The organism is Vibrio sinensis, assembly GCF_003605645.1.
Lineage (GTDB): Bacteria > Pseudomonadota > Gammaproteobacteria > Enterobacterales > Vibrionaceae > Vibrio > Vibrio sinensis.
In genome coordinates this window covers 1-57,671 of the sequence record NZ_QVMU01000023.1, presented here as the reverse complement: position 1 = coordinate 57,671, position 57,671 = coordinate 1, and the positions used below count along the sequence as shown (strand labels likewise).

General features: G+C 42.3%; 54 protein-coding genes and 8 tRNA genes (1 of these 62 running past the window's edge). 39 read left to right on the top strand and 23 right to left on the bottom strand.

Annotated features, from left to right (window positions below; genetic code table 11):
* The 5 genes from DZ860_RS18610 to DZ860_RS18590 form a co-directional block, all read left to right on the top strand.
* A protein-coding gene (locus DZ860_RS18610) for a hypothetical protein (protein ID WP_120034281.1) crosses the window boundary here: on the top strand, positions 1-132 show its 3' portion. Its footprint begins 51 nt before the window's first position; the window shows 132 of its 183 coding nt (coding positions 52-183); its start codon lies off the left edge, out of view; the stop codon is at positions 130-132.
* A 2-nt stretch (positions 133-134) separates the two neighbouring features.
* The gene (locus DZ860_RS18605) at positions 135-1,769 is read left to right on the top strand and encodes a dihydroxyacetone kinase subunit DhaK (protein WP_120034279.1); all 1,635 of its coding nucleotides are present in this window, start codon (positions 135-137) and stop codon (positions 1,767-1,769) included.
* A 25-nt stretch (positions 1,770-1,794) separates the two neighbouring features.
* Positions 1,795-2,877: a glycerol dehydrogenase gene (locus DZ860_RS18600; RefSeq protein WP_120034278.1), complete on the top strand. Its 1,083-nt coding sequence runs from the start codon at positions 1,795-1,797 to the stop codon at positions 2,875-2,877.
* Positions 2,878-3,048: 171 nt separating this feature from the next.
* A complete protein-coding gene (locus tag DZ860_RS18595) occupies positions 3,049-4,839 on the top strand; it encodes a helix-turn-helix domain-containing protein (protein ID WP_120034276.1) in 1,791 nt (596 codons plus the stop codon).
* Between the two features lie 10 nt (positions 4,840-4,849).
* Positions 4,850-6,544, top strand: coding sequence for a sigma 54-interacting transcriptional regulator (locus DZ860_RS18590; RefSeq protein WP_120034274.1), 1,695 nt, complete (start codon positions 4,850-4,852; stop codon positions 6,542-6,544).
* 144 nt (positions 6,545-6,688) lie between these two features.
* Here the strand turns inward: DZ860_RS18590 and DZ860_RS18585 are convergent, their stop codons facing one another.
* On the bottom strand, positions 6,689-7,567 hold the full coding sequence (locus DZ860_RS18585) for a LysR substrate-binding domain-containing protein (protein ID WP_120034272.1): 879 nt from the start codon (positions 7,565-7,567) through the stop codon (positions 6,689-6,691).
* A gap of 160 nt (positions 7,568-7,727) precedes the next feature.
* Here DZ860_RS18585 and DZ860_RS18580 point away from each other — a divergent pair, with 160 nt between their 5' ends.
* The 4 genes from DZ860_RS18580 to DZ860_RS18565 all read left to right on the top strand — a co-directional run bounded on the left by DZ860_RS18580 (position 7,728) and on the right by DZ860_RS18565 (position 11,661).
* Positions 7,728-8,879, top strand: a complete 1,152-nt coding sequence (locus DZ860_RS18580) for an iron-containing alcohol dehydrogenase (protein ID WP_120034270.1) — start codon at positions 7,728-7,730, stop codon at positions 8,877-8,879.
* 235 nt (positions 8,880-9,114) lie between these two features.
* On the top strand, positions 9,115-9,681 hold the full coding sequence (gene gfa / locus DZ860_RS18575; RefSeq protein ID WP_120034267.1) for an S-(hydroxymethyl)glutathione synthase: 567 nt from the start codon (positions 9,115-9,117) through the stop codon (positions 9,679-9,681).
* Positions 9,682-9,998: 317 nt separating this feature from the next.
* Entirely contained in the window at positions 9,999-11,147 is a 1,149-nt protein-coding gene (locus tag DZ860_RS18570) for an S-(hydroxymethyl)glutathione dehydrogenase/class III alcohol dehydrogenase (protein ID WP_005598059.1), read from the top strand.
* A gap of 181 nt (positions 11,148-11,328) precedes the next feature.
* Entirely contained in the window at positions 11,329-11,661 is a 333-nt protein-coding gene (locus tag DZ860_RS18565; protein ID WP_120034265.1) for a DMT family transporter, read from the top strand.
* Positions 11,662-11,735: 74 nt separating this feature from the next.
* Here the strand turns inward: DZ860_RS18565 and DZ860_RS18560 are convergent, their stop codons facing one another.
* From DZ860_RS18560 to rpsU, 11 genes are all read right to left on the bottom strand, one after another.
* Positions 11,736-12,266: an MltR family transcriptional regulator gene (locus DZ860_RS18560; protein ID WP_120034263.1), complete on the bottom strand. Its 531-nt coding sequence runs from the start codon at positions 12,264-12,266 to the stop codon at positions 11,736-11,738.
* A gap of 46 nt (positions 12,267-12,312) precedes the next feature.
* Positions 12,313-13,461, bottom strand: coding sequence for a mannitol-1-phosphate 5-dehydrogenase (locus DZ860_RS18555; RefSeq protein WP_120034261.1), 1,149 nt, complete (start codon positions 13,459-13,461; stop codon positions 12,313-12,315).
* A gap of 119 nt (positions 13,462-13,580) precedes the next feature.
* The gene (locus tag DZ860_RS18550) at positions 13,581-15,536 is read right to left on the bottom strand and encodes a PTS mannitol transporter subunit IICBA (protein WP_120034259.1); all 1,956 of its coding nucleotides are present in this window, start codon (positions 15,534-15,536) and stop codon (positions 13,581-13,583) included.
* Between the two features lie 514 nt (positions 15,537-16,050).
* A complete protein-coding gene (locus DZ860_RS18545) occupies positions 16,051-17,067 on the bottom strand; it encodes a TRAP transporter substrate-binding protein (protein ID WP_243641887.1) in 1,017 nt (338 codons plus the stop codon).
* A 387-nt stretch (positions 17,068-17,454) separates the two neighbouring features.
* Entirely contained in the window at positions 17,455-17,895 is a 441-nt protein-coding gene (locus DZ860_RS18540) for an exoribonuclease R (protein ID WP_120034255.1), read from the bottom strand.
* Positions 17,896-18,061: 166 nt separating this feature from the next.
* Complete coding sequence (locus tag DZ860_RS18535) at positions 18,062-19,195, bottom strand: GGDEF domain-containing protein (protein ID WP_120034253.1); 1,134 nt, start codon at positions 19,193-19,195, stop codon at positions 18,062-18,064.
* A gap of 159 nt (positions 19,196-19,354) precedes the next feature.
* Positions 19,355-19,430 (bottom strand) — tRNA-Ile (locus DZ860_RS18530).
* Between the two features lie 145 nt (positions 19,431-19,575).
* A complete protein-coding gene (gene rpoD / locus DZ860_RS18525) occupies positions 19,576-21,426 on the bottom strand; it encodes an RNA polymerase sigma factor RpoD (protein WP_120034251.1) in 1,851 nt (616 codons plus the stop codon).
* Positions 21,427-21,524: 98 nt separating this feature from the next.
* Positions 21,525-23,282, bottom strand: a complete 1,758-nt coding sequence (dnaG, locus tag DZ860_RS18520; RefSeq protein ID WP_120034249.1) for a DNA primase — start codon at positions 23,280-23,282, stop codon at positions 21,525-21,527.
* Positions 23,283-23,379: 97 nt separating this feature from the next.
* Positions 23,380-23,823: a GatB/YqeY domain-containing protein gene (locus tag DZ860_RS18515; protein WP_120034247.1), complete on the bottom strand. Its 444-nt coding sequence runs from the start codon at positions 23,821-23,823 to the stop codon at positions 23,380-23,382.
* 26 nt (positions 23,824-23,849) lie between these two features.
* Positions 23,850-24,065 (bottom strand): 30S ribosomal protein S21, encoded by a 216-nt coding sequence (gene rpsU, locus DZ860_RS18510; RefSeq protein WP_001145625.1) that lies wholly within the window; start codon positions 24,063-24,065, stop codon positions 23,850-23,852.
* 229 nt (positions 24,066-24,294) lie between these two features.
* Between rpsU and tsaD the strand changes: the two genes are divergently transcribed.
* The gene (gene tsaD, locus DZ860_RS18505; RefSeq protein WP_120034245.1) at positions 24,295-25,311 is read left to right on the top strand and encodes a tRNA (adenosine(37)-N6)-threonylcarbamoyltransferase complex transferase subunit TsaD; all 1,017 of its coding nucleotides are present in this window, start codon (positions 24,295-24,297) and stop codon (positions 25,309-25,311) included.
* A gap of 131 nt (positions 25,312-25,442) precedes the next feature.
* Positions 25,443-26,261, top strand: a complete 819-nt coding sequence (locus tag DZ860_RS18500; protein WP_120034243.1) for an alpha/beta fold hydrolase — start codon at positions 25,443-25,445, stop codon at positions 26,259-26,261.
* Positions 26,262-26,298: 37 nt separating this feature from the next.
* Here DZ860_RS18500 and plsY read toward each other — a convergent pair whose 3' ends face one another.
* Positions 26,299-26,910 carry a glycerol-3-phosphate 1-O-acyltransferase PlsY gene (gene plsY / locus DZ860_RS18495; RefSeq protein ID WP_120034241.1) on the bottom strand — a complete coding sequence of 204 codons (612 nt, stop codon included), beginning with the start codon at positions 26,908-26,910 and terminating at the stop codon, positions 26,299-26,301.
* Between the two features lie 209 nt (positions 26,911-27,119).
* Here plsY and folB point away from each other — a divergent pair, with 209 nt between their 5' ends.
* From folB to rpoS, 11 genes are all read left to right on the top strand, one after another.
* Complete coding sequence (folB, locus tag DZ860_RS18490; protein WP_120034239.1) at positions 27,120-27,473, top strand: bifunctional dihydroneopterin aldolase/7,8-dihydroneopterin epimerase; 354 nt, start codon at positions 27,120-27,122, stop codon at positions 27,471-27,473.
* The gene (folK, locus tag DZ860_RS18485) at positions 27,470-27,952 is read left to right on the top strand and encodes a 2-amino-4-hydroxy-6-hydroxymethyldihydropteridine diphosphokinase (protein WP_120034237.1); all 483 of its coding nucleotides are present in this window, start codon (positions 27,470-27,472) and stop codon (positions 27,950-27,952) included. Before folB ends, folK begins: the two co-directional genes overlap by 4 nt.
* A 21-nt stretch (positions 27,953-27,973) precedes the next feature.
* On the top strand, positions 27,974-28,777 hold the full coding sequence (locus DZ860_RS18480; protein WP_120034235.1) for an undecaprenyl-diphosphate phosphatase: 804 nt from the start codon (positions 27,974-27,976) through the stop codon (positions 28,775-28,777).
* 188 nt (positions 28,778-28,965) lie between these two features.
* On the top strand, positions 28,966-29,247 hold the full coding sequence (ftsB, locus tag DZ860_RS18475) for a cell division protein FtsB (RefSeq protein WP_120034316.1): 282 nt from the start codon (positions 28,966-28,968) through the stop codon (positions 29,245-29,247).
* Positions 29,247-29,948 (top strand): 2-C-methyl-D-erythritol 4-phosphate cytidylyltransferase, encoded by a 702-nt coding sequence (ispD, locus tag DZ860_RS18470; protein WP_120034233.1) that lies wholly within the window; start codon positions 29,247-29,249, stop codon positions 29,946-29,948. Before ftsB ends, ispD begins: the two co-directional genes overlap by 1 nt.
* Before the next feature lie 9 nt (positions 29,949-29,957).
* Entirely contained in the window at positions 29,958-30,434 is a 477-nt protein-coding gene (ispF, locus tag DZ860_RS18465) for a 2-C-methyl-D-erythritol 2,4-cyclodiphosphate synthase (RefSeq protein WP_120034231.1), read from the top strand.
* A gap of 51 nt (positions 30,435-30,485) precedes the next feature.
* Positions 30,486-31,568, top strand: coding sequence for a tRNA pseudouridine(13) synthase TruD (gene truD / locus DZ860_RS18460; RefSeq protein WP_120034229.1), 1,083 nt, complete (start codon positions 30,486-30,488; stop codon positions 31,566-31,568).
* Positions 31,565-32,323, top strand: coding sequence for a 5'/3'-nucleotidase SurE (gene surE, locus DZ860_RS18455; RefSeq protein ID WP_120034227.1), 759 nt, complete (start codon positions 31,565-31,567; stop codon positions 32,321-32,323). Before truD ends, surE begins: the two co-directional genes overlap by 4 nt.
* 2 nt (positions 32,324-32,325) lie before the next feature.
* Positions 32,326-32,952, top strand: coding sequence for a protein-L-isoaspartate(D-aspartate) O-methyltransferase (locus DZ860_RS18450; protein ID WP_120034225.1), 627 nt, complete (start codon positions 32,326-32,328; stop codon positions 32,950-32,952).
* A gap of 2 nt (positions 32,953-32,954) precedes the next feature.
* On the top strand, positions 32,955-33,875 hold the full coding sequence (locus tag DZ860_RS18445; protein ID WP_120034223.1) for a peptidoglycan DD-metalloendopeptidase family protein: 921 nt from the start codon (positions 32,955-32,957) through the stop codon (positions 33,873-33,875).
* A gap of 79 nt (positions 33,876-33,954) precedes the next feature.
* Positions 33,955-34,947, top strand: a complete 993-nt coding sequence (gene rpoS, locus DZ860_RS18440; RefSeq protein WP_120034221.1) for an RNA polymerase sigma factor RpoS — start codon at positions 33,955-33,957, stop codon at positions 34,945-34,947.
* Between the two features lie 162 nt (positions 34,948-35,109).
* Here rpoS and DZ860_RS18435 read toward each other — a convergent pair whose 3' ends face one another.
* Positions 35,110-36,378, bottom strand: a complete 1,269-nt coding sequence (locus tag DZ860_RS18435) for an HlyC/CorC family transporter (RefSeq protein WP_120034314.1) — start codon at positions 36,376-36,378, stop codon at positions 35,110-35,112.
* Positions 36,379-36,492: 114 nt separating this feature from the next.
* Positions 36,493-37,287 carry a cytochrome C assembly family protein gene (locus tag DZ860_RS18430; protein WP_120034219.1) on the bottom strand — a complete coding sequence of 265 codons (795 nt, stop codon included), beginning with the start codon at positions 37,285-37,287 and terminating at the stop codon, positions 36,493-36,495.
* A 182-nt stretch (positions 37,288-37,469) separates the two neighbouring features.
* Here DZ860_RS18430 and ffh point away from each other — a divergent pair, with 182 nt between their 5' ends.
* From ffh to rplS, 5 genes are all read left to right on the top strand, one after another.
* Positions 37,470-38,852, top strand: a complete 1,383-nt coding sequence (ffh, locus tag DZ860_RS18425; protein ID WP_120034217.1) for a signal recognition particle protein — start codon at positions 37,470-37,472, stop codon at positions 38,850-38,852.
* 197 nt (positions 38,853-39,049) lie between these two features.
* Entirely contained in the window at positions 39,050-39,298 is a 249-nt protein-coding gene (gene rpsP, locus DZ860_RS18420) for a 30S ribosomal protein S16 (RefSeq protein WP_120034216.1), read from the top strand.
* Positions 39,299-39,317: 19 nt separating this feature from the next.
* Positions 39,318-39,866 (top strand): ribosome maturation factor RimM, encoded by a 549-nt coding sequence (rimM, locus tag DZ860_RS18415; protein WP_120034214.1) that lies wholly within the window; start codon positions 39,318-39,320, stop codon positions 39,864-39,866.
* A 27-nt stretch (positions 39,867-39,893) separates the two neighbouring features.
* The gene (gene trmD / locus DZ860_RS18410) at positions 39,894-40,643 is read left to right on the top strand and encodes a tRNA (guanosine(37)-N1)-methyltransferase TrmD (protein WP_120034212.1); all 750 of its coding nucleotides are present in this window, start codon (positions 39,894-39,896) and stop codon (positions 40,641-40,643) included.
* Between the two features lie 48 nt (positions 40,644-40,691).
* Positions 40,692-41,045 carry a 50S ribosomal protein L19 gene (gene rplS, locus DZ860_RS18405; protein WP_120034210.1) on the top strand — a complete coding sequence of 118 codons (354 nt, stop codon included), beginning with the start codon at positions 40,692-40,694 and terminating at the stop codon, positions 41,043-41,045.
* A 134-nt stretch (positions 41,046-41,179) separates the two neighbouring features.
* Here rplS and yacG read toward each other — a convergent pair whose 3' ends face one another.
* The 8 genes from yacG to mutS all read right to left on the bottom strand — a co-directional run bounded on the left by yacG (position 41,180) and on the right by mutS (position 50,052).
* Positions 41,180-41,374: a DNA gyrase inhibitor YacG gene (yacG, locus tag DZ860_RS18400; RefSeq protein WP_120034208.1), complete on the bottom strand. Its 195-nt coding sequence runs from the start codon at positions 41,372-41,374 to the stop codon at positions 41,180-41,182.
* Positions 41,375-41,543: 169 nt separating this feature from the next.
* Positions 41,544-42,284 carry a cell division protein ZapD gene (gene zapD / locus DZ860_RS18395; protein ID WP_120034206.1) on the bottom strand — a complete coding sequence of 247 codons (741 nt, stop codon included), beginning with the start codon at positions 42,282-42,284 and terminating at the stop codon, positions 41,544-41,546.
* Positions 42,285-42,317: 33 nt separating this feature from the next.
* The gene (gene coaE / locus DZ860_RS18390; RefSeq protein WP_120034204.1) at positions 42,318-42,926 is read right to left on the bottom strand and encodes a dephospho-CoA kinase; all 609 of its coding nucleotides are present in this window, start codon (positions 42,924-42,926) and stop codon (positions 42,318-42,320) included.
* A gap of 1 nt (position 42,927) precedes the next feature.
* Positions 42,928-43,797 carry a prepilin peptidase gene (locus tag DZ860_RS18385; RefSeq protein WP_120034202.1) on the bottom strand — a complete coding sequence of 290 codons (870 nt, stop codon included), beginning with the start codon at positions 43,795-43,797 and terminating at the stop codon, positions 42,928-42,930.
* Between the two features lie 66 nt (positions 43,798-43,863).
* Complete coding sequence (locus tag DZ860_RS18380; protein WP_120034200.1) at positions 43,864-45,084, bottom strand: type II secretion system F family protein; 1,221 nt, start codon at positions 45,082-45,084, stop codon at positions 43,864-43,866.
* 4 nt (positions 45,085-45,088) lie between these two features.
* Positions 45,089-46,777 (bottom strand): type IV-A pilus assembly ATPase PilB, encoded by a 1,689-nt coding sequence (gene pilB / locus DZ860_RS18375; protein WP_120034198.1) that lies wholly within the window; start codon positions 46,775-46,777, stop codon positions 45,089-45,091.
* A gap of 21 nt (positions 46,778-46,798) precedes the next feature.
* On the bottom strand, positions 46,799-47,257 hold the full coding sequence (locus DZ860_RS18370) for a pilin (RefSeq protein WP_243641885.1): 459 nt from the start codon (positions 47,255-47,257) through the stop codon (positions 46,799-46,801).
* A 224-nt stretch (positions 47,258-47,481) separates the two neighbouring features.
* A complete protein-coding gene (gene mutS / locus DZ860_RS18365; protein ID WP_120034194.1) occupies positions 47,482-50,052 on the bottom strand; it encodes a DNA mismatch repair protein MutS in 2,571 nt (856 codons plus the stop codon).
* 77 nt (positions 50,053-50,129) lie between these two features.
* On the opposite strand from mutS, the gene pncC reads away from it, so the two are divergent.
* From pncC to DZ860_RS18305, 12 genes are all read left to right on the top strand, one after another.
* Positions 50,130-50,630 carry a nicotinamide-nucleotide amidase gene (pncC, locus tag DZ860_RS18360; protein WP_120034192.1) on the top strand — a complete coding sequence of 167 codons (501 nt, stop codon included), beginning with the start codon at positions 50,130-50,132 and terminating at the stop codon, positions 50,628-50,630.
* Positions 50,631-50,798: 168 nt separating this feature from the next.
* Positions 50,799-51,839 (top strand): recombinase RecA, encoded by a 1,041-nt coding sequence (gene recA / locus DZ860_RS18355; RefSeq protein ID WP_120034190.1) that lies wholly within the window; start codon positions 50,799-50,801, stop codon positions 51,837-51,839.
* 442 nt (positions 51,840-52,281) lie between these two features.
* Positions 52,282-54,864 carry an alanine--tRNA ligase gene (alaS, locus tag DZ860_RS18350; protein WP_120034188.1) on the top strand — a complete coding sequence of 861 codons (2,583 nt, stop codon included), beginning with the start codon at positions 52,282-52,284 and terminating at the stop codon, positions 54,862-54,864.
* 185 nt (positions 54,865-55,049) lie between these two features.
* Positions 55,050-56,240 carry an aspartate kinase gene (locus tag DZ860_RS18345; protein ID WP_120034186.1) on the top strand — a complete coding sequence of 397 codons (1,191 nt, stop codon included), beginning with the start codon at positions 55,050-55,052 and terminating at the stop codon, positions 56,238-56,240.
* 90 nt (positions 56,241-56,330) lie between these two features.
* Positions 56,331-56,528 (top strand): carbon storage regulator CsrA, encoded by a 198-nt coding sequence (gene csrA / locus DZ860_RS18340; RefSeq protein WP_004415691.1) that lies wholly within the window; start codon positions 56,331-56,333, stop codon positions 56,526-56,528.
* Between the two features lie 185 nt (positions 56,529-56,713).
* Positions 56,714-56,806: transfer RNA gene (locus tag DZ860_RS18335), tRNA-Ser, on the top strand.
* 67 nt (positions 56,807-56,873) lie between these two features.
* Positions 56,874-56,950: transfer RNA gene (locus tag DZ860_RS18330), tRNA-Arg, on the top strand.
* A 23-nt stretch (positions 56,951-56,973) separates the two neighbouring features.
* Positions 56,974-57,066: transfer RNA gene (locus DZ860_RS18325), tRNA-Ser, on the top strand.
* Between the two features lie 67 nt (positions 57,067-57,133).
* Positions 57,134-57,210: transfer RNA gene (locus tag DZ860_RS18320), tRNA-Arg, on the top strand.
* Between the two features lie 77 nt (positions 57,211-57,287).
* A tRNA-Arg gene (locus DZ860_RS18315) sits at positions 57,288-57,364 on the top strand.
* A gap of 76 nt (positions 57,365-57,440) precedes the next feature.
* Positions 57,441-57,517 (top strand) — tRNA-Arg (locus DZ860_RS18310).
* Between the two features lie 73 nt (positions 57,518-57,590).
* Positions 57,591-57,667, top strand: a tRNA-Arg gene (locus DZ860_RS18305).
* Positions 57,668-57,671: the final 4 nt, after the last annotated feature.

The following is a 57,671-nucleotide window of genomic DNA, read 5'->3' as shown; positions in this document are numbered from 1 at the left end:
CATCTAGGAATGAGTGAGGGAGAAGCGCAAAAGCAATTGGCGACTATTTTCCCGCGTTCTAAAAATGATGTAACCATCAAATCCTATCCTGACCAAAAACTCACGAAACATTCAGATAATAAAAAGGTGTAATTGTGGCTGAGCTGATTATTAATAAAAAAGAATCATGGGTATCAGATTCAATCGACGGCACGTTGTATACGCAGCGTCTAGGCAATCTGGTCAAACTTGATTTTAATAACGATATCAAAGTCATTACTCGTAAAGATTGGAACAAAGACAAAGTTGCAATTATCTGTGGTGGCGGGTCAGGCCACGAGCCAGCTCACGCGGGCTTTGTTGGTAAAGGAATGCTGACAGCAGCGGTATGTGGTGACCTTTTTGCTGCGCCGAGTGTTGATGCCGTATTGAATGCCATCATCCATGTAACGGGTGAAAAAGGCTGTTTAGTTATTATTAAAAATTACACGGGTGATCGTCTGAATTTTGGATTGGCGTGTGAAAAAGCAAAAGAGATGGGTTATGACGTTGAGTTAGTTATCGTAAATGATGACATCTCAATTCCAAACAATCCTAAACCTCGTGGCATTGCAGGTACTTTGTTTGTGCATAAGGTTGCGGGACATTTGGCAGAAAAGGGTGCTTCACTTATTGACGTTAAAGCCGCCGCGCAAAAGGCCATTGATAACACGGCAAGTATAGGCATTGCACTGACGAGTTGTTCACTACCAGGTGATACCAGTGAAGGTCGTATTGCTCGCGGAAAAGCAGAGCTTGGTCTTGGTATTCATGGTGAAGCAGGAATTGAAACCATTGATGTAGCTGAGTGCCGTGATTTTGTTGAATTGATGTCAGACAAGCTTTTGGAAGCGCGTCCTAGTGAAAAGCACGCGGTTCTTATTAACAACCTAGGTGGTTTATCACCGATCGAAATGAACGTTGTTGCTAAAGCCGTAGTGGAATCAAAATTAGGTAAAAATACCGAATTTTTTGTTGGACCAGCAGCTTTAATGACCGCTATTGATATGAAAGGTTTTTCATTATCATTACTGCGTTTAGATGATGAAACTCGTGCGGCACTGCAATCTGAAACAGCAACAGAAGCGTGGCCTGGTGTTATTGCTCAATGCGATCGCGCTGTAATTCAGTGTGAAAATAAAGCGGTGAAAATTGAATATACCCCTAGCCAGAATGATGCTGTTGCGGTAGCGGTTCGCACCGTTTGTGGCACTTTGATAGATTTAGAATCGGAACTGAATCGTTTAGATGCGATCGTTGGTGATGGTGATACGGGATCAACTTTCTCAGCGGGCGCTCGAAAGATCCTGACAGAGTTGGACGCAAATAATTTACCGCTTAATGAGCCATCGGTTCTTTTAAACGTAGTTGGTGAAAAGCTGACTAGCGTGATGGGAGGCTCATCAGGTGTTCTTCTATCTATTTTCTTCACCGCGGCAGGTAGCCACTTTGCCGTCAATAAAGACTTGGTCTTAGCACTGCAAGATGGTCTTGCTCGTATGATGCAATATGGCGGCGCTAAACCAGGCGATCGCACTATGATTGATGCGCTATACCCAGCATTAAACTCATGGAAAGAACACGATTTAGAGACAGCTGCAACAGCGGCTCGCGAAGGCGCGGAAGCTACTTCAGTGATGCTTAAAGCAAATGCGGGACGTTCATCTTATCTAAATAGCGATAGCTTGAATGGCACAAAAGATCCAGGCGCTTACGCTGTTGAATGTGTCTTCGCATCTTTGACTAAATAAACGAATTGAGAATAGGAATATCATCATGGACAAAATCATAATTTCTCCTAGCAAGTATATCCAAGGCGAAGGTGCGTTAGCGAATATCGGAAAATACGTCTCTACTTTTGGCTGTCAGCCATTTGCTATCGCTGATGACTTCGTCATGGGGCTTACGCAAGATACGGTGAGTAGTAGTTTTGCTGGAAATGATATTGAAGTGACGCTTGAGCGCTTTAATGGTGAGTGTTCTCGCCAAGAAATCGAACGCCTTATCATTTTATCAAAAGAGATTCAGGCGGATGTCATCATTGGTATCGGTGGTGGTAAGACGTTGGATACAGCTAAAGCGATTGCGTTTTATTCCAAATTGCCAGTTGTGATTGTACCGACAATTGCATCAACTGATGCGCCGACATCGGCATTAGCGGTTATCTACACACCGGAAGGGGAGTTCTCTGAGTATCTTCTATTCCCATCAAACCCTAACATGGTGATTATGGATACCGCCATCATTGCTAAAGCACCTGCACGTTTACTCGTTGCTGGTATGGGTGATGCACTTTCAACATGGTTTGAAGCACGTGCCAACATGACGTCAGGCAAAACCACTATGGCAGGCGGTGCACCAACGCGTTCAGCACAAGCTCTGGCAAAATTGTGTTATGAGACGCTACTCGCGGATGGTCTAAAAGCAAAAGTGGCGGTTGAAATGGGTGTCTCAACTCCAGCGGTTGAAAACATCATTGAGGCCAATACTTATTTAAGTGGTATTGGTTTTGAATCAAGTGGTCTTGCGGGAGCACATGCTATTCACAATGGTCTAACTAAGCTGGAAGAGTGTCACCATTTGCTACACGGTGAAAAAGTGGCGTTTGGGACATTAGTTCAACTTGTGCTCGAAAATGCAGATTACAGTGAAATCCAAACAGTACTAGACTTCTGTCACAGTGTTGGTTTACCAACTAATTTACACGCTATGGGTGTTAAAGAGTTGGATAACGATAAGTTAATGGAAGTTGCAAGAGCATCTTGCGCCGAGGGCGAAACGATTCATAACATGCCGTTCCCTGTGACAGCTGAAAAAGTGTTTGCAGCGATTGTAACGGCACATCAGTTAGGTCAATAACAGGCTGACATATAAGTAAAACCTCAGATTGCATCTGCAATGCTGAGGTTTTTGATTTTAGTCAACCAAGAGGTATTTAACAGATTCTCGCCTCTCAATATCTGATGAACGAGATATCTTAAAATGTCCCTAAAATTACAATGGGTTATCTTCGTTTTTTGAGCAGTATATATGCGTAGTTCTAGTGAAAAGTACAAAAAATGGTTGCTTCATATTCAAAACAATTGGCCAAATCGAAATATATCAAAAGATCCTTTGGTTTGTTCTTGGTTTGAAGATAAAGAGCTATGCGCCTTTAACTGGGATACGCAGTCTATCTCGATTCAATCAGTGCAACTTAACTATCAACATACAGCGAGCTATATCGATCATATACAAAGTACGAATTTATTGTCGGTACTAGGTGAGAGCAGTGCTTGGTGTTTACTTGATACACAAGGTGTTGTAGTGGCAATACAAATGTCGCCAGAGCTTAAAATGCCGTTGGCAGAGTTGGGAATTGAAGAGGGATTTTGCTTTGATAAATCTCTGATCGGCACTACGGCATTTTCGATGTCAAAATCGACCAATAAAACCGCAGTAACGAGCTACTATGAAACCTATAAAAAAGCCCTCCACGATATAGCGTTTGTTTGTGCTCCCGTAAGAAATGACAGCCGTGGCTTGTTCTTAATGGCTATGTTTGAACAGTGTAATGAAAAGCAGCTAACAGCCGCAAAAAACCACTTAGAAGCATTGACTCATTATCCTTTAAAAACGCTAAATAACGTGATGTTGTTTGAAGATATTCTGGATGGCATGCCTGAAATGGTGTTTGTTTTTGGCGATGACAATAAGCTCAAATATGCGAACAGTGCCGCAAGAAAAAATAGCGTGAATGATAAAATTTATGTCGATGGTATAGCGACATTTAGCGTGTCATCGCTATTAGGAGATGCTGAGTCGGAGACATTAAATTTTAAGACCAATGAAGTGAGGGTGAGTGCATATATTCGTCGTCAGTATAGCGGCGATAAATGTATTTGCTCTGTGAGAGTGGATTCGCAAAATGTACATGACGGTGATTGGCGTCAGGCAGTCCTTTCTCAATGTGTAACAAAACAGAGCTACCTTGACCGTTTTGTTGCTCTACGTGGTAATAGTGGATTGCGTCTTTTTATTACGACAGATGTTGGCGCAGGTGAGCACTATATTATTGATTACATTGCTCAGCAGTTGAACTCAAAAAAGTTAGTAACCGTCGATTGTCTTGCTGGTTTCGCGTCGAGTGAAGTCACGCCTAGTATGCGTGTGCAATTTCTTAAACTTATTGAATCGGCCAATGGGCAGCTTCTGTGTTTTGAGAATATCGACTTACTCTCGTTGGATTTACAAACAGCATTGTTAAAAGTTCTGACCTCAGGTCTCATCAACGATGATGATGGCAATTATCAGCCATTTAACACTGATCTCATCTGCTGCTCTGGGGCTGGTTACGATTGGGAAACGTCACGTCTTAATCGACTTCTTTATATGCGAATCTCACTCGCTGAACTAACACTTAAGCCTCTAGCTCAAGATAAATCACGCTTGCATCGAGCCTTGCACCAAACGCTAGAACAGCTCTGCATTCGTGAAAAAGTGACGATTCATTTTGATCAAGAGGCATTAGGCGTACTTATGGAGTACCACTGGCCGGGGAATTTTTTAGAAGTATTTCAAACGCTAGAAAGTGCTGCGCATAGAAGAGAATATGGAATGATCACCTTAAACTCTCTTCCAGATAGAATGAGAAAAAAGTCCGAGGCACAATCATTTATGAATATGGCTGATGCGGAGCGAAACGTCATTTTGACGGCATGGCGAGATCATCATGGTCATGCTGCTTGTACTGCGAAAGCTCTGGGTATGAGTCGTACAACATTGTGGCGAAAAATGAAAAAATTCGATTTAAGTCGTCAAATTTTGACGGATAAAATATAAGGATATTACGATGGGCACATTACATTACGGTATCAAAGATTCTCGGTTAGAAGGCATAAAATCACCGACGTTGATTGAAGATTACGCTCAAGTGATATCTAAGATCAGTTCTTTACCTATGGGGATGGACGGGGTGTTTTTGCTATTTAGTCATGAGTTTATTTGTTTGTCGCTAAGCGGTAACAAGGTAATAAAAGCATTGCTTGAAACTCAGAATCATCTCATCGGAAATTACTGGCCGCCAGAAATATTAGGGCTTCAAGAAGTTTTTCATTTCCGTCTTAGCTGTAAGCAGAGCCTTTCCGTTATGAGTGTTCCCATTACTGACTCTAGACGTGGAGTTTTAGGCTATGTGACCTATATTCACACGGATTCTACAGCATTAAAAAATGCAGATGTGACCTTAACAATGATGGCTGATTACCTGCTTGAGATGAACCATCATCGTCTTCAGCAACAGAAAGAAGTCTTAAACTGTCAGTATATTGATTTTCGTAAAGCCTGTTTTTTAATGGTGGATAATGATGGTGTTATTATTCACGCGAGTCAGGCGTTTTTTGAGCAATTCAGCATCAAGCAGAGCGATGTTATTAATGCAAACTTGTTTGATTTGTTTTTGTTTCCGCCAAAGATCAAATATCTGATTACAGAGGGAACTTCAATTGATGGTGAAAACGTAGACTTCGATTTTATTGGTCAATTGCAGCAGTATAAATTGCATATGAATGTGATTGATAGTCAGCATCGAATGTTAGATTTTTCATCGATAGAGATGATGGTATCGGCACAAGATAAAAGTCACCGATTAGCGTTCACGCTTGATCGCTATATTACTGAATCACCGGACATGCAGCGAGTGATCGCTGCAGCTAAAGAATCAATAAAGAATACATCTCCGATTTACATTATGGGAGAAGAGGGAACGGGTAAGCGTAGTTTAGCACTTACCATCCATGACTCTTGTGAGCGCTATAGTGAGGGGCCATTCATCGCAGTTAACCTACACTCAGTAAAAAAAGAAGACCTTTCAACATTGTTGCTTGGTTCTGATGAAGGTGAGGGGACCAAATCAAAGTTTGAAATGGCTAATGGCGGAACGCTATATATTGAAAGAATAGATCTGTTGCCTGGGGTTCTCCAAGCGGCTTTAACTCACATTATTTTGACCAAAACGCTATTTGATATTAATACCAATGAATCGGTGAATTTGAATTTCCGTTTAATAACCAGTTCAATTAAACGCTTAGAGGACCTTGTGCATGAACGTCGATTCTGCCCCTCTTTGTATTACTACCTTACCGGCGCATCGCTTGTCTTGCCGAACTTGCAAAATCGACTGGAAGATATTCCACTGATTGTTGAGCGAAAACTGACGGAGCTATATGGGAGACGTGAAGCTATCGATGAAAGCTTATATTCGCTCTTATTAGAGCATGCTCGTCAGCGCGTATGGTCAGGTAATATATCGGAACTTTCAAAGTGGATTGAGCATACTTTTCTTCATCGAGATAGTGTGCTGCTTGATGCATCTTCCGTTGAGGCCATGTCAATAGTTGCTACTTCAATTCAACCTTTGGATGACATTGAAAAGCGAGAAATTGCGAATGCACTCGCTGTGCTCAACCGACAGTATGCCGAGGTCGCGAAGCAATTAGGTATTAGCCTTTCAACTCTTAGACGCAAGATAATCAAATACTCTCTTTAAGCGGGACTGGTCGTAAGTAAACAACATCTCAAGCCTCCTGCTCGTTTAAGTAGCTTGAGGCTTTTGATATGGGATAGGGGTATTCAGTTTGTGAGTGACGTTTGTGGTTTTTTCTATAGTCAGTTGCTTGCTAAGCGGTGAATGTTAAGTGAGGTTTTGATTTAAGTGTGTGGCAAGATAATCGACCAGCAGTCGTATTTTAGGTGAAAGTTGGCGATTAAAAGGATAAAGCGCCCAGATTCCCTCATCAGCTAATCGATATTCTTCAAGTAATTCAACTAATAGCCCATCATCTAAATATTGTTGTACATAGTAATCTGGTAATTGCACGATGCCTTGTGATTTTAAAGCGGCGTCAGCGAGCGCAAAACCACTGTTGTAGTGCAATCGGCCAGAGACCCGGTAATTTTTTAAATTACCATTTTCATTGAAATGCCAGTGATCGAGCGTTCCAACTAAGCAGTTATGAGTATTTAAATCTGCTATTGTTGTAGGTTTTCCGTGTGTTGCGATGTATTCCTGTGATGCGCAAACATAAAGGGAGCGAGTAGAGAGTTTTTTTGCCATTAAACTTGAGTCACTTAAGGCCCCTAGTCGAATGGCAAGATCATACCCCTCCTCAACTAAATCGACTTGTTGGTTCGTGAGATTGGCTGAGATTTCAATCTCAGGGTAAAGACCAACGAAGTCATTGATTAAAGGTAAAACTTTGTACTCGCCATATGTTACCGGAGCCGTCAGCTTGATCCTTCCTTTTGGGTTGCTTTGACGGTTGGTAATAGAAAGCTCAGCTTCATCTAGGTGATTTAATATATCTCGGCAATGCTGGTAATAAAGCTCACCTTCTTCAGTTAGTGATACTTTTCTTGTTGTTCTATATAGCAATTTTATGTTCAGGCGCTCTTCTAGCAGCGTTACTTGGCGGCTAACCTGAGCTGTTGATACTTGCATTTTTTTCGCCGCTTGAGTAAAGCTCATTGCTTCAGCAACATGAACAAATTCATCGATACCTTGCCATTTCATTGTCCGTTCCCTCCATTTAAGGCACAAAGCCTAGAATTTATTTATACGACTTATTGTTAACTTATAGGTAATAGTATTTTGATAAATGATGGAATTATCAAGTAATAGTAAACAACCTAACATAGGCACCAGTTAGTTTAATACTTATGAGGAAACAACAATGAGCAATACATTTTATATGCCTCCAATGTCTTTAATGGGTAAAGGTGCAATAAAAGGCTTGGGTGCTGAATTGAAATCTCGTGATTTTAAAAAAGCACTGATTGTGACTGACAAGGTTCTAGTTGAAATAAAGTTGATTGAGAACCTGACAGATGAGCTGGCTTTAAATGGCATTGATTATTCGATTTTTGATGAAGTAAAACCAAATCCAACAGAAAAAAATATGGAAGATGGTCTTGCTCAACTGAAAGCGCAAGATTGTGATTTTGTCATTTCTTTTGGTGGTGGTTCTTCACATGATTGTGCAAAAGGTATCGCCTTAGTGGCATCAAATGGTGGTCATATTCGTGACTATTCAAAAGGGGTGCATACGGCTGCTAAGCCTCAATTACCGCTTGTTACTGTGAACACCACTGCCGGTACTGCTTCTGAAATGACGGTGTTTGCCATTGTCACAAATGAAGCTGATGAAACCAAGTATCCTGTGGTAGATAAACATCTCACTCCGATTATTGCCGTTAATGATTCAGAACTCATGGTGGCTATGCCAGCGTTTCTAACTGCAGCTACTGGGATGGATGCCCTTACTCACGCCGTTGAAGCTTATGTTTCAACCGCTGCAACCCCGGTTACAGATGCAGTGGCGATTAAAGCGATTGAGTTGATTGCTCTTAATTTGGAAGCTGCGGTTGCAGATGGTTCAAATATTGAAGCTCGTGATGCGATGCAATATGCCGAGTATCTAGCCGGTATGGCATTTTCTAATGCATCACTAGGTTATGTACATTCAATGGCTCATCAACTTGGTGGTGTGTATGACCTTGCCCATGGTTTGTGTAACGCCATTCTTCTTCCAGAAGTGTCGCGTTTCAACGCTCAAGTTAAGGGGCAACGTTTCGCTGATATTGCTAAAACCATGGGAGTTGATATCTCGAATATGGCGGTCGAAGATGCTGCAGAAGCCGGTATTGTTGCGATTGAAGCCTTATCAGAAAAAATAGGTACAGCGCAAAAGTTAGCTGACCTAGGAGTACAAGAAGATCGTTTGGAGTTCATGGCAATCAATGCATTAAATGATGCGTGTTCGCTGACTAATCCACGCAAAGCAACCACTGAAGAGATTGTGAACCTTTATAAAAAGGTGATGTAACTCTTTGGTTCTAAATTCCTGTCCAAGGTAAGGGGGATGCGTCATCGCATAAAAAATAACAATCTGAATATTCAGATTGTTATTTCCCCTAAGCCTTTCTTACCTAGGTTGTAAGGCTTAATGACTTAATTCATGAGAATTGAAGACATAAGTATCTAGGTTTTAATGAGTCTAAATTTTAAACACTATGAACACACACTTGGCAAAATTGCTAAACTTAGTAAAGAGACAAAAAATGAATACGATTAAATTACACCCATCGATTGATAATGGTTTTCCTGCAACAGGTAATGACTTTAATGGTGGGGTGTTAAATTGCCAATGTAAGACTGATAAAGTTAGTGTAAAACTCACCGCTCAAACTGCACATAATCATGCTTGTGGATGTTCTAAATGTTGGAAACCTGAGGGAGCATTATTCTCTCAAGTAGCTGTTGTTCCGCGTGAAAATGTGGAAGTGATTGCTAACCAAGATAAATTAGAGACGATTGATGAATCTGCTGTCATTCAACGTCACGCTTGTAGCGTATGTGGAACACATATGTATGGCCGTATTGAAAATGAATCGCATCCATTTTATGGATTAGATTTTGTTCATACTGAGCTATCCGATGATAAAGGTTGGTCAGCGCCACAATTTGCTGCATTCGTTTCTTCGATAATTGAAACGGGAACCGATCCAAAAGATATGAATGCTATTCGTGAACGTTTTAATCAGTTAGGCCTGCCAACTTATGACTGCCTTTCTCCTGCGTTAATGGATGCTATTGCTACTCATATCGCAGCACAAAATAAAGCTTAATTAAAAACTGTGGTCATTTGATAGTCCTATCGTTAAGTGGCCACTTTAAGCTCATCTGTTCTTCTTCGTTGTTACTATGCTTAATTTAGCAATTTGCTATCGATTGTAAGAGGTTCGAGCGTTAACGTGTTTAAGTTATTATTACGCTTGTGTAATAATAATTTTCAAAATGATGGGATTATCAAAAATGCGTAATCATCTATACTAATCACAACAACGAAGCAACGAGAGATGTTTATCTCAACTAAGCTTACTTCGAATTGATTTAAATCTTATGTCGGTCCTTACTCTTTGTAAGCCTAATGAAGGAAAATCCAATGACGCTTGAAATTAAACCAGGTCAAACTCATATCAAATCAAAAGCTATGGTTGCGTGGGCAGCTGGCGAACCACTTAAAATGGAAGAAGTCGATGTACAACTACCAAAAGCGGGCGAGGTTTTGGTTCGCATCGTTGCGACAGGTGTTTGTCATACTGATGCATTTACGTTATCAGGTGATGATCCTGAGGGTATCTTCCCATCTATCTTAGGTCACGAAGGTGGCGGCATTGTTGAAATGATTGGTGAGGGTGTTACTAGTGTTGAAGTGGGTGACCACGTTATTCCGCTATACACCGCAGAATGTGGCGAATGTAAATACTGTAAGTCTGGTAAAACGAATCTTTGCCAAGCTGTTCGTGAAACTCAAGGTAAAGGCCTAATGCCTGACGGAACAAGCCGTTTTTCAGTTAATGGTGAAACTATTTTCCATTACATGGGTTGCTCTACTTTTTCTGAGTACACGGTATTACCAGAAATTTCATTAGCTAAAGTTGCTAAAGATGCACCATTAGAAGAAGTGTGTTTACTTGGCTGTGGTGTTACTACCGGTATGGGTGCAGTGCTTAATACTGCAAAAGTGCAACAAGGCGATACCGTTGCAGTATTTGGCCTTGGTGGCATCGGTCTCTCGGCTATCATTGGTGCTCGTATGTCAGGTGCGAAAACTATCATTGGTGTTGATATTAATGAAAGCAAATTCGAGCTAGCAAAACAGCTTGGCGCGACTGACTGCATTAACCCAATGAAGTTTGATAAACCAATTCAAGATGTGATTGTTGAAATGACAGATGGCGGTGTGGATTACTCATTCGAGTGTATCGGTAACGTTAATGTGATGCGTCAAGCACTTGAGTGTTGTCATAAAGGTTGGGGTGAATCAGTGATCATTGGTGTTGCAGGTGCAGGTCAAGAGATCTCAACTCGTCCATTCCAACTGGTGACTGGTCGTGTATGGCGTGGTTCTGCGTTTGGTGGTGTAAAAGGTCGCTCTGAACTACCAGAAATTGTGAATCGTTACATGGCGGGTGAGTTCGGATTACAAGAGTTCATCACTCACACAATGGGCCTGCAAGATGTCAATGAAGCATTTGAACTAATGCACAAAGGCGAATCTATCCGTACCGTTCTTCATATGGATAAGTAATCGCTGTTGAATCCGCCTTGAGGGCCTAACTTAACAGTTAATGTGAAAGGTCGAGATAGTATTGTTTATCTCGGCCTTTTATATAAGTCATATTTTCATCCCAATACACTCATTTAATCTTCTTGTTTAAATAAGAAGGTTCCATTTGTCGCATTCCAATTTTATCTATAGGAACATTCTGATGAGCTGGTTTTTTATTATTTTGGCTGTTTCGGCTGAAGCGCTTTCGCATGTTGCTTTGAAGGCAACGGATGGTTTTAGTTTGACTAAACCAGTTCCTGCGGCTTTAGTGATAGGTGGACACCTTGCCGCGTTTCTCTTTTTAAGCCAAGCAATGAAAGGTATGCCTGTCGGTGTGGTGCATTCTTTGTGGGCTGGCCTTGCTATTGTTGCCGTTAGCTTAATCTCTACGGTCGTTTACCGTCAGCACCTTGAACCAATAGTATGGGTCGGTATTATTTTTGTTGTGATTGGTGTTGTTCTGATTAATTTTTCTCAAGGTCACGTACATTAATATAGGGACATAAAGTAGAGAGAGTCACTACCCCTACAATAAGTTAAGTTGATCTATCTTCATGAATAACTTATCTAAAATGGACTATCTTTAGCGAGTTCATTACAAATTTCAACAATAGCAAGAGAAAGCCCAGACTTAATGATTTGCTGTTGTCTTTGTAGTTGAAGCTGGTAAAACTCTAGGTCTATATCGCCATCAGGTTCACTGACGTTCAATTGCACCATGCTCATTTTATTGACTAAATTGAGTTGTTTAATGGGCTCTAGAATTTTGGGGTCAGTAAATTCAAAGTCCGACTCTTCACTATTAAGTTTGTGTTTGAGTTTTATGATGTTTTCGATGTCGTGATAAACATCGTCAGGTAAAACGCCAAGGCCATAGAGTAACTTTAATCTTACAGATAGATCGCCCAAAGGCCCTGAGTCTTGTAATAGGGGGCCAACAACGGATTGTACTGCGAAATTATCTTTACGAAAGATGCGCTGAATAAGCGAATCTATCGAGTCATTGAATACATCAACGGCGGCTACGAAGAATCCGCGTACCGATGTCGCGCAATTCAGTCGTTCGATGATCTCTGTTTCGTTGATTTTATCTGCCATAAACTGATCTAAAAATTAGTGGGGGGAGCTGAGCTCCCCCTTATTGTTATAATTGTTGATAAAGTGATTCAATCTGAGCCACTTCAGCGCTGTTCTTATCTAAGCCAGTGTAGTGGGCTAATGTTTCCTTGATGCCATGTTCTTGCAGCGATGTTTGTAATTCGATGGCCTGTGGATCGCTTTCACTCGTGTATTTCAATGCAGCGGCGATGCCTTTTAAAAGCGTCTTGTTTTCAGTACCGTACTCAATTGTACCCAGTAATGGTTTAATTAATCTATCATTTGCGCCTAATTTGCGAATTGGCTGGCGTCCTACGCGATCAACTTCATCCACTAAATACGGATTAGCAAAGCGAGTTAGGATCTTATCGATGTAAGCAGCGTGCAATTGGCGATCAAACCCATAGCGACGAATCAGTACTTCACCACTTTCAATCATCGCTTGCTTCACTTGGGCATGGATGGCTGGATCTTCAATGGCCTCCCGAATAGTGCGATGCCCTTCTAGGTTGCCTAAATAAGCGGTAATGCAATGGCCAGTATTGAGAGTAAAAAGTTTTCGTTCAACAAAAGCCATCAGATTATTGGTTTTTTCCATACCGTTGATGTCAGGTATTTCACCTTTGAATTGCTGCTCATCAACAATCCACTCGCTGAAGCTTTCTACTGTAACCTCTAGAGGATCATCATTCGCAGCTTCTGCTGGTGGCACGATACGGTCAACTGCTGAATCAACAAAGCCAACTAATTCATCGACTTTCTCATGTAGTTGTTGGTCGAGGTATTTATACACTTCACCTTTTAAGTGCGTAGTACCACGAACCATATTTTCACAAGCAATAATGTTGAGCGGCTTTTCATTGCCGGAAGCTAGGCGTTTTTCAATTCCCTTAGCGATGGTTTTAGCGATGATATCCAATACATTTGGACCAACAGCTGTCGTAACGAGATCGGTTTTAATCATTTTCTCAATAACGGCATCACTGGCTGAGTTAACAGCAGTAACGTGAGTTACCGTATCGATAGAACATTCAGAACCAACCACTTTAACTTTGTATTCCTGTTTGTGACTAATCTGATCAACTAAAGGCCCATTAACATCTGCAAATGTTACTGCAACGTCAGCGTCAGAGAGTAACTTACCAATAAAGCCACGACCGATATTACCCGCACCAAAATGAACAGCATTTTTCATAATCTTACCTACTAAATAGTGACTAACGACATTTTTGGGTGAGGCCAACCATATAGGGGGAATTGCTGGCCTCGTTTACTCTCAGGAGTATTTTGTATTACTTAACCTATGTGTTTTGGTTAAGCCGCTTTCGTGCCTGACAGGATGTTAAGAATTTCATTTACATCCGTTGTGCTCGTCAGCTTTTCGATGGCACCAGGCTCATCGAGTGCGTTAGTAATAGAGGTAATAACTTGAATGTGTTCATCATTTTTTGCGGCAATACCAATCACCAATTTCGCTATATCATCACGGTCATCAGTAAATTGAACTCCCGCTGGATATTGGCAAATGACGATGCCAGTTTTCTTTACTTTATCTTTTGCTTCAATTGTGCCGTGAGGTACAGCAATTGACTCACCTAGGTAGGTAGGAACTAATTTTTCGCGCTCGAACATCGCATCAACATATTCTGGTTCAACGTAACCAAGCTCCACCAATTTATTACCAGCAAAGCGAATCGCTTCTTCTTTGCTTGAGGCATGTAAATCTAAATGGATATTCTCTGATTGAATTTGGAATACCGATGGTTGTTGTGGTTCAAAACTATCATCGTTAGCGGCGAGTACAGAGACTTTAACCATCTGGTCATCATTCGCCGCCGTTTGCTTTTGGGCTGCGAGTAATTTGGTCACGAGTTGGTTGTACATTTCACTATCAAGGAAGTTAGTTAAAGAAATATGTTGTGCATTTGGTGCGTGCTTGCGAGCACGATCCGTTAGATCTTTATGGGTAATCACGATATCGACACTCTCTGGCAAACTATTAATGGCAAGGTTGGTTACTTTGATGTTCAGACCTGCGTTTTGAATTTTTTTACGCAGCATGCTTGCACCCATAGCGCTTGAGCCCATCCCTGCATCACAGGCAACAATGATGCTTTGTACGTTTGCCATATCGATATTATTTTTACCTTTTGCGCTTACCGAGTGACCTGCTTTAGGGCTCGATTTCATTTCACGCATTTGATTTGTTGCTTTATCTAATGCTGTCTCATCATCACCATCTTCTTCAGTGGTTGATTGTGTTTTCATTAGTATTGCAGCGACTGCGAAAGAGACAGCGGTTGCTGATAAAATCGAGGCCAATACGCCAACAATAGAACCTTTTTGTGTCATCAGTAGAATAGCGAAGATTGACCCTGGTGAAGCAGGAGAAACAATACCCGCATTAAATACTGTTAGGACAAATACGCCAGTCATACCACCAGCAATAGCAGCAAGGATTAGACGTGGATTCATCAGTACGTAAGGGAAGTAAATCTCATGAATACCGCCGAAAAAGTGAATGATTGAAGCTCCACCAGCTGTTTGTCGAGCAGTACCTTTACCAAATACCATGTAAGCCAATAAGATGCCAAGACCTGGTCCAGGGTTTGATTCGATTAAGAAGAAGATCGATTGACCTGTTTCTGAGGCTTGCTGGATACCTAGTGGAGAGAAAATTCCGTGGTTAATAGCGTTATTAAGGAATAGGATCTTCGCCGGTTCAACAAAAATAGAGGTAAGTGGAAGAAGATGAGCTGATACTAGAAAGTTAACGCCAGCTGCTAGTCCACCAGAGAGGATTTTTACAAATGGGCCAATCAATAAAAACGCTAAGATAGCGCAAAGCATACCAATGATGCCGGCAGAGAAGTTGTTCACCAACATCTCGAAACCACTTTTCACTTTGCCATCAATGTAGTCATCGAACTTTTTAATAGCCCAACCACCCATAGGTCCGACCATCATCGCGCCCATGAACATTGGAATGTCTGTACCGACAATGACACCCATTGTTGTAATGGCACCGACAACTGCCCCACGATCACCACCAATGATTTTACCGCCGGTGTAACCGATCAACAGTGGGAGTAGGTAAGTAATCATTGGGCCAACCATGGAAGCTAGCGTTTCATTTGGTAGCCAACCTGTTGGAATAAATAGTGCGGTAATAAAACCCCACGCGATAAACGCGCCAATATTGGGCATAACCATATTGGATAGGAAGCGTCCAAAATTCTGTATCTTGATCTTAGTATCTGGTGATATCATTAGGATTCCCCGTTCGACGTTCTGATGAAATTGTTTGAGTAAACGGCTCGCCAAAGCCGCTGATTGCTTAGTACCCAATCAATTTACCACACCATTTGATTTTAGAACCGTCGACGGGTTTTTTGTGACTGCTAGCAAGTTAATCACGTGACCAAATTATTTTTGCGTGATCCTTTTCAAATTTACATGCTGTAATTTTCCTACATAACTCACAAGAACAAAAAAGCAACACTTTTTTGTGGTCATATGTCTCAATTTTGATTATGGGGATTACTTGTCGATGTAGATCTAGATCACTAATATGGATTATTTGATCTTTGAATTGATCGCAACTGTGATTTTTATCACGCTGTGCTTTTGTGTTGCCCAGGGTTGATTTGTGATTTAACTCCCACTTTGTCTTTTGCTGAAACTTAATGACAGTATTGTCATTGAGTGTGATTAGTGTCTGTGATACCTAGGGTAGGCAACTAGAGTCCCGAAATCTTACGACACTCTAGCGTGATTGAATGATCTAGTTAGCGTTGAGGTAAGCTTTGGTTGAGATATCAGTCCAAGAGCGAACTTTAGATAAATACTGGCGTTGCGACTCAATAATACGTTGAGCCACAGGATCTTTACTGGCTAACTCCTCAAGTAATACTTGTTTTTCGTTGTTTAACCTTTCAAGCACTGCTGAGGGAAACTCCATAATTTGGACATTCGGGTATTCTTGGCTCATGGTTGCCCAACTATTAGCATTGGCATCAATAGCTTGAGTATACATATCAAAAGCTGAAACTCGGAAAGCAGTTTCTAGAATGACTTGCAGATCTTTTGGTAATTGCTCCCAAGCTCGTTTATTGACGAGGAATTGAGTTTCAGAACCTGGTTCGTGCCAAGCAGTGTAATAATATGGGGCAATTTTCTGAAATCCCATGCGTAAGTCAAATGCCGGACCTACCCACTCTAGAGCATCTATCGTTCCGCGCTCTAAAGAGGTATACAACTCTCCAGGAGCAATGTTGGTTGGTTTCGCCCCAACTCTTGCCATTACCTCTCCTGCAAACCCGGGAATTCGTATTTTCAGACCTTTGAGATCATCGATACTCTTTATCTCTTTTTGGAACCACCCACCCATTTGGATATCAGAGTTTCCTCCTGGGAAAGAGAGCAAGTTATGAGGGGCATAGACCTCTTGCATTAACGTCATACCGCCACCATGATAGAACCACGCATATTGCTCTGTAGAGATCATGCCAAAGGGCATGGCAGAAAAGTACAGGGTATTAGGTACTTTACCTTTCCAATAATATGACGCGGAATGGCCAAGGTCATATTGTCCTGATTTGACCATATCAAATATACCCATTGGGGCTTTGTGCTTGTTGGCAGAATCAATGCGAATCTGTAAGCGTCCGTTTGACATCTCTTCAGCCAGTGTCGCCATATTTTTAGTAGCATCGCCAAGAATTGGAGTATTGGGGCCCCATGTTTCAGCCAGTTTTAATCGATAGATTTTTTCTTGAGCAAAAGTATGCAGTGACGCCATGCTAACCGCCACTACTGTGACAATTTTGATGATGTGTTTATTCCATGAGTTCATTGGTGTTACTTCCTGTAATGACTGATTGGCGAGTCTCTAGGGTTAAAGTTCTTTCTCTAACCGTCAAGGTATTAGGGAAGATAGCTAGAAATTCAACTAGCGTGATTATGCTTAGTTTTGTTTACTATTTGGATTGAATGCAAGCGTGGCTAGGGGAGTGGGTGTTTTTATCTGTATGTCTAATGAGTATATTTAGACCATTATGCTGTTGCTGAAAATCTAGCTAAGATCACAACAAATGTTAACCGATGAATACTTTTCTATATGGGAGCGAAGAGAGCCTCGAGCAAATAAAATATTTACTCGAAAGCTTATTGGTTTTTAAGTGAAGTACTATTGGGCGATTTTCGCGTATTGACGAAGCAAATCAGTCAATGTTGTCACCCATTCCAATGTATTTTCCGGACTTTGCTTCAGCAGAACTTCCACATGGTTGCAGTGCACTTCTAAAGGAATTGCTGCCTCTAAATGAAAAGAGATAGCGTAGAAGTGCCAAAGCACCAAGCGTTGCATGCGTAGTATGTTTTGCGCCGAGTTTTCTGATTCTTGGAATAATGCCGGCAATTGACTCAATGCTATTGCATTTAGACGTAGCATTGCATCAAGTTGCGCTTCATGCAGTTTATCTTCTGATTCTGTTTCTTCGCTGTCAAAAGTGAAAATCTCGCTTAAGTACTCTTCAGGTACTAAACGATGAACCATGCGTAGACTCAGTTCTTCTAATTCTTCGCGGGGCATAGTGGATAGACAAGAGAATGTATAATCGAGCTGCATTAGAACTTACTTCTTTAAAAATGGGAGTCGCATTGTAGCGAATTGAGGTGAGATTTCTAGCGTCGCTTTGTTTACTATGCTTGATAAGAAAGCGCCTAGCTAAAGGCGACTTCTTCTTTATTCAACGGTTGAAGTGCAGTGCACGTGTTGTTTAATCTCGATAGTATTAGCAGCGGGTTTTGTTGTTAATACAAACGACAATATTTCGCCCATTAGCTTTAGCTTCATAGAGAGCTTTGTCAGCTTTGTCTAAGAAAAATAGAAAGTCTTCTTGTTGGACTGGGATGTGGTTAAATACGCCAATAGAACAAGTGAGCTGGTGATGTATATCTTCTACAGGATTGGAGAGGATGATATTAGAGATATGGGTACGAATGACTTCAGATAGGTTACAGACTTCTTGTGGATTTGAATGACAAACTACGACCAAGAACTCTTCTCCTCCCATACGAAAGACAAAATCACCAGGTCGATTAAACATCGACGATAGTACGCGACTAACTTGCTCAATGCCCTCATCACCTTTTAGGTGCCCTAGTGAATCGTTTAGAGCTTTGAAGTGATCTAAGTCAACCGCAATAAAACTGAGAGGATATTGTTCGGATTTGGCTTGTTGAATCTGTTCAGGGATGACCGTCATGAAATGGCGACGATTAAATAGTCCTGAAAGCTCATCAGTAATAGCAATATGATGCAACTTTTTGTTCAGCGCCATGAGTTTCTTTTCAGCGATAATACGTCGGTGCTTTTCACGAATGAGATCAATAGCATGAGCGGAAAGCTCTTCGTACATAGTGAGTACGGTGTCGATCAATACGCCAACAGAGCCTTTCATTTGTTTTTTCGTGTTTCGTTTTGCTTCGTCTAAGGTTGCGCCATTTTTCAGCTCATGTAGAGCAAGACACATTTTTTTGTCATCATCGAGAATGTGAAGCGCCAACCAACGAATCAAAAATTGTAGAATGTTCTCAATAGTTTCTTGCCAGTTACTTGTTGATGCTCTTTCCTTGATTTTTGATATGTCAGGAATAAATGAATCATGCACTTGTGCATGCGTTTGCATCCAGCCATCTTGCTGAAAATACTCACCCCAAATACGCTCTTCTTCAGAAAAATGGTATTGAGCATAATCGGCCAACTCATCGAATACTTCGGCGACTTCAATATGATTTTCATGAACGAGAGAATTGGCTAACTTATTGACCAGTAGAAAAAGATTTTTATGCTGATCATCAATAGTTTGAATTCCAGTCTCAAAGTTCTTATTCCAAGGGAAAACCACGATTTCGTTATTGGGCATCACTAATACAGCTTATTTCAACATGATTAGCCGGATGTTACCTTGCAGCGCTAGAAATAAAAAGAGTTATGAAGTGATATATCAATAGAGGTTTGAACTAAGATCAAAAAAGCCTGACGAATTTCTTCATCAGGCTTTTAAATTCTTTTACCACAAAAGTGGTGGCCCCTCCCAGACTTGAACTGGGGACCAATCGATTATGAGTCGACTGCTCTAACCACTGAGCTAAGGGGCCTTTGTAGGGTACTGATTATAGGGGATGCGTCTGGGACTGTCTAGCCACTAACAGGGGTAATTGCGTCTAGTTTTTGTTCAATCAAATCAAGTTAATACAAAAAAGGTGAGCTAATGCTCACCTTTTGGATTCCGACTAGGAATTTCTACTCGTCAAGGAAACTACGTAGTGTTTCTGAACGGCTCGGGTGACGAAGTTTGCGTAGTGCTTTTGCTTCGATCTGACGGATACGTTCACGAGTTACATCAAACTGCTTACCTACCTCTTCAAGAGTGTGGTCAGTGTTCATGTCGATACCAAAACGCATACGAAGCACTTTCGCTTCACGTGGCGTTAAGCCAGCTAGAACATCTTTTGTTGCCATTCTTAGACTGGTTGCAGTTGCTGAGTCTAGTGGCAGTTCTAGTGTTGTATCTTCAATGAAATCACCTAGATGCGAATCTTCGTCGTCACCGATTGGTGTCTCCATTGAGATTGGCTCTTTAGCAATTTTTAGTACTTTACGGATTTTGTCCTCTGGCATTTGCATACGCTCTGCCAGTTCTTCCGGTAATGGTTCACGACCCATTTCTTGTAGCATTTGACGAGAAATACGGTTTAGTTTGTTGATCGTTTCGATCATGTGAACCGGGATACGGATCGTACGTGCTTGGTCTGCAATCGAGCGAGTGATCGCCTGACGGATCCACCAAGTCGCGTAAGTTGAGAACTTATAACCACGACGGTATTCAAACTTATCTACCGCTTTCATCAAACCAATGTTACCTTCTTGGATTAAATCCAAGAATTGTAAACCACGGTTGGTGTATTTCTTCGCGATAGAAATTACCAGACGCAAGTTCGCTTCAACCATCTCTTTCTTAGCACGACGAGCTTTTGCTTCGCCGATAGACATACGACGGCTGATGTCTTTAATGTTTTGAACCGTTAGTGATGTTTCATCTTCAATGATTTTAAGTTTTAAAATCGAACGACGAATATCATCTTCACTACGCTTAATTTTCTCAGCGTATGGCTTGTCTGAAGCTAGGATTTCATCTAACCAAGCATCATTTGACTCGTTGCCAGTAAATAGCGCGATGAAAGATTTCTTCGGCATTTTACCGTATTCAACAGTTGTCTTCATGATTAGACGTTCTTGGGTACGAACACGTTCCATAGAGGTACGTAGTTCTTCAACCAAGTAATCAAACTGCTTTGGTGTCAAACGGAATTCACGGAATACTTCAATTACGCCGTCATGTGCACTGCGTGCTTTCGGGCTTTCAGCGCCATGTTCATTCGCAACAAGCTGGTAGTTTTGGAAAGTGTTACGTAAAGCCGTGAACTTCTCTAAAGCAAGTTCAGGGTCGATACCTACATCTTCTTCCTCATCATCTTCATCATCGTCGCTATCATCTTCGTCGCTGTCTTCATCAGCAAGTTCAGATTGAGCAAGTTCAGAACCGATGTGAGTTGCTGTCGGTGCTGCTGTTTCGTCTGCATCAGGATCAACAAAACCAGTGATCAGGTCAGTAAGACGAAGTTCTTCCGCTTGAATACGGTCGAATTGCTCTAGGATGTACGGAATAGTGCCTGGATATTCAGCGACAGCATATTGAACTTGGTTAATACCATCTTCAATACGCTTCGCGATATCGATCTCGCCTTCACGAGTAAGTAGCTCTACTGTACCCATTTCGCGCATATACATACGCACAGGGTCGGTGGTACGACCGATTTCGCTTTCTACGCTTGATAGTGCGGCCGCGGCCGCCTCTGCTGCGTCTTCATCTGTGATCGCGTCATCATCGTTTAATGCAAGATCATCAGCATCAGGAGCAGTTTCCACTACTCGAATGCCCATGTCGTTGATCATTTGGATGATATCTTCGACTTGCTCTGAATCGACGATCTCTGCAGGAAGATGGTCATTTACTTCTGCGTAGGTCAGATAGCCTTGTTCCTTGCCTTTAATGACAAGTTGTTTTAGCTGAGACTGCGGATTTTGATCCATAGACGGTATCCAACTTAGTATCTGGTGAAGGAATTAGTATGCGATATGCAAACCATACATGTTAACAAATTAAATGTTTGCTGACTATCCAAATAGGGTTACGCTTTCAAATCTAGCATTAAAGCTAGTAGCTCCCGTCTTTCTTCGGCTGATAAACCGACGCTTCTTTCTTTGGCCTGCAGGTTTTCAATTTGTTTTTCGACACACTGGGCTAGAATTCTATCCAATGAGTCTAAAAATATATCTTTTTCGTTGTCTTCATCGAGAGGGATTTCCCACCCGGCAAGACGCGACAGTAATGCTTCTTGGTTACTGTTTCGCCAATGTTCTAATAACTGGCCTGTATTGATATGGGGATGCTGGTGGCAATAATCAAGCACCATAATGAACAAACTTAAGCCAGGAACCGTTAAGCCGCTCACACTAGAGAGATCCGGTACCATTTGAGCATAGCTCGGATTTTGAATAAGCAAAGCGATAACTTCACGCATTGGTGTGCGCTTTATCTCTTTATGCGGCTGAGGTTGTGTTTCGATGCGTTTCTTTTTGTATTGACGTAGTTGATTGTCAAAACCAGTCCGTTCATCTAACAATTTTTCCAATAACTCTTGAAAGTAAGGGTCAGGAATTTTATCAATCAATGCACTCGCATGTGCACGCAAGGCTGATTTACCCTCATTACTTCCTAAATTTAATTGGTGAATTTCTATCAAGTTATCAAATAAATAACTAGATAGTGGCGTCGCTACTTCGATCTGTTGCTCAAATGCTTCTTTGCCGTATTTGCGGATATAACTGTCTGGATCTTCGCCATCAGGTAAAAATAGGAACTTTAATGTGTTTCCTGTCTTTAGAAATTGCAGAGCATTTTCCAGCGCGCGCCAAGCCGCTTCTTTACCTGCACGGTCACCGTCATAACAACAGACAACAGTATTGGTTTGGCGGAAAAGAAGTTGGATATGGTCACCAGTTGTTGACGTACCCAGAGATGCAACAGAATAATCCACACCATATTGGGCGAGCGCAACTACATCCATATAACCTTCGACAACAAGGATCTTTGCTGGTTCTCGATAAGCTTGGGTTACTTCATATAATCCATAAAGCTCTTTGCCTTTATGGAAGATCGGCGTTTCCGGTGAATTGAGATATTTTGGTGTACCATCACCAATAACACGGCCACCAAACCCGATCACTCGCCCACGGCGATCTCGGATAGGAAACATGACGCGACCACGAAATCGATCATAGCGGTTGCCTTTGTCATTCTCAATCAGCATACCGCCAGACACTAGCATATCTTGGGTCTGAGGGTTGTTGCCAAAGTTCTTTCGGATCAGATCCCATTCGTCAGCGACATAACCGATGCCAAATTTTTGGACGATCTCGCCAGATAAGCCACGATCCTTTAGGTAATCGATCGCGATCTTACTACTAGAGATCTTTAATTGATTCCGATAAAACTGAGCAATACTCGTCATTAAATCGTATAAAGATCGTTTCTCTTCAGCATTGGCTTGAGGTTGATTCGAGTTGAATTGACCACCTTGTCGCTGCTCTCTTGGTACATCTAAGCCAATAAATGAGGCCAGTTCTTCGATAGCTTCAACGAATTCTAATCGCTCGAATTCCATCATGAAATCGATGGCATTACCGTGTGCGCCACAACCAAAGCAATGGTAGAACTGCTTTTCTTGGCTAACGCTGAAAGAGGGGGTCTTTTCGTTATGGAATGGACAGCAAGCGCCGTAGTTTTTGCCTTTTTTCTTAAGTTTTACACGCGCATCAATAATATCGACAATATCGAGTCGAGCGAGGAGATCATCAATAAAGTTGCGAGGGATGTGTCCTGCCATAAAACCTTAGAAAAACGCACTAACAATGAGATGGGGTAGATACAAACAAGCCGTGCAATCAGAGGATAGCACGGCTTGTTGCAAATAGGCTGGGCGATTAAGCCAGTTTAGAGCGAACTAAACCGCTTACTTTACCCATATCTGCACGCCCTTGAATTTGAGGTTTAAGAACGCCCATCACTTTACCCATGTCTTGCATGCCCGCAGCACCAGATTCAGTTATTGCAGCTTCAATGAGTGCGTTAACTTCTTCATCAGTAAGCGGTTGAGGCATAAAATCCTCAAGTACCGTGATTTCAGCTTTCTCAACATCAGCGAGATCTTGACGACCTGCAGATTCATATTGAGCAACAGAGTCGCGACGTTGTTTAACCATTTTAGTCATTACAGCAAGAATGTCGTCGTCGCTCAGAGTGATCCGTTCGTCAACTTCACGTTGCTTAATTGCTGCTAGGGCTAAACGAATAGTGCCAAGGCGCAATTTGTCCTTGGCTTTCATCGCTAATTTTTGCTCGTCTTTGAGTGTATCAATTAGAGCCATAACTATAATCCTTTAGGACTTAGTTATTAGTACAGGCGAACGCGACGAGCGTTTTCGCGAGCTAGCTTCTTAGCGTGACGCTTTTGAGCTGCTGCTTTAGCGCGTTTGCGAACTGTAGTTGGTTTTTCGTAGTGCTCACGACGACGCACTTCAGAAAGGATACCTGCTTTTTCGCAAGAGCGTTTGAAACGACGTAGTGCAACGTCGAACGGTTCGTTTTCACGTACTTTAACTACTGGCATATGCCTTTCACCTCAGGGGTTAATTCGTTAATGCTGGAATCACAAGCCCAAACTGCTTCGTTTGGACCATAACCAGCTTGATCAAAAATGGTGCGGAATTTTAATCCGATCACAATAGCTTTGTAAAGCATTTTGTCGATTATAGTCTGTACAAAATTTGTTTGAAAAGCCAAGGCGAGGTAAGATTGCGTCAATTTTGAATGATAGACAGAACTGTCCAGAGTAGACCATGCGTATTATTGGTATCGAAACCTCTTGTGATGAAACAGGAATCGCCATTTATGATGACGAAAAAGGCTTACTTTCTCATCAACTTTACAGCCAGGTAAAACTGCACGCCGATTACGGTGGTGTCGTACCAGAGTTAGCTTCACGTGATCATGTGAAGAAAACAATTCCGCTGATTAAAGCTGCAATGGCAGAAGCAAATTTAACGCCTCAAGACATTGATGGTGTTGCCTACACAGCAGGGCCTGGATTGGTCGGTGCACTCCTGGTTGGGGCGACGATTGGCCGAAGTCTTGCCTATGCGTGGAACGTGCCTGCAGTTCCAGTACACCACATGGAAGGGCACTTGCTTGCGCCTATGTTGGAAGACAACCCACCGCCATTCCCATTTGTCGCTGTTTTAGTCTCTGGTGGCCATTCGATGATGGTTGAAGTGAAAGGGATTGGGGAATACAAAATTCTAGGTGAATCAGTCGATGATGCAGCTGGTGAAGCGTTTGATAAAACGGCCAAGCTGATGGGGCTAGATTACCCAGGTGGACCGCTATTGTCTAAATTGGCAGAGAAAGGCACGCCGGGTCGTTTTAAGTTCCCTCGTCCTATGACTAATGTTCCCGGTTTAGATATGAGCTTTTCAGGTCTGAAAACTTTTACAGCTAACACAATTGCTGCAAATGGTGATGATGACCAAACTCGCGCTGATATTGCATTGGCATTCGAAGAAGCCGTTTGTGCTACGTTGTCGATTAAGTGTAAACGAGCTCTAGAGCAAACTGGTTTTAAACGTATCGTTATCGCTGGTGGTGTGAGTGCGAACAAACGCTTACGAGCTGAGTTAGCAAAATTGGCCAAGAAAATCGGTGGCGAAGTCTATTACCCTCGTACAGAGTTTTGTACCGACAATGGTGCAATGATCGCTTATGTTGGTATGCAACGCCTTAAAAATGGTGACATTGCGGATCTTTCGGTTCAAGCCACACCGCGCTGGCCAATTGATCAATTGGATCCAATTGTTTGATCGACTAACTTCGATCTTAAATGATCTTCTGAAAGGCTACCTATTTATTAGGTGGCCTTTTTTATTACTGGTGTGAATTCGACGCAAAATTCAATGATATAGTGCAGATGAAATTTTTAAGGGATGAACGGATGAATAAATTTCTTATCGATGGCCATGAGATGGCGTACTTAGATATTGGTGATGGTCCGGTGATTGTGTTTGGCCACAGTTATTTGTGGGATAGCACTATGTGGGCTCCACAGATTGCACATTTAAGTCAATCTTATCGCTGTATTGTTCCTGAACTATGGGCTCATGGGCAATCAGACTATGCGCCAGAGCAAACGCGAACATTACAAGACTACGCGAAACAAGTCTTAGCTCTGCTTGATGATTTACAAATAGAGCGCTTCTCTATTGTCGGGCTATCCGTTGGGGGGATGTGGGGCACTGAGCTTGTGTCATTAGCACTAGCTCGTGTGGACGCCTTAGTATTGATGGATACGTTTGTGGGTTTAGAGCCGGAAGTGGCTCATAAAAAATATTTTGCTATGTTGGAAACGATCGCAGTAGAACAGCATGTGCCAGATTCAATTATTCAAACAGTGGTACCACTGTTTTTTGCTAATGAAGCGCATCAGAATCACCCTGAACTGGTGACAGCTTTCGCACAGAGTTTGGAGCAAGTAAAAGGCCAACAAGCGGTAGAGTTAGCAAAAATAGGTCGAATGGTTTTCGGTAGACGCGATCAAATAGAAGAGATTGAAAACTTTGCGTTGCCAACATTGATTGCAGTAGGGCAAGAAGATAAGCCTCGTCCAGTGCTGGAGTCTTATTTGATGCAGGATTGTATTTCGGGTAGTCAACTTGTTCAAATCCCTAATGCAGGGCATATATCGAATCTTGAACAGCCAGAGTTGGTAAATCGGATACTATTGGATTTCTTTGCTGGTGTGTTACCTCGATAAGCCGAGTGTTCAAAGCATGTTTTAAATAATAAAGCCTCTATGAGGCTTTATTAAGTCCATCTTTCTTTTCACCAATTTTTGGTTCTTTTCCCTCGTATAGACGTCTAATGTTTTGGTGGTGCTTAAATACAATTAGGCAGCAAAGCATGGCAACGGGGAGTGTGTATTGTGGTTTTACTAACCATGTATACATAGGGGCAAGTAAGACAGTCACAATGGCAGATAGTGATGAATATCGAAAAAGGATCGCAACGACCAACCATGTGACGATCACCATTGCGGTCAAATCTAGCCCTATAGGTGCGATAGCACCAAGTGCCGTCGCTACGCCTTTTCCGCCTTTAAAGTGGAAAAATATCGGGTACATGTGACCTAAGCACGCAGCAATCGCGACAACACCGAGTAAAATCGGCTCGATATTAAGAAAGTAGCCCCCCCATACCGGAATGGTGCCTTTGAGCATGTCACATAATAAAACGGCTAATGCAGCTTTGCGGCCGCCAATACGCAGGACGTTTGTTGCACCTGGGTTGTTGGAACCAACGCCTCTAGGGTCGGGTAGCTTTAGCAATCGACAGATCAGCACAGCACTCGAGATCGAACCCAAAAGGTAGGCAAAAATGATCATGCTAAGAGCGAGTGGGGTCATAGAAAGGGGACTCGTTTGAAACTGCTGTTAGTCGGACAAGTAATTGATATCATAACTTGCGCATATCCCTAAGCAACCTAAAGATGCTCGATTCAAAGAGAATTGCTCAGGTATAATAGCTCAAACTACTTACTGTCATAGTTCGTTGGCAAAATAGTACGACTTTTTCTCTTCATTAGGTATCCGACCTCTACAGGAAGCAACATCGTATGGATAAAGTATTTATTGAACAATTGAGTGTTATCACCACAATCGGTGTTTACGATTGGGAACAAAAAATCAAACAAAAACTTGTACTTGATATTGAAATGGCACATGACAATCAACCAGCAGGCAAAAGTGATGATGTTGTTGATGCGCTTGATTACTCAAAAGTTTGCCAAGCAGTTTTAGAGCATATCGAAAATGGACGCTTTTTATTGGTTGAGCGTGTTGCTGAAGAAATCGCAGAACTCATTATGCAGCGTTTTAGTGTGCCTTGGGTGAAGATCCGTCTGACAAAACCGGGTGCGATCCCTCAAGCAAAAGGGGTTGGTGTGGTGATTGAGCGAGGCTGTGCATGATCACCGCTTATATTGGTATTGGAACCAATATTGACCGTGAAAAACATATCGAAGCTGCTCTTGATGAACTCAAGGCTTTAGGGACGGCGATTCGCATTTCTACTATTTATGAATGTGAGGCAGTCGGTTTCGAAAGTGATGCATTTTACAATCTTGTAGCAGAAGTGAAAACACAGTTAACTTTGACGGATTTTTCACAGGCGTTACGTAGAATAGAAAACAAATGGGGCAGGGAAGAGAACGCAGCAAAATTTCAGCCACGTACTTTAGACCTTGATATCATTTTGTTTGGCGAGCACGTCTCTGTTCAAAAACCTGAATTACCAAGACGTGATATTTACAACTACTCGTTCGTTATTCAGCCGCTTAATGAACTGTGCCCTGAGCTTATTGTTCCCGGGGACGGTCGTTCTGTGCGGGAAATTTGGCAAGAATCGAAAAATATAGAATCAATGACTGTGGTGACACTATGGTTTTAACTAGAACAATAATGAGTTTTTATGAGTTACTTTGAAGCGTTTATTTTGGCCTTAATCCAAGGCTTAACTGAGTTTTTGCCTATTTCCAGCTCTGCTCACTTGATTTTACCATCTGCTGTTTTTGGTTGGGCAGATCAAGGGTTAGCATTTGATGTAGCGGTTCACGTAGGCACCTTGGCCGCAGTTATGATCTATTTTCGTAGTGAAGTGGTTAGTTTACTAACTGCGTTTTTTGCTTCGATTTTTAAAGGTGATCGCACTAAAGAAGCAAAATTAGCATGGATGATTTTACTGGCAACAATACCAGCCTGTATTTTTGGTTTGTTCATGAAAGACATCATTGAAATCTATCTTCGCAGTGCTTGGGTTATTGCAATTACCACCATAGTGTTTGGTCTGCTGCTATGGTACGTCGACAAGAATGCTCCATTAGTTGACGATGAGTATCAAGCCGATTGGAAAAAGTCACTGATTATTGGTGTGTCACAAGCTTTGGCTATGATTCCGGGTACGTCTCGTTCTGGTGCAACCATTACAGCAGCACTGTATCTTGGTTTTACCCGTGAAGCAGCGGCTCGTTTTTCATTTTTAATGTCAATTCCCATTATCTTACTTGCAGGTGGTTACCTTACGATGAAGCTGGTTGCATCGGGGGAAGCCGTTCACTTGGGCGTATTGGCAACAGGAATTATCACATCATTTATTAGTGCATATATTTGTATTCACTTTTTCTTGAAGTTGATTTCACGCATGGGAATGATGCCGTTCGTGATTTATCGTCTGATGCTTGGCTTTGGCTTATTGGGTTTCTTAATGATGAATTAATCCTCCTATTTAAAAGTAATGATCTCATACTTTTAAATAGCCAATGAAGATTTGAATATCAGAGCCCGTCGGTTTTTTTAGCGTTCGCGTTGAATGAATCGATGGGCTTGTTTGTATCTGCCCTCGCTTGGTTTGCGACATTATGGTATAAAATTAGGCCTTTACCGTTCTCTTCTTTACATATTCTTATGCGAACTTTCTCTCTGCTCTTATTGTTGTTGTTTGGCTGGCTTCAGTACACATTGTGGCTAGGAAAAAATGGCATCGCGGATCTCCAACATGTTAACGCGGACATTGAAGTTCAAAACCTAGTTAATACCAACTTACTTGCACGTAACGATGAAATGTTTGCGGAGATTGATGATCTACGCCAAGGGCTTGATGCCATTGAAGAACGTGCGAGGCATGAGCTAGGTATGGTTAAAGAAGGCGAGACTTTCTACCGAATGGTAGGAGATGAACAAAGATAATGACTGTCAAATCAACTTTATCACTGGTGGCAATTGTCCCTGCCGCGGGTGTTGGTAGCCGTATGAAAGCGGATCGCCCTAAACAATATTTATTGATTAATGGTAAAACCGTTTTAGAGCATACTGTACTCAAGCTATTGTCTGATCCCCAAATCAAAATGGTCGTAGTGGCGGTAGGTGAGGATGACCCTTACTTTTCTTCTCTCGCGATATCTAAACATCCACAAGTTGTTCGAGTCGCCGGTGGAAAAGAGCGAGCAGATTCTGTTTTATCTGGGCTAAACTATGTTCAGCATCATTCGCTTAGTGAGTGGGTGCTTGTTCATGATGCAGCGAGACCGTGTGTAAGCCTTGATGATTTGAATGCGTTGTATGACATCGCAAGTCAACATGATACGGGCGGTATATTAGCGACGCCAGTTAGAGACACCATGAAGCGGGCTAATGATTTACAAAATATCGATCATACCGTTGAACGAAATCAGCTATGGCATGCGCTGACGCCACAAATGTTTAGAACTGATTTGTTAACTCATGCGCTATCAGATGCATTAGATAAGCACGTCGTGATTACTGATGAAGCATCCGCGATGGAGCGGTTGGGTCTTACACCGGCATTAGTGCTAGGTTCTGCGAGCAATATAAAAATCACTCAACCAGAAGACTTGGCGTTAGCTGAGTTTTATTTAAATCGAAATTAAGGATAACCCATGATTCGAATTGGTCACGGATTTGATGTGCATAAATTTGGTGGGGAAGGTCCTGTTATTATTGGGGGCGTCGCTGTCCCTTATGAACAAGGCCTTATTGCCCATTCAGATGGTGATGTCGCATTGCATGCACTTTGTGATGCGTTGCTTGGCGCTATTGCTGCAGGCGATATTGGTCGTCACTTTCCTGATACGGACGCAGAATGGAAAGGCGCAGATAGCCGTGGTTTATTGCGTGATGTTTATCGTCGCGTTAAAGAAAAAGGCTATCGCTTGGGCAATGCTGATATTACGATCATTGCACAGGCTCCTAAAATGGCGACCCATATTGAAGCAATGTGTGTAACTATTGCTGAAGATTTAGAAACTGATATTGGCAATATCAATGTCAAAGCGACCACAACAGAACGTCTTGGTTTTACAGGACGTAAAGAAGGTATCGCGACAGAAGCTGTCGTTTTACTTGTTAAGCAATAATTTTTTTAATTGCACCAGAGCAATTTTGAGCTTGGTGTGATGGTAACTACTATGTCGGATATTTTATCTTCATTGGCTTACTTAAATGGTAAACCAACCGCTCAAGGCAAATTAAAAGCACAAGCTGATCACTTTCAAGTGGTTGAAAATTTGGGCTTTGAATTTGATGGGCATGGCGAGCACTTAATGGTACGTATTCGCAAAACTGGCGAAAATACGGCGTTTGTTGCAAATGAATTAGCTAAAGCTTGCGGTGTAAAGTCAAAAGACGTGAGTTGGTCTGGTTTAAAAGATCGTCATGCTGTGACTGAGCAATGGTTGAGCGTTCATTTGCCAAAAGGTGAAACTCCGGATTTCACAGAATTTCTTGCTAAATATCCACAAATTGAAATATTGACAACTTGCCGCCACAATAAAAAGCTGCGCCCTGGTGACCATATCGGCAATGGGTTTGTTGTGACTATGTCAGAAGTGACAGATGTTGCTGATGTTGTTCGTCGTTTAGAAAACATCATGATTACAGGCGTGCCAAACTATTTTGGTAGCCAACGCTTTGGTCACAAAGGCAACAACCTGAGCGAGGCGCGTCGTTGGGGGCGTAATAACGTGCGCACCCGTGACCAAAATAAGCGCAGTCTGTTTCTTTCTACTGCACGTTCATGGATCTTTAACTCGATTGTTTCCGCTCGTATTGAACAGGGCCTTTTCACACAAGCTATTCTAGGTGATATAGCACTGACGGATGTTAAAGCGAGTGACGAAGATACGGGGATTACCAATGCCAAACCTATCTTGGTGAATGCAGACAACCTTGCGAATATCAATGAATCTATCGCTAACGATAGCGTTCAGATTAGTGCGGCAATGGCGGGTGATAATGCGTTACCGACTCAAGATGCGGCTCTTGCACTAGAACAGCCTTGCCTTGATGCTGAGCCTGATTTGATGGCGTTAATTCGTGGTAACCGTATGCGTCATGATCGCCGCAGCATTATGCTGAAAGCACAAGACCTTCAATGGTCAGTAGATGGCGATAATATCACATTGAAATTTGCACTAGGTTCAGGCTGTTTTGCAACATCCATTGTTCGTGAACTGATTGAAGAAATTGAAGTGGAGCGTCAATATTCATGAGTCTCAAAACGCTGAAGGTTTTGCTTAGTAATGATGATGGAGTACATGCGGAAGGGATCCGTGTGTTGGCTGATGCACTAAGTTCAATCGCAGACGTTATTGTCGTTGCACCTGATCGAAATCGATCGGGTGCTTCAAACTCTTTAACGCTAGAGCAACCTCTTCGGGTAACTCAAATCGCTGACAACATTTATTCTGTTCAAGGAACGCCAACAGATTGTGTTCACTTTGCTTTGAATGAGTTGATGAAAGGTGAATTGCCAGATCTTGTCTTAACAGGGATTAATCATGGTGCAAACCTTGGTGACGATGTGCTCTATTCAGGAACCGTTGCCGCTGCAATGGAAGGGCATTTCCTTGGGGTTCAATCTATCGCATTATCTTTGGTTGGTAAGCACCACTTTGATACAGCAGCTCAAATTGCATTGAAACTTGTAAATCAACACTTGCAGCAGCCTATCCCGACCAATCGCTTAATTAACGTGAATATCCCAGATTTGGCTTTTGAACAATTATCTGGAATCTCGATCACTCGTCTTGGAGCTCGTCATCATTCAGAAGCGATGATAAAACAACAAGATCCACGTGGTCATGATATTTATTGGTTGGGCCCTCCGGGTAAAGAGCAAGATGCTGGTGAGGGAACCGATTTTTACGCCATTGAAAAAGGGTTTGTGTCGGTAACACCTTTACAGGTTGATTTGACCGCTCACGAATCTTTACGCGTGATGGATGTTTGGTTGAAAGGTGAGTAACAATGAGTAACCCGCATGCAGACAAACTGATTGATTTCCTTGTCGCTAGTGGCATCCAAGACTACGGCGTATTGGAAACTATTCGCTCATTACCGCGTGAGAAATTCCTATCTCAAGCGATGTTGCATCAGGCATACGATAACAATGCTCTACCTATCGGGCATGGGCAAACCATTTCTCAGCCTTACATCGTCGCTAAAATGACACAAATGCTGGAACTTAGACGTAACAGCAAAGTCTTAGAGGTGGGAACCGGCTCTGGTTATCAAACCGCTGTGCTTGCTCAGTTAGTCGATCATGTTTATTCGGTTGAACGTATCAAGGCTTTACAATGGGAAGCAAAAAGACGACTTAAGCAACTTGATATTTATAATGTATCAACTAAGCATGGTGATGGCTGGCAAGGTTGGTCGGCCAAAGCCCCTTTTGATGCAATAATTGTGACTGCAGCAGCGGAGAGTATTCCGACTGAATTATTAACACAGTTAAATGATAACGGGTTAATGGTTATTCCAGTTGGTGTAAATGAGCAACAACTATTAAAAATTACTCGTCGTGGAGATGAGTATCTTTCTGAAATAATTGAGCTGGTACGTTTCGTTCCACTGATTGCGGGTGATCTTGCTTAATCATGTCTTATAAGTCATTAACGCTATTTCTGTTTAGTCTTTGTAGTGTCCTAGTTGGGTGCGCTGCGCACTCCCCTGCACCCGTATCTAGTATACAAAAGGATTATGACTCGATTTCTCGAGGAAGTTACAGAGGGAGTTACTATCAAGTAGAAAGAGGGGATACGCTCTATTTTATCGCCTATGTTACGGATAAAGATGTCAAAGAGATTATTAACTATAACCAGCTATCCGCTCCTTATACGATATACCCTGGGCAGAAATTGAAACTTTGGCAACCGGCTTACCAAGCTCCCTCATACGGCAGAAAAATTATTCAACCTGCTGCACCAGTAGTAGTTGCCGCTGCTGTGACTAGCACCAAAGCAACAGCTGCACCCTCGAGTAAAAGCTCAAATCAAAAGGTTACATCGACTAGCTCGCAAAATGCTCAGAAAACGGTGAAAAAAGATCCAGTTAAGGTGGTTGAACAATCTAAACCAAAGGAGTATGTTGGAGTTAATGGTAAACAAAATGTTAACAATTCTAACAATAAACCGAAGCCTAAAAATGACAAAGTTACTAAGTGGCTTTGGCCAACCAAAGGGAGGGTAATCAAGAACTTCTCTGCTGGAGACCAGGGAAATAAAGGGATCGACATAGCAGGACAGCGAGGTCAGTCCATTATTTCTACAGCAGGTGGCACCGTTGTATATTCGGGTAATGCACTACGTGGTTACGGGAATCTCGTAATTGTTAAGCACAACGATAAATATCTTAGTGCATACGCGCATAACGATCGGTTGCTAGTACACGAAGGACAGAGTGTAAAAGCAGGCCAAAAAATAGCAACAATGGGTAGTTCTGGAGCCAATAGTGTTCGCTTGCACTTTGAAATTCGCTATCAAGGTAAATCCGTTAATCCAAAACGTTATTTACCGTAATATTCGCTCGCAATGAGCAATACCAATATAGCGACATTAGACGTAGTAATGTCTTGCTAGCTCGCCAGGGGGAGGCGCTATGAGTATCAGCAATGCAGCAACGAAAGTCGACGAGTTTGAGGCCGATGTAGAAGTAGTTAAGACGCAGCCAAAACAAGAACTCAAAAATAAAGAAAAAACCAATAGTGATACAGCAAAAGAGAAAGAAGAATTCGATGTTTCGACGAAAAGCTTAGATGCGACACAGTTGTATCTTGGGGAAATAGGCTTTTCACCGCTTTTAACCGCTGAAGAAGAAGTGCTGTATGCACGTAGGGCGTTAAGAGGGGATGAAGCAGCTCGTAAGCGTATGATTGAAAGTAATCTACGTTTAGTTGTAAAAATTTCGCGTCGCTATAGCAATAGAGGGCTTGCGTTACTTGATTTAATCGAAGAGGGAAATCTAGGTTTAATTCGAGCGGTAGAGAAGTTTGATCCTGAACGTGGATTTCGTTTTTCAACATATGCGACATGGTGGATTCGTCAAACTATTGAGCGTGCTTTAATGAATCAAACACGTACCATTCGTTTGCCGATTCATGTCGTGAAAGAACTCAACATCTATTTACGAACGGCTCGTGAGCTATCGCAAAAACTTGACCATGAACCTACAGCAGAAGAAATTGCATTGCAATTGGATAAACCCGTTGATGATGTCAGTAAAATGCTGCGCCTAAATGAGCGAATTAGTTCGGTCGATACACCGATTGGTGGCGATGGTGAGAAAGCACTTTTGGATATCATTCCTGATGTAAAAAATTCTGATCCTGAAGTGTCTACTCAAGACGACGATATTAAACATTCATTAATTCATTGGTTAGATGAACTGAATCCGAAACAAAAAGAAGTATTGGCTCGTCGCTTTGGTTTACTAGGGTATGAGCCATCGACACTGGAAGAAGTTGGTCGAGAGATCAACCTAACTCGAGAGCGTGTACGTCAAATTCAAGTTGAAGGTTTACGTCGACTACGAGAAATTCTTGTGAAGCAAGGCCTCAATATGGAAAGCTTATTTAGTGTTGAGGATGATTAAGCCGAAAGCATAGCTGACTGGATTTATTAATACAGGTTGCGCAGTGCTGATGAGCGAAATTGAATAAAGCCTTGGATTACCAAGGCTTTTTTGTTGGATAACGCTTCCTGCTATATGAGTTTCCTGATATAAACGAGATATACCATCGTCATAGCTAGGGGCTTATTGGTGTTGAGGGGGAAATACTTTTACCAATTGAATTCGGTTCCCCTCTAAGGTTATGACTTCCATTAAATGTCCAGAGACTTTTAAGCTTAAACGACTTTCTGGGATATCCTCTAAGTGTTCAAGAATGAGTCCATTTAATGTTCTTGGGCCATCGGTCGGCAACGTCCATTTCAGCCCTTTATTAATATCCCGAATATTCGCACTGCCTTTAATTAGAAAGCTTCCATCACCTTGTGGCGTAATCTCATCAGATAGATTTGATGTCATCGAGGTCGTAAATTCCCCAACAATTTCTTCAAGAATATCTTCTAACGTGATTAAACCAATAATGTCCCCATACTCATTGACAATCAGACCAATGCGCTGCTTATTGCGCTGAAATTTTAATAGCTGCACATTCAATGGGGTACTTTCAGGAATGAAATACACTTCATCTGCCGCTCTTAATAATGTGTCTTTATTGAATTCATTTTTTTCTAGCATGAGTCGGTAAGCTTCACGTAATCGAAGCATGCCAACCACTTCATCAATTTGATCTCGATAGAAAACGATACGCCCATGAGGGGAGTGCGTTAACTGACGAACAATGGATTTCCAATCATCATTAATATCTATACCGGTGATCTCATTTCGAGGCACCATGATGTCATTCACAGTGACATGCTCAAGATCGAGTATAGAGATCAGCATGTCTTGGTGACGTCGAGGTATTAAGCTACCAGCCTCATTAACAACAGTACGTAGTTCTTCTGAACTTAAGTGATCGTCATTACCATGTTTGCCCCTAACGCCTAATAAGCGGAGGAAACCATTAGTAATGAAATTAATCAATAAGACCAATGGAGAAAGTACTTTCATTAATATGCTGAGTAATATGCTGCTGGCGTACGATACTCGTTCTGGGTAAAGCGCTGCGAGAGTTTTCGGCGTGACCTCTGCAAAGACTAAAATGACTAAGGTTAATATCCCCGTAGCGATAGCAACACCGAGATCACCATAGAGTCGCATTCCCAGTATGGTAGCGATGGCTGATGCGAGAATATTGACAAGATTATTGCCAATTAAAATTAAACCAATTAGACGATCGGGGCGATCTAAAAGCTTTTCTACCCGTCTGGCACCCTTGTGTCCATTGTTGGATAGATGCTTGAGTCGATATCGGTTCAGAGCCATCATCCCTGTTTCTGAACCTGAAAAATACCCTGAAATTACAATTAGACACGCGAGTAGCGCAAATAAGATACCCGTTGATATGTCAGTCAAAGCGTTCTGCATCCTTTCATGTTTTGATTAATTTATGAACCAACTCTCTCGTTAAGTCAATTGCCAATAAGTCGCAGTTTTATATATAGGAAAGGAGCATGAATGCTCCTTTAGTTAGGTAAGAATGATCTCTCGCACGAACCGGCTACCAAAGTAGGCTAGTGTAAGAAGGGTTGCGCCAGCAACCGCAAACCAAGTGACTTTTCGACCTCTCCATCCTTTTTGATAATGGCCCCAAAGCAAAACGGAATAAATGATCCAAGCAATAAATGACAAGATTCCCTTATGCGCTTTCCCTTGAGCAAACATATCCTGAACAAACACAAAACCAGTAAGAAGTGTCCCTGTTAGCATCAAAGTCCCAATAAGGATTATCTTAAAAAGGTGTCTTTCAACCATCAATAACGGAGGTAAGTTCGGGTTAATAGCGAAAGATTTTTTTGCTTTAAGTTTATGATCTAACCAAGCAAGTTGAAGTGCGTATAGAGCACCAATAGATAGAGTAGAATAAGAGAACAGAGCAAGAGATATATGGATCAGCAATTTAGGGTCTTGCTCTAAATGCGTGATAAATGTACTCGGTACAAATGTCGCGACTAATAAATTAATCGCAGAAAAGCTATATACGACAGGAAGCAGAAACCAAATTCGATTTTTGAGCATAGCAATACTCATCACGAGGGAGATAATAAAGCTGATCAATGAAGCTACGTTCAGAATACTCAGGTTCTGGCCGATACTACCAAGAATGAGATCACTGAGTAGCCAGAGATGACAAGCCAATGCGAGGATAGCAGTCGTTAAGACGGTCTTTGTGCGAATACCTGTTTGATGAACCAATCCTGGAACAATAGCGGCGATGGCTAATAGATAGAGTATTGCAGCGCTTACAGTGACTAAGTTGTCCATTATTGTCTATTAAGCTGGTGGAATTTTAACAAATTATACCTTGCTACCTCACTCGCGGCTATGACTTATCTGTGCCCAATTACGCAACATGAGAGGTCAAAAGTCATTAGATCAGTGTCAAGGCGGTGTTGGCTAAGGTATACTCACAATAATTTATCGCCTAAATTAGCGAAGAGAAAAAGATGTTTGAAAATTTAACGGATCGTTTGTCTCGTACCCTGAAGAATATCAGCGGTAAAGGTCGTTTGACCGAAGACAACATTAAAGAAACATTACGTGAAGTGCGTATGGCTTTATTGGAAGCTGACGTTGCCTTGCCTGTTATCCGCGACTTTATTGCACGTGTTAAAGAAAGTGCTGTTGGTGTTGAGGTTTCTAAATCTCTAACGCCTGGGCAAGAGTTCATCAAGATCGTTCAAACCGAACTTGAAAGCGTCATGGGTGAGTCCAATGAAGCGCTGAACCTTGCAGCCCAACCGCCTGCTGTTATCTTAATGGCTGGTTTACAAGGTGCAGGTAAAACCACCAGTGTTGGTAAGCTTTCAAAATTATTGAAAGAACGTGAGAAAAAGAAAGTCTTAGTTGTTTCTGCCGACGTTTACCGTCCTGCAGCAATTAAACAACTAGAAACACTTGCGACTGATATCGGTGTTGATTTCTTCCCATCAAGTGCTGATCAAAAGCCGATTGATATTGCCAATGCCGCAATTGATCACGCGAAGAAAAAATTCTATGACGTGTTGGTTGTCGATACCGCAGGTCGTCTAGCCGTTGACGAAGTCATGATGGCTGAGATTAAAGACCTTCATAGTGCAATCAACCCAGTAGAAACACTGTTTGTTGTTGATGCCATGACGGGGCAAGATGCCGCCAATACAGCAAAAGCTTTTGGTGATGCATTACCTTTAACTGGTGTGATTCTGACCAAGGTCGATGGTGATGCTCGTGGTGGTGCAGCTCTGTCTGTACGTCACATTACGGGTAAGCCAATCAAGTTCCTAGGTGTGGGTGAAAAGACTGACGCACTAGAACCATTCCACCCTGATCGCGTTGCTTCACGTATTCTTGGCATGGGTGACGTACTGTCACTTATCGAAGATTTACAGCGTAATGTTGATACAGAAAAAGCAGAAAAACTGGCGAAGAAGTTTAAAGAAAAGAAAGGTTTTGATCTTGAAGACTTCCGTGAGCAGCTTGGTCAAATGCAAAACATGGGTGGCATGATGGGTATGATGGACAAATTACCAGGAATGAGTAATTTGCCTGCCAATGTTAAAGATAAAGTTGATGATAAGATGTTTAGCCAAATGGAAGCTATTATCAACTCTATGACAATGAAAGAGCGTCAACGTCCAGAACTGATTAAAGGTTCACGTAAAAAACGTATTGCTGCCGGCTCTGGTACACAAGTTCAAGATGTTAACCGTCTACTTAAACAATTCACCCAGATGCAGAAGATGATGAAAAAAATGCAGAAAGGTGGCATGAAAGGTATGATGCGCAACATGCAGGGTATGATGGGTGGCATGGGCGGTGGCGGCGGTTTCAATCCATTCGGTCGCTAAAAGTTTCTTTTCAACCTGTTAGCTAAGTCACAAACATATAGCCCTATTTGTGTTGGTGAAAAAATAGCTAAACTCCTTGCATTGCTCCGGGATAAGAGTAAAATTCCGGAGCTTTATTTTGGCACGAGACCCCAAACTGTTTACTGATAAACGGTTATTGGGGTTAATTTTATTTTTGAGAAAGCAAAGAGGACGACATGGTAACCATTCGTTTGGCACGTCACGGCGCTAAAAAGCGTCCATTTTATCAAATCGTAGTTGCGGACAGCCGTAACGCAGCAACTGGCCGTTTCATCGAGAAAGTTGGTTTCTTTAACCCAACAGCTCAAGGTCAAGAAGAAGGTCTACGTATCGACCTAGATCGCGTTAACCACTGGGTTGGTCAAGGCGCATCTCTATCTGACCGCGTAGCTAAGCTAGTAAAAGACGCTCAAAAAGCGGCTTAATTTAAGAAGTAGCTAGTTTATGTCGATGAAAGGTAAAGAAACGATGAGCGACGACAAAATTGTTGTAGGCAAGTTTGGTGCTACTTATGGCATTCGTGGTTGGCTTAAAGTTTTTTCCTACACTGACAATGCCGAAAACATATTCGATTATACCCCTTGGTATATTAACCAAAAAGGGGCATGGGTTGAGTACAAAGTAGAAAGCTGGAAACGTCATGGCCAAGGCTATGTATGTAAGCTAGCAGGGTTAGAAGTTCGTGAAGAATCACAACTGATGACTAACTTTGAAATTGCTATTAACCCAGCATCTCTACCTGAACTGTCAGAAGAAGAATTCTACTGGCGTGAATTGTTTGGTATGCAAGTAGTAACCACTAAAGGTTACGATCTAGGTGTCGTTACTGACATTCTAGAAACGGGCTCCAACGATGTTCTTGTAGTGAAAGCTAATCTGAAAGATGCTTTTGGGCAAAAGGAACGACTAATTCCGTTCCTTGAAGAGCAAGTGATCATTAAAGTTGATCGCCAAGCTCAACGGATCGAAGTTGACTGGGATCCTGGCTTCTAATTCTCTAAGTTACAGAGCGAGATAAACATGTGGGTTGGCATTATAAGCCTCTTTCCTGAAATGTTCCGTTCTGTTACTGATTTTGGAGTAACAGGTCAAGCGGTTAAAAAAGGTCTTTTGTCGATTGAGACTTGGAATCCTCGTGATTTCACGCACGACAAACATCGCACTGTTGATGATAGACCTTACGGTGGTGGTCCTGGTATGTTGATGATGGTTCAGCCTTTGCGCGATGCTATCCAAGCAGCCAAGCAAGCAGCACCGGGAAAGACGAAAGTAATTTACCTTTCTCCTCAAGGTCGAAAGCTCGACCAACAAGGAGTTGAAGAGTTGGCAACTAATGAGAATTTACTTCTTATTTGTGGCCGCTACGAAGGGGTAGATGAGCGTATCATTCAATCTGAAGTTGACGAAGAATGGTCAATCGGGGATTTTGTGATGACGGGTGGTGAAATTCCAGCCATGACGTTAATTGATTCAGTATCTCGGTTTGTTCCGGGGGTTCTGGGTGACTTTGCGTCAGCAGAAGAGGATTCTTTTGCAAATGGTTTGTTGGATTGCCCCCACTATACGCGACCAGAAGTGTTGGATGGCAAAGAAGTACCTTCGGTACTCATGTCAGGCAACCATAAGGACATTCGTCTCTGGCGATTAAAACAATCGTTGGGCCGTACTTGGCTAAGAAGACCAGAGCTCTTGGAAAACCTAGCTCTGACTGACGAACAGGAACAATTACTGGCTGAATTCATCAAAGCGTACCGCTCTGGTGAAAAGTAAGCAGTAACCTATTTTATTTAGTATCAGTTTATTCTAGGAATTTAAGAAATGAGTAACATCATCAAAGCTCTTGAAGATGAGCAACTAAAAACAGGTCTACCTAAGTTTGCACCTGGTGACACTGTTGTAGTTCAAGTTAAAGTAAAAGAAGGTGACCGTGAGCGTCTACAGGCTTTCGAAGGCGTTGTAATCGCTATTCGTAACCGTGGTCTTCACTCTGCTTTCACTGTACGTAAAATTTCTAACGGTGAAGGTGTTGAGCGTACGTTCCAAACACACTCTCCAGTTGTTAATAGCATCGAAGTTAAACGCCGTGGTGCAGTACGTCGTGCCAAGTTGTACTACCTACGTGAGCGTTCTGGTAAGTCAGCTCGTATCAAAGAGAAACTTGCTAAGAAGTAATGCTATAACTAGCGTTCTCATAGCTGAACGGAGCCTTAGGGCTCCGTTTTTTTTCGCCTGTACATCAAGATATTGATAGATTGTAAGTAATAAAAAAGGCTGATGCATGAACATCAACCTTCTATATTTATGGGTTAATACGGGTCTTCTGACCAGCCGTCACCGTCTGACATATCTGGAGCACCAGCAATGGCGTTCTCTTCGTCAGCCCATTCGCCAAAATCAATCATCTGGCATTTCTTGCTGCAGAATGGACGGTAAGCACTTTGCTCGTTCCAAACTACGCTAGCGCCGCATTGAGGGCATTGTACAGTTGTAATTTTTGTCATAATTCAAATTTAATAATGTTTACCCATGTCACTTGAAGTTGCAGCAGTTCGCCCTCGCTTATTTCCCCTAATCATCGAGTTTATCTAAGTTAGTGGGATTTACTCGCTTGTAGCCTTACTTGCGATTACAAGTTGTTTGGATGTTGTTATGAAGAGAGTCGTGATGCAACTAACAGCAAACAGCCAGTTTAAAGTTAACATCGCTAGGGTATGCTTGCCCACTTGAAAACTCAATAAACTTAATTGCAAAGCGACTCTTATGGCCTGAAATCATCGGATATACCCCAAAATGACTCGGTATCTCTAGGCGCAAAATATTAGCTTCTTCAGCGTCACTTTGATAAAAACCAGCTTTCGCGAGTTGCTCTCGAAAGAGTCCAGTCTCTCTTGTTAAACGTAGCCAAAGCTTTAACGCGCCAGTTAGCGGACTTAAGCTTTTCAACCAAACGGCTACATCAGCTTGTTTTTGGTCATTTGGTAAATGTAGCCAATGATGTAGCGCTGGCAAGTCAAAACAGCATGCACCACCAGGTAAATTAAACCGTTGGCGAATAGCGCTAAGAAAGCGATCTTCTTTTAAACTCTGTCCGAAACGTTCGGCTGACATTAAATGACTATGGGCAACATCGACATCATCAAGAATTTTGCGCAGCATATCTTGATCGACTCCTTCAATATTGAGCCAGTTTCGGTAGGTGAGTCGCTGCTTTTCAATATCTTTGGCGAGTTCGCTTTTTAATTGGATTTGTTCAAAAATCTCTAGCAAATCGAACAATGAGCGATAGAAAACCAAGTGCTGAGAACCATCACTAAAATGAGAAGAATTATCAAGCTGTCGAAGTAGCGACTCGACTCTTAAATAAATTCGAGTTTTCTCATTGAGCGGATGTTCAAAAAAGTGAGTGGTCATTCATAGCAGCCTTGATTTTGTCTATTACTATTGTCACAGATTATTCCTACAAATATCTAGGTACTTTTTATGCAAATCTGTGATTTGTGGCAAAAGTCTTTGGTTTTCTGCATGGTTTTTAACCACATCATCAGCAATAGCTAAGCGTTGTTGACGAGTGGCTTGTGAAGCGATGATACTTTCGACTTGTTGCTCTGAAACCTTATCTCTTGTCATCGTTCGTTGCTTTTGAGTTTGTTCATCGACATCAACAACTAAAATACGGTCTGCGAGTTCCTGTAAACCATTCTCGACCATTAAAGGAATAACCAGTAATGCATATTCAGACGTCACTTTATCTAGATCACTTAGCATCTTGGAACGAATTAAAGGGTGAAGTAGTGAGTTTAACCAACTCTTTTCATTATCATTTGAAAATATAATCTGTCGAAGAGCGGGGCGATCAAGTTCACCGTTGTCCGTTAAGATGTGGTCACCATAACGTTCCGTTATTGCTGTTAGCCCTTTACTTCCAGGTTCAACCACTTGTCTTGCGACAATATCAGCATCAACGATTTCTATACCAAAATGTTCGTTAAATAGGTTTGCTACCGTTGTTTTACCACTGGCTATGCCACCTGTAATACCAATCACTAATGTCATGTTAAATCCCAAAGAAGTTCGCATAATACCATTGCAGAACGGCTTCTCCCCAGACGGCGCTAAACCAACCAGCAATGGCTAAGTAAGGGCCAAAAGGAAAGGCTTTATCAATGCCTTTATTTTGCAGACGGAGCTGGATTATACCGAAGAGTAATCCTACGAATGAAGATAGAAGAATAATCATGGGTAAAAACTGCCAGCCAAGCCAAGCACCTAAAGCGGCGAGTAACTTAAAGTCACCATAGCCCATGCCCTCTTTTCCTGTAATGAGCTTAAACAGCCAATACACGCTCCATAAACATAAGTACCCCGCAATTGCTCCAATGATAGAGTCATGCAGTGTTATCGGAGAAATATGTAACAGTGCAGCAGCAATACCTGACCACAAAAGGGGTAACGTCAGGCTGTCAGGAAGCAGCATGCAATCAAAATCAATAAATGTTGCCGCGATTAAAATAAACGTAAATCCAATCAGAGCTACCGCGTACATGCTGAAACCAAATTGCAGGGCGATAATGAGAGACATAACGGCTGTTAATAATTCAACCATTGGATATCGAACACTGATTTTTTCACCGCATTGATGGCATTTTCCTTTTAGCATTAGCCAACTAATGATTGGGATATTATCAATTAGACGAAGTGGTGTTTTGCACTTTGGACAGGTTGAGCGAGGAATACTTAAGTTATATTTTCCCTCAGGCAACGGAATCTTATATTGGGGAAAGCTCTCCGAACATTCTTGCTGCCACTCTCTTACCATAATAATAGGGGTGCGGTGAATGACCACGTTAAGAAAACTACCGATGATCAGACCAAAAATTGTCGCGAATGTTGGGAATAACCAAGGAAAATAATAAAAAGCATCCATATTAGATAAAGCTCGAGTGTCGATGTTCGAAAATTTTAGAGTGTTAGCTTAACTCAGAAGAAACATTTATCCCACAACGTCAGCCAAAGTAATAATAGGTAGATACATGGCGATCACCAAGCTACCGACTAATATACTGAGTATGATGACAACAAGTGGTTCAAGAATCTTATCGAGGTTATCAATAGTACTATCAATCTCTGTTTCATAGATGATAGCCAGCTTGTTTAACATGTTATCAAGGCGGCCGGATTCTTCACCTATCATGACCATTTTTATCGCTATTTCGGGAAAAATTTGTGTGTTTCTAAGTGCAATATATAAAGGCATACCCGCTGCTGTATCTCTACTTACTTCATTAAGGGCATATTGAAAACAAATATGGTTAGCCGTGGCTGCAGAGGTTTTTATACTGGAGAGAATTGGTATACCCGCACTCACTCCGGTTGCCAATGTCCGGCTTAGTTTTGCAATTGATGCTTTTTCTATAACAGGCCCGATAACGGGTAGCCGCAAACTGATGTGGCCCAAAAGGAGCCTAACTCGCTCACTACGTTTTCTAATAAACTTGATTAACATGATTAAGAATATGAACATCGCAACACCCCTGCCCATATAGTTTTGAGTAAACTCAGATACAGCTAGAACCTTGCGCGTAAACCAAGGAAGCTCACTTCCAAATCCTCTAAACATACTTTCAAATTGTGGAATGACAAACACCAGCATGATGTAACTGACCATCACAGACACGAGTAGTACCATGCTTGGGTAAATGAGTGCTTTGAATATTTGTGACTTCAGCTTTTCAGTTTTTTCCCTATAGATAACGATACGTTCAAAGATCACATCAAGGCCGCCGGATTGCTCTCCCGTTGTGACTAGAGCAAGGTATAAGTTATCAAATAATGGACTTGCTGAGCGCATAGCGGATGCTAGCGGTGCTCCCGCTTCAATATGTTGAGTGATGTTCATGAGAATCGAATGCATCTCAGCTTTGTTACTATTACCAGCCACCAGTTTCAATATTTGTACAATGGGGATACCCGTTGCTAGCATCGTTGAGATTTGCCGAGTTAGTTCGGTGATCTCTTTGGCGGACGCTCTTTGCCGAGAACGAGCAATGAAAGAAAGATTCTTTACTGTTATCTTACGAATTTTTATCCGTTGATCTTTTAGTTGGTGCCTTACTTCGTTTTCATGCCGAGCGAGAATTTTTCCCGACATACGTTTGCCAGAAGGATGAGTCCCTTTCCATTGATAGATCTTGAGTTGTGATTTCACATTCATACCATCATAGATAAAGTGTGCGTTGTAACTCGCTGTAACTTGTCACCCCATAAGCCCATTTTTCGATGCCAGATTCTGATAGCGTCAGCATTCCTTGAGAGCATGCTATTTTTTCAATCTCTTCGGCGCTTTTATGTTGGACAATGGCGTTAGATAATTGGCCGTTCACCTCCATAACTTCATAAATACCGATGCGACCACTATAGCCATTATTACAATGATTACAGCCTCTTGGATGTGCTTCAAATAACTGTGTATGTTGGGGGAGGTTGAAATTAGCAATAGAATTTGCAGCGGGGTGATAAGGAACCTTGCAATATGAACATAAGCGACGAGCTAAACGTTGGGCAATAATTAACGAAAGAGATGAAGCGATGTGGAATGATTGGATCCCTATATTACTGAGTCGTACTAATGTCTCTGCTGCTGAATTAGTATGAAGAGTTGACAATACTAAGTGACCTGTTTGTGCTGCTTTAATTGCGATTTCAGCCGTTTCAAAATCTCTGATTTCACCGACCATAATGACATCAGGATCTTGGCGTAAAAATGCTTTTAGAGCCGTAGAGAAATCAAAACCGATATCTGGTTTAATTTGTACTTGGTTGATACCCGGTAAGTTTATTTCTATAGGATCCTCTGCGGTGGCAATATTCACATCAACGGTGTTAAGGATCTTTAATCCAGTATAGAGCGAGACAGTTTTACCACTGCCTGTTGGGCCTGTCATGAGAATGAGCCCTTGAGGACGATTCAGTGCCTTTAGATAGGCGTGTTTTTGTTTATCGCTATAGCCGAGATTGTCGATATTCAATGGAACATTATTGCTGTCTAGCAAACGTAGCACCATTTTCTCTCCCCATAGAGTAGGGAGGGAAGAGACTCGTAAATTAACAGCCGTGTCCTCATTTAGCTTGAGTTTGATCCGTCCATCTTGTGGCAATCGACGCTCAGCGATGTTCAACTTGGATAAGATCTTTATTCTGGCAGCTAAGCGTCTAGCTAAATGATGGGGAGGATTGAGAGTTTCAATCAGCATACCATCGCACCGCATTCGAACTCGGTAGTAGTCTTCGTAGGGTTCGAAATGAATATCCGAAGCCTCTTTACGAACTGCGTCCAGCAAGATTTGGTTGATAAAACAGCTAATGGGGGAGTTATCTTGGCTTAAGTTTTCCAAGTTATTGCGCTCGTCATCGCTGATTTCAACGAGTTCCTCTAATTCTTGTGTATCGATCTCTTTTGTTGGTGGAGTTTGACTATCAATGAGTCGCCCATAGAGCTTTCTGATCGCGCTAAGAACCTCTATAGGATCGGCTAATGCAGGTTCAGCTCTTAGCCCAGTTGCAAAACTAAATTCCGCTTCAATATCATTGTTACTCGGATCGATAATGGCAATCACAAGGGTGGTGTCGTTTTTTGATATTGGTAGTGCTTGATGTCGTGTAATAAGTTCTCTTAATCCAAGTTCCGCACACAAAGCTGAATAGTTATATTGTTGAAGTGAGATGATATCTAAGCCGAAGTATTGGCTCAGTGACGTCGTGAGTTGGCTTGCATCCAATATATTAAGGGCGATGATTGCTTCTGCAGTGGAAACTCCTGAATGGGAGCAATAAGCAGCAATTTGATCAGCCTGCACCAAGCTGATTAATTGCGCCTGATGCAGGGTATTTGTGAGATGGCAATACATGACTTTAACTGGCGCTATGGCTTAGTTTGGACACCAATTTGGCGCATCGCTTCCTCCACAAGAAAGCCCCCAAGTGACCCCACTACCATCCAGTTTTGGCGTGAGTGTTACAACCGCATTAGCAGGTAGTGAACCTTTTGCACCGCTGACGGATGCGGTAACCGCACCTGATGCTGAACCCAGCACGCTTTGGTCAACCGTAGATGTGACGACAAAGGAGTCACTCCCTGAGGTAAATACTTGGTCTGATGGAACACCGCCACTGGCTGCTTTACAGCTTTTGTTCCCGGCGAGTAAACAGACACTGACCGCACTTTTAAAGGCTGATGAAGCACTAACTAGTTCACTTGCATGGGTTCTTTTGGTGTAGTTCTGATAGGCTGGTACTGCAAATGTTGCCAAAATACCGATGATCGCGATAACGATCATTAGTTCTATTAGGGTGAAGCCTTTTTGAATATGATTGTGTTGCTGTGGCATTTTCATCTCCATTCATTACTTGCTGTTATGAATGAGAATAAATCCAGTATTCATGCAATGGAAAATGGGATGAGAGGTTACTCGAGTAATGAGCGGTTAGTTAAACACTTTTGTTCATGGAAATTACATAGCACTTTGAAATGCACTTATGTTTATCACTCTTTTTTCCAGATTATTATCAGCGGCAAATCAATGAGAGAATCAACGCTTTGCCGCTGATAAGATTAAAGCATTCGTTTTAAGCGGTAGAGTGCGTCAAGTGCTTGGCGAGGAGTAAGATCATCGGGATCAATACTGGCTAACGCTTCTTCGACTTCACTTGGCTCAGGGATTAAGCTCAGTTGGTTTGCAATATCAACGGTCGTTGATATTGATTTACCATTAACACTGTCATTTAGGCTTAACTGTTCCAGTTGAGTCAGTTTCATTCGTGCATTCTTGATGACGGACTTAGGTACGCCAGCTAGCCCTGCAACAGCTAGGCCGTAGGATTTACTCGCCGCGCCCTCTTGAACCGCATGCATGAATGCAATGGTTTCACCATGTTCCACGGCATCGAGATGTACGTTTGCTAGGTGTGCGATTTGATTTGGCAGTTCCGTCAATTCAAAATAATGCGTGGCAAACAATGTCATAGAGCCTAACTCTTTTGCTAACCATTCAGCACTTGCCCAAGCAAGAGAGAGTCCATCATAGGTACTGGTACCACGACCTATCTCATCCATTAATACCAAGCTGTTTTTTGTCGCATTGTGGAGAATGTTCGCAGTTTCCGTCATTTCAACCATGAAAGTTGAGCGGCCGGAGGCGAGGTCATCTGAAGCGCCAATACGAGTGAAAATTCGATCAATCGAACCAATCGTAGCGGCTTCGGCTGGCACGTATGAACCAATATGAGCCATCAACGCAATAAGCGCGGTTTGACGCATATAAGTAGACTTACCACCCATATTTGGTCCGGTAATGATCAACATTTTGCGCTGCGGGCTTAATTCAACTGGGTTTGCGATAAACGGCGCATCGAGAACTTGCTCTACAACAGGGTGACGTCCGCCTTGAATATGGATTCCTGGCTCAGTGGTTAAGCTTGGGCGGCAGTAGTCTAATGATTCAGCGCGTTCAGCTAAATTCTGTAGTACATCCAATTGAGAAACTGCTGATGCTAAATTTTGCAGTGGCTCTAAATGAGGTAGTAATAAATCGAATAATTCTTCCCAAAGGCGTTTTTCAATCGCCAAGGCTTTCGACTTAGAACTCAGTACTTTGTCTTCATGCTCTTTTAATTCCGGAATAATGTAGCGTTCTGCGTTCTTGAGGGTTTGACGGCGAACGTAATGAGCAGGAACTAAATGGCTTTGTCCTCGGCTTACTTGAATAAAGAAGCCATGTACGGCGTTGTAACCGACTTTAAGAGTGTCGATATCATGGCGTTCACGTTCAGAACGTTCCAATTTTTCGAGGTACTCTGTCGCACCGTCTGCCAGATCTCGCCATTCATCTAGCTCTGCGTTATAGCCCGGTGCAATCACACCACCATCGCGAATGATAACCGGAGGGTTCTCTTTAATCGCACGTTCAAGCAGTTCACAGATCTCTTCCATCGGTGCTGAAAACTGAGCCAGTTTCCCTAAGTAAGGATGAGTTACATTGCTTAAAACATCGGCTAATTCTGGCAATTGTTGCATGGCATTACGCAGACGCGCTAAGTCTCTAGGTCGTGCTGAGCGTAGAGCCAAACGAGCTAAGATTCGTTCGATATCGCCAATTTGTTTTAGTACAGGGCTTAATTCACAGAATAGACTATCTTGCTTAAGCTCTGAGATGGCATCTAGGCGTTGATTCAGCGTATCGGTACAGCGCATTGGTTGATGGAGCCAACGCTTTAGCATTCGGCTACCCATTGGTGTAGCGGTATGGTCAAGAACCGCTGATAGCGTATTGTCGGTGCCACCTGCAAGGTTTTGAGTGATCTCTAAGTTACGTCGAGTTGCAGCATCCAAAATGACGGAATGATCTTGACGATCAAAAGTAAGTGAACGGATATGAGGCAAAGCGGTTCGCTGAGTATCTTTAACATACTGGATAAGACAACCTGCAGCACAAAGACCAAGTTTGGCTTGTTCTACACCAAAACCGACTAAGTCACGAGTACCAAATTGTTGGTTTAATTGCTGCTTTGCAGTATCCAGTTCAAATTCCCAAACAGGGCGTCGACGGTTACCACTGCGAGATGTCATTAACTGAACAGCTTCGAAATCTTCTGGGAACAGTAATTCTCGTGGAGAGGTGCGTTGTAGTTCAGCTGCCATCGCTTCTTCAGTTTCCGGTTCAGTTAACTGGAATCGACCTGAAGTAATATCAAGGGTGGCATAGCCGAACTTACCATTGTGCTGGTAAACCGCAGCAATAAGATTATCAACCCGTTCAGACAGTAACGCTTCGTCTGTCACCGTTCCCGGTGTAACAATGCGAACTACCTTTCTTTCTACAGGCCCTTTACTGGTTGCAGGGTCGCCGATTTGTTCACAAATTGCGACAGACTCACCCAGCTGAACTAATTTGGCCAAGTAGCCCTCAACTGCATGGTAAGGAACACCGGCCATTGGAATTGGTTCACCCGCAGAAGCACCACGTTTCGTTAGAGAAATATCTAATAGTTGTGATGCTTTTTTCGCATCATCATAGAAAAGCTCATAGAAATCGCCCATACGATAAAACAGCAAAATATCAGGGTTTTCTGCTTTTAATCTAAGGTATTGCTGCATCATTGGGGTATGTTTTTGTTCAGCCTTCACGGGTAAATTCTTTTGTTTATTCCTGTTGCGGCTTAGGATACGTGAATAGCAATAAAGGCACAAAGAGGTTTTTTCGTATGGAAACATTGTCAAGATTAAGTGAAGAAGTCGGTGCGGTTCTTCTAAGTAAGAAAAAGGTTTTAGTTACGGCAGAATCTTGCACTGGTGGAGGTATTGCTACAGCGATCACTGATATAGCAGGAAGCTCAGCTTGGTTTGATCGAGCATTTGTTACTTATAGTAATGAAGCAAAAATGGAGATGCTAGGTGTAAGCTCGGAAACTCTTAGTGCGTTTGGTGCAGTTTCTGAACCCGTAGTAAAAGAAATGGTGCAAGGTTCGTTACATCATTCAAACGGAACCGTAGCTGTCGCTGTAAGTGGGATTGCTGGACCCAGTGGTGGAAGTGTTGAAAAACCAGTTGGAACAGTGTGTTTTGCTTGGATGGATCTCTCTGGTTGGCTGAAAATAGAGACGTGTCATTTTAATGGTGAGCGAGCAGAGGTTCGTAGAAAAGCGATACACCACGCATTGAAAGAACTGCAAAAGCACTTTATAGATGAACAAGGTTCAGAATAAAGTCATAAATTCATGCGCTTGTGATGAAGAAACAAAAAAAATCCCCACAGGTATAGACACTGTATGAATCAACAGTATAATGATTGGTAATGAAAGTTCAGATTTTAACCTGAACAACTCAAAACAATTTACGATTCATTGGATCGGATGAGCACTTTGGAGAAAGTAATGGACGAGAACAAACAGAAAGCGCTCGCCGCTGCGCTAGGTCAGATTGAAAAACAATTTGGTAAAGGCTCGATTATGCGCCTTGGTGATAACCGTACAATGGACGTAGAAACCATTTCTACTGGTTCACTTTCTCTAGATATCGCATTGGGTGCTGGTGGTCTTCCAATGGGACGTATCGTTGAAGTATACGGTCCTGAATCATCAGGTAAAACGACGTTAACATTGGAATTGATTGCTGCCGCTCAGCGTGGTGGTAAAACTTGTGCTTTTATTGATGCCGAGCACGCACTTGATCCAATCTATGCTAAAAAGTTAGGTGTAGATATTGATGCGCTATTGGTCTCTCAACCTGATACCGGCGAACAAGCATTAGAAATCTGTGATGCATTAGCTCGTTCAGGTGCTATTGATGTGCTGGTTGTCGACTCTGTTGCGGCATTAACGCCAAAAGCTGAAATTGAAGGTGAGATGGGCGATAGCCATATGGGCCTTCAAGCACGTATGCTTTCTCAAGCAATGCGTAAGCTAACGGGTAACCTAAAGCAATCTAACTGCATGTGTATCTTCATCAACCAAATTCGCATGAAGATTGGTGTGATGTTCGGTAACCCAGAAACCACAACAGGTGGTAACGCACTAAAATTCTATGCATCTGTTCGTCTTGATATTCGTCGTACTGGCTCTATCAAAGAAGGTGATGAAGTCGTTGGTAACGAAACACGTATTAAAGTCGTGAAAAACAAAATTGCAGCGCCATTTAAGCAAGCAGAAACACAAATTCTTTACGGTCAAGGTTTTAACCGTGAGGGTGAACTGGTTGACCTAGGTGTGAAACACAAGCTTATTGAAAAAGCGGGAGCTTGGTACAGCTACAATGGCGACAAGATCGGTCAAGGTAAAGCGAACGCGTGTAAGTATCTGAAAGAAAATACTGAAGCGGCGAAAACTATCGATAGCAAACTGCGTGAAATGCTATTGACTCCGGCTCAGCCAGAAGAGCCTGAAGTGGGCGAAATGCCTAAAGAAGAAGAGTTCTAAGCTAGGTGTTTTAAGTCTTTAGAATCCGTTGAGCCCTGCAAATATGTGGGGCTTTATTTTATCTTGAGTTTCTGAGCTTTTATCACTTCTTAATGTTTAGCTTGATGGTTTACTCGTTGAGTTGCCGATATCCACTATAGATAAATAATGTTTATCTATCCTTTCTCAACATCAGCACACGATAAGTTAATTTGATTTTTATCGTATGAGTGATGCATTTTTAGACAAATCAACAATGCGCTAGCATGGCAATAAAGCGGGTAGGTCGCACATATCTATCGCTAATAGATTGTTTTAGTAGCAATTGGCTCACCTTTATCCATTAGGTCAGAAATCGTTGCAAAAACTCCCCAAATAGAGCAATGGCTAAACTAGCATCTAGTGCTTGCTTATGTGTACAATACAGCAAAATTCTATCTCGACTATTTTCAGGAAGAGCTGCATGTACATGAGCACAGATGAGGTTCGTAACGCGTTCCTTAAGTTCTTTGAGAGCAAAGGACACCAAATCGTAGAAAGTTCATCGTTGGTACCGCATAACGACCCAACCCTGCTATTTACTAACGCAGGTATGAACCAATTTAAAGATTGTTTCTTAGGTTTAGAAAAACGCGCCTACACTCGAGCAACTACGGCTCAACGCTGTGTACGTGCGGGTGGTAAACACAACGACTTAGAAAACGTTGGCTTTACTGCTCGTCACCACACTTTCTTTGAAATGCTAGGTAACTTCAGTTTCGGTGATTACTTTAAAGAAGATGCAATTGCGTTTGCTTGGGAATTCCTAACTGAAACACTACAGCTACCAAAAGATCGTCTACTAGTTACGATCTACGAGACAGACGATGAAGCGTTTGATATCTGGAACCAAAAAGTAGGTATTCCAGCAGACCGTATTATTCGTATCGGCGACAAGAAAGGTGGTAAACCATTTGAGTCAGACAACTTCTGGCAAATGGGTGATACTGGTCCTTGTGGTCCGTGTACAGAAATCTTCTATGATCACGGCGATCATATTTGGGGTGGACGTCCAGGTACACCTGAAGAAGATGGCGATCGTTTTATCGAGATCTGGAACAACGTATTCATGCAGTTCAACCGTCAAGCTGACGGCACCATGGAACCACTTCCAAAACCATCAGTAGATACAGGTATGGGTATTGAGCGTATCTCTGCAATTATGCAAGGCGTTCACTCAAACTATGAAATCGATGTATTCCAAGCGCTAATTAAAGCTGCGGCAGAAGTGATCGGTTGTGATGATTTATCGAACCAGTCACTACGTGTTATTGCTGACCATATCCGTTCATGTTCATTCTTGATCGTTGACGGAGTAATGCCATCAAACGAAGGTCGTGGTTACGTATTACGTCGTATTATTCGTCGTGCTGTTCGCCATGGTAACAAGATTGGAGCGCAAGGCGTATTCTTCCACAAACTTGTCGGTGTTTTGGCTGAGATCATGGGTACAGCTGGTGATGAACTTAAACGTCAGCAAGCACTGGTTGAAAAGGTACTACGTATCGAAGAGGAAAACTTCGGACGTACACTTGAACGTGGCATGACAATTCTTAACGAAGCATTGGATAACCTAGACGGTAAAGTACTTGACGGTGAAACCGTATTTAAACTGTATGACACTTATGGTTTCCCTGCTGACTTAACTAACGATGTAGCGCGTGAGCGTGACTTTGCTATCGACGAAGCTGGCTTCGAGAAAGCGATGGAAGAGCAACGCCAACGTGCTCGTGAAGCAGGTCAATTTGGTACTGACTATAACGCAGTAATTAAGACTGACGTAGAAACTGAGTTCTTTGGCTACACTGGCACAGAAGGTGAGAGTGTTATCGCTGCATTGTTTGTTGAGGGCAATGAAGTCGATTCTCTATCTGCTGGTGATAAAGCGATCATCATTCTTGAAGAAACGCCATTCTATGCTGAATCAGGCGGTCAATCAGGTGATGCAGGTGTACTGAAAACAGAATCAGGTTTGTTTACCGTTGAAGATACACAAAAATTAGGTAATGCAATTGCTCACCATGGTGTATTGGCTGAGGGTGTATTCGCTAAAGGCGATAAAGCACATGCGATTGTAGATGCTGTGCGTCGTACTGCTATTACATTGAACCACTCGGCAACGCATCTATTGCATGCAGCGCTGCGTAAAGTGTTAGGCGAGCACGTAACACAAAAAGGTTCACTTGTTAAAGCTGATAACCTACGTTTTGACTTCTCTCACTTAGAGGGTGTAACAGCTGCTGAGCTAAAAGAAGTTGAACGTATCGTTAACGCGCAAGTTCGCCGTAACCACGACATTGAAACGAATGTAATGGATATTGAGTCAGCGAAACAAAAAGGCGCAATGGCATTATTTGGCGAAAAGTACGATGACGAAGTTCGCGTACTATCAATGGGCGAGTTCTCAACAGAGCTTTGTGGTGGTATCCACGCATCAAACACTGGTGACATTGGTCTATTTAAGATCACGTCTGAAGGTGGTATTGCTGCAGGTATTCGTCGTATCGAAGCAGTAACGGGTGAGGCAGCACTAGATGTCATCGAAGCTCAAACCACTAAGTACGAAGAAAAGCTTGCAGAAGCAGCAAATAAAGCAAAATCGCTAGAGAAAGAGATCCAACAGTTGAAAGACAAGTTGGCTTCTCAAGCAAGTGCAAGCTTAACTGATCAAGTAAAAGAGATCGCTGGTGTTAAAGTACTAGTGGCTCAATTAGATGGTGCAGATAACAAAGCACTACGTGGCATGGTTGATGAGCTTAAAAACCAAATGGGTAGCGGCATCATCATGTTAGGTAATGTTGCTGACGATAAAGTTGGCTTGATTGCAGGTGTGACTAAAGATTTGATCGGCAAAGTAAAAGCGGGCGAATTGGTTAACATGGTCGCGCAGCAAGTTGGCGGTAAAGGTGGTGGTCGTCCAGATATGGCGCAAGCTGGTGGTACTGATGCAAATGCATTGCCAGCAGCATTAGCGTCTGTTAATGCTTGGATTGCTGAACGTCTTTAATCCATAGTAAGTGCGCTTAATATATATTGAGTGCACTTTTATATGATAAAAACCAAGTAACCGATAAGTCTCTGTAAAGAGTTCTTGATTGGTATGCTTGGTTTTTGTTTGTAAGAACCATCAGAATGAATTTTCGTGTAATCGATGGTGTTAGTAATATCTTGTTCTTGGGAAGGTAACGACGGGTGAATAAGCCTCTCATCGTGCAAAAATTTGGTGGTACATCAGTAGGGTCTATTGAAAGGATCCATGTAGTCGCCGAGCACATTATTAAGGCAAAAGAAAATGGCAACCAAGTAGTGGTTGTTGTTTCTGCGATGTCAGGAGAAACCAATCGTCTGTTAGATTTGGCTTATCAAATAGACAAAGTCCCTGCAGCCAGAGAGCTTGACGTACTACTTTCAGCGGGCGAGCAAGTATCAATGGCATTATTGGCGATGACATTGAATAAACTCGGTTATCCATCACGATCTTTGACTGGCGCACAAGCGAATATTATCACTGACGCTCAACATAACGATGCGACAATCCAGCATATTGATACGCAGGTTATTCGTGAAATCTTAGCAGCAGATGAGATTGCAATTGTTGCTGGTTTTCAAGGAATCAATGAATTTGGGGACATTACGACGTTAGGACGTGGTGGCTCAGATACAAGTGCTGTTACATTGGCAGGGGCATTACAGGCCGAAGAATGCCAGATTTATACCGATGTAGATGGTATATATACATGCGACCCGAGAGTGGTTACCTGTGCAGTAAAATTACCTGTGATTGATTTTCCTTCAATGGAAGAGATGGCAAGGAAAGGGGCGAAAGTTCTTCATTTGCCGTCAGTACAATATGCTTGGAAGCATAATGTTCCATTACGAGTGCTTTCTACATTTAATACGAATGAGGGGAGCTTAGTTAAAGGGCATAAGAGTCATCAATCAGTATGTGGTCTTGCTATTCAGCGGGATATGTATCTAATTGAATTTGAAGCAGAGCATAGACAAAAGCTTATCGACCAGTGTCATATGTTGGGAATCACAATTTGGAGCGAAAGTGAACAGAACAATGTTATCACCGTAGTGATTAAACAGGATGCTTTCGCTAAACTAAGCCTTGTGGTTAGTGATGAGTTCCCAATTCAACGTAGCAAGGTGAGTTTACTCACTGCGGTGGGTTCTGGGGCGCCTGATTTACAGCAACATGCCTGTCATTCGCTGCGGGATGAAGGGATCGAAGTCGTCGATATTACGCTGACATCACAGTCAATGATGCTTGTCTTGTTACCTGAATGTGTCGACAAAGCGGCGAACATACTGCATGATGCTTACATCACTATAAAAAATGCACTCGATTATCAACACGAACACCTGTTGTTTAATTAAACTCAATAACAGAATAGAGTTTACGAAAATATAACTTTTGTTGATAATAGCTTATAGCAAAAAAATTAGAGATTACTCAAGGAGCACAGAATGCTAATTTTAACTCGTCGCGTAGGCGAAACTCTTATGATCGGTGATGAAGTCACTGTAACGGTACTGGGTGTTAAAGGCAACCAAGTGCGTATCGGCGTAAATGCTCCAAAAGAAGTGTCTGTTCACCGTGAAGAAATTTACATGCGCATTCAGGCAGAAAAAGGTAATGGTAACGTTGCATCAGGCAACTACTAAATTACAGAAAAAAGGCTGACATTTCGTTAGCCTTTTTTTCGTAAAAAAGAAGCACATTGTGATAGAAAAGAGCGAATTAGCAGCGCTTTGATTAAATAGCCACCGGTCAGACGACTTTTTGCTATTTTTGCTAAGAAAATGTTTGACATATTTTTGGTAAATCGTAATATGTGCCTCCGCAAGACGGTGAGGTGGCCGAGAGGCTGAAGGCGCTCCCCTGCTAAGGGAGTATACGGCTTGATACCGTATCGAGGGTTCGAATCCCTCCTTCACCGCCATTCTTGCACGGTTCTTCGGAACCATAGCGTTGAAATTTTTCCATTGGAAAAAGAGTAAAAATATAGTGCGCTCTTAGCTCAGCTGGATAGAGTACCTGGCTACGAACCAGGCGGTCGGAGGTTCGAATCCTCCAGGGCGCACCACTTTTTACTGCCAAGGAATACACGGTGAGGTGGCCGAGAGGCTGAAGGCGCTCCCCTGCTAAGGGAGTATACGGCTTGATACCGTATCGAGGGTTCGAATCCCTCCTTCACCGCCATTAAATTGACCTAAGGTCTTTTTTTTGTTTCAAAGCTAAAGAAGTGTGATATATTTCACAAAATGATGCGCTCTTAGCTCAGCTGGATAGAGTACCTGGCTACGAACCAGGCGGTCGGAGGTTCGAATCCTCCAGGGCGCACCACACTTTTTTAAGGGTTATTTAATCCTGATATTGATGTTCAATCTTTAGCAAGTTGATTATTGATAGCGAAACCTAGTGCGCTCTTAGCTCAGCTGGATAGAGTACCTGGCTACGAACCAGGCGGTCGGAGGTTCGAATCCTCCAGGGCGCACCACTTTTTAAGGGTTTTTATTAATCCTGATATTGATAGCTGACTTTTAGCAAGTTGATTATTGATAACGAAACCTAGTGCGCTCTTAGCTCAGCTGGATAGAGTACCTGGCTACGAACCAGGCGGTCGGAGGTTCGAATCCTCCAGGGCGCACCACTTTTTAAGGGTTTTTATTAATCCTGATATTGATAGCCGGTTGTATAACTTAGCTATTGATAACGAAMCCCGTGCGCTCTTAGCTCAGCTGGATAGAGTACCTGGCTACGAACCAGGCGGTCGGAGGTTCGAATCCTCCAGGGCGCACCACTTT

What these genes read in the sequence shown, in the direction of transcription:
- DZ860_RS18600 (WP_120034278.1), top strand. Translation starts at nt 1,795, where the DNA reads ATGGACAAAATCATAATTTCTCCTAGCAAGTATATCCAAGGCGAAGGT.
- DZ860_RS18595 (WP_120034276.1), top strand. Translation starts at nt 3,049, where the DNA reads ATGCGTAGTTCTAGTGAAAAGTACAAAAAATGGTTGCTTCATATTCAA.
- DZ860_RS18590 (WP_120034274.1), top strand. Translation starts at nt 4,850, where the DNA reads ATGGGCACATTACATTACGGTATCAAAGATTCTCGGTTAGAAGGCATA.
- DZ860_RS18585 (WP_120034272.1), bottom strand. Translation starts at nt 7,567, where the DNA reads ATGAAATGGCAAGGTATCGATGAATTTGTTCATGTTGCTGAAGCAATG.
- DZ860_RS18580 (WP_120034270.1), top strand. Translation starts at nt 7,728, where the DNA reads ATGAGCAATACATTTTATATGCCTCCAATGTCTTTAATGGGTAAAGGT.
- gfa (WP_120034267.1), top strand. Translation starts at nt 9,115, where the DNA reads ATGAATACGATTAAATTACACCCATCGATTGATAATGGTTTTCCTGCA.
- DZ860_RS18570 (WP_005598059.1), top strand. Translation starts at nt 9,999, where the DNA reads ATGACGCTTGAAATTAAACCAGGTCAAACTCATATCAAATCAAAAGCT.
- DZ860_RS18565 (WP_120034265.1), top strand. Translation starts at nt 11,329, where the DNA reads ATGAGCTGGTTTTTTATTATTTTGGCTGTTTCGGCTGAAGCGCTTTCG.
- DZ860_RS18560 (WP_120034263.1), bottom strand. Translation starts at nt 12,266, where the DNA reads ATGGCAGATAAAATCAACGAAACAGAGATCATCGAACGACTGAATTGC.
- DZ860_RS18555 (WP_120034261.1), bottom strand. Translation starts at nt 13,461, where the DNA reads ATGAAAAATGCTGTTCATTTTGGTGCGGGTAATATCGGTCGTGGCTTT.
- DZ860_RS18550 (WP_120034259.1), bottom strand. Translation starts at nt 15,536, where the DNA reads ATGATATCACCAGATACTAAGATCAAGATACAGAATTTTGGACGCTTC.
- DZ860_RS18545 (WP_243641887.1), bottom strand. Translation starts at nt 17,067, where the DNA reads ATGGCGTCACTGCATACTTTTGCTCAAGAAAAAATCTATCGATTAAAA.
- DZ860_RS18540 (WP_120034255.1), bottom strand. Translation starts at nt 17,895, where the DNA reads ATGCAGCTCGATTATACATTCTCTTGTCTATCCACTATGCCCCGCGAA.
- DZ860_RS18535 (WP_120034253.1), bottom strand. Translation starts at nt 19,195, where the DNA reads ATGCCCAATAACGAAATCGTGGTTTTCCCTTGGAATAAGAACTTTGAG.
- rpoD (WP_120034251.1), bottom strand. Translation starts at nt 21,426, where the DNA reads ATGGATCAAAATCCGCAGTCTCAGCTAAAACAACTTGTCATTAAAGGC.
- dnaG (WP_120034249.1), bottom strand. Translation starts at nt 23,282, where the DNA reads ATGGCAGGACACATCCCTCGCAACTTTATTGATGATCTCCTCGCTCGA.
- DZ860_RS18515 (WP_120034247.1), bottom strand. Translation starts at nt 23,823, where the DNA reads ATGGCTCTAATTGATACACTCAAAGACGAGCAAAAATTAGCGATGAAA.
- rpsU (WP_001145625.1), bottom strand. Translation starts at nt 24,065, where the DNA reads ATGCCAGTAGTTAAAGTACGTGAAAACGAACCGTTCGACGTTGCACTA.
- tsaD (WP_120034245.1), top strand. Translation starts at nt 24,295, where the DNA reads ATGCGTATTATTGGTATCGAAACCTCTTGTGATGAAACAGGAATCGCC.
- DZ860_RS18500 (WP_120034243.1), top strand. Translation starts at nt 25,443, where the DNA reads ATGAATAAATTTCTTATCGATGGCCATGAGATGGCGTACTTAGATATT.
- plsY (WP_120034241.1), bottom strand. Translation starts at nt 26,910, where the DNA reads ATGACCCCACTCGCTCTTAGCATGATCATTTTTGCCTACCTTTTGGGT.
- folB (WP_120034239.1), top strand. Translation starts at nt 27,120, where the DNA reads ATGGATAAAGTATTTATTGAACAATTGAGTGTTATCACCACAATCGGT.
- folK (WP_120034237.1), top strand. Translation starts at nt 27,470, where the DNA reads ATGATCACCGCTTATATTGGTATTGGAACCAATATTGACCGTGAAAAA.
- DZ860_RS18480 (WP_120034235.1), top strand. Translation starts at nt 27,974, where the DNA reads ATGAGTTACTTTGAAGCGTTTATTTTGGCCTTAATCCAAGGCTTAACT.
- ftsB (WP_120034316.1), top strand. Translation starts at nt 28,966, where the DNA reads ATGCGAACTTTCTCTCTGCTCTTATTGTTGTTGTTTGGCTGGCTTCAG.
- ispD (WP_120034233.1), top strand. Translation starts at nt 29,247, where the DNA reads ATGACTGTCAAATCAACTTTATCACTGGTGGCAATTGTCCCTGCCGCG.
- ispF (WP_120034231.1), top strand. Translation starts at nt 29,958, where the DNA reads ATGATTCGAATTGGTCACGGATTTGATGTGCATAAATTTGGTGGGGAA.
- truD (WP_120034229.1), top strand. Translation starts at nt 30,486, where the DNA reads ATGTCGGATATTTTATCTTCATTGGCTTACTTAAATGGTAAACCAACC.
- surE (WP_120034227.1), top strand. Translation starts at nt 31,565, where the DNA reads ATGAGTCTCAAAACGCTGAAGGTTTTGCTTAGTAATGATGATGGAGTA.
- DZ860_RS18450 (WP_120034225.1), top strand. Translation starts at nt 32,326, where the DNA reads ATGAGTAACCCGCATGCAGACAAACTGATTGATTTCCTTGTCGCTAGT.
- DZ860_RS18445 (WP_120034223.1), top strand. Translation starts at nt 32,955, where the DNA reads ATGTCTTATAAGTCATTAACGCTATTTCTGTTTAGTCTTTGTAGTGTC.
- rpoS (WP_120034221.1), top strand. Translation starts at nt 33,955, where the DNA reads ATGAGTATCAGCAATGCAGCAACGAAAGTCGACGAGTTTGAGGCCGAT.
- DZ860_RS18430 (WP_120034219.1), bottom strand. Translation starts at nt 37,287, where the DNA reads ATGGACAACTTAGTCACTGTAAGCGCTGCAATACTCTATCTATTAGCC.
- ffh (WP_120034217.1), top strand. Translation starts at nt 37,470, where the DNA reads ATGTTTGAAAATTTAACGGATCGTTTGTCTCGTACCCTGAAGAATATC.
- rpsP (WP_120034216.1), top strand. Translation starts at nt 39,050, where the DNA reads ATGGTAACCATTCGTTTGGCACGTCACGGCGCTAAAAAGCGTCCATTT.
- rimM (WP_120034214.1), top strand. Translation starts at nt 39,318, where the DNA reads ATGTCGATGAAAGGTAAAGAAACGATGAGCGACGACAAAATTGTTGTA.
- trmD (WP_120034212.1), top strand. Translation starts at nt 39,894, where the DNA reads ATGTGGGTTGGCATTATAAGCCTCTTTCCTGAAATGTTCCGTTCTGTT.
- rplS (WP_120034210.1), top strand. Translation starts at nt 40,692, where the DNA reads ATGAGTAACATCATCAAAGCTCTTGAAGATGAGCAACTAAAAACAGGT.
- yacG (WP_120034208.1), bottom strand. Translation starts at nt 41,374, where the DNA reads ATGACAAAAATTACAACTGTACAATGCCCTCAATGCGGCGCTAGCGTA.
- zapD (WP_120034206.1), bottom strand. Translation starts at nt 42,284, where the DNA reads ATGACCACTCACTTTTTTGAACATCCGCTCAATGAGAAAACTCGAATT.
- coaE (WP_120034204.1), bottom strand. Translation starts at nt 42,926, where the DNA reads ATGACATTAGTGATTGGTATTACAGGTGGCATAGCCAGTGGTAAAACA.
- DZ860_RS18385 (WP_120034202.1), bottom strand. Translation starts at nt 43,797, where the DNA reads ATGGATGCTTTTTATTATTTTCCTTGGTTATTCCCAACATTCGCGACA.
- DZ860_RS18380 (WP_120034200.1), bottom strand. Translation starts at nt 45,084, where the DNA reads ATGAATGTGAAATCACAACTCAAGATCTATCAATGGAAAGGGACTCAT.
- pilB (WP_120034198.1), bottom strand. Translation starts at nt 46,777, where the DNA reads ATGTATTGCCATCTCACAAATACCCTGCATCAGGCGCAATTAATCAGC.
- DZ860_RS18370 (WP_243641885.1), bottom strand. Translation starts at nt 47,257, where the DNA reads ATGCCACAGCAACACAATCATATTCAAAAAGGCTTCACCCTAATAGAA.
- pncC (WP_120034192.1), top strand. Translation starts at nt 50,130, where the DNA reads ATGGAAACATTGTCAAGATTAAGTGAAGAAGTCGGTGCGGTTCTTCTA.
- recA (WP_120034190.1), top strand. Translation starts at nt 50,799, where the DNA reads ATGGACGAGAACAAACAGAAAGCGCTCGCCGCTGCGCTAGGTCAGATT.
- alaS (WP_120034188.1), top strand. Translation starts at nt 52,282, where the DNA reads ATGTACATGAGCACAGATGAGGTTCGTAACGCGTTCCTTAAGTTCTTT.
- csrA (WP_004415691.1), top strand. Translation starts at nt 56,331, where the DNA reads ATGCTAATTTTAACTCGTCGCGTAGGCGAAACTCTTATGATCGGTGAT.